60 protein-coding genes and 3 pseudogenes (2 of these 63 running past the window's edge) are annotated in these 55,888 nt (G+C 53.2%); 32 read left to right on the top strand and 31 right to left on the bottom strand.

Annotation, left to right across the window (positions count from 1 at the left end):
* The 3 genes from glgX to asd form a co-directional block, all read right to left on the bottom strand.
* Nucleotides 1–385 carry the beginning of a glycogen debranching protein GlgX gene (glgX, locus tag OGY68_RS04520; protein WP_286580175.1) on the bottom strand. Its footprint begins 1,592 nt before the window's first position, so only the first 385 of its 1,977 coding nucleotides appear in the window; its start codon is at nt 383–385; its stop codon lies beyond the left edge, outside the window.
* Nucleotides 385–2,568, bottom strand: coding sequence for a 1,4-alpha-glucan branching enzyme (gene glgB / locus OGY68_RS04515; RefSeq protein WP_057067163.1), 2,184 nt, complete (start codon nt 2,566–2,568; stop codon nt 385–387). The genes glgX and glgB overlap by 1 nt, the downstream gene beginning before the upstream one ends.
* Nucleotides 2,569–2,841: 273 nt before the next feature.
* Nucleotides 2,842–3,948 (bottom strand): aspartate-semialdehyde dehydrogenase, encoded by a 1,107-nt coding sequence (gene asd, locus OGY68_RS04510; RefSeq protein WP_003827614.1) that lies wholly within the window; start codon nt 3,946–3,948, stop codon nt 2,842–2,844.
* 190 nt (nt 3,949–4,138) lie between these two features.
* On the opposite strand from asd, the gene yhgN reads away from it, so the two are divergent.
* From yhgN to OGY68_RS04495, 3 genes and pseudogenes are all read left to right on the top strand, one after another.
* Complete coding sequence (gene yhgN / locus OGY68_RS04505; RefSeq protein ID WP_003023480.1) at nt 4,139–4,732, top strand: NAAT family transporter YhgN; 594 nt, start codon at nt 4,139–4,141, stop codon at nt 4,730–4,732.
* A gap of 458 nt (nt 4,733–5,190) precedes the next feature.
* Complete coding sequence (locus OGY68_RS04500) at nt 5,191–5,637, top strand: hypothetical protein (RefSeq protein WP_057067164.1); 447 nt, start codon at nt 5,191–5,193, stop codon at nt 5,635–5,637.
* Nucleotides 5,631–5,810: pseudogene (locus tag OGY68_RS04495) on the top strand (MarC family protein); the annotation flags it as partial. The gene OGY68_RS04500 and the pseudogene OGY68_RS04495, both read left to right, overlap by 7 nt.
* On the opposite strand, the gene gntU reads toward OGY68_RS04495, so the two are convergent.
* The 5 genes from gntU to OGY68_RS04470 all read right to left on the bottom strand — a co-directional run bounded on the left by gntU (nt 5,733) and on the right by OGY68_RS04470 (nt 10,819).
* The gene (gene gntU / locus OGY68_RS04490) at nt 5,733–7,073 is read right to left on the bottom strand and encodes a gluconate transporter (RefSeq protein ID WP_003827609.1); all 1,341 of its coding nucleotides are present in this window, start codon (nt 7,071–7,073) and stop codon (nt 5,733–5,735) included. The pseudogene OGY68_RS04495 and the gene gntU sit on opposite strands and share 78 nt — an antisense overlap.
* Nucleotides 7,073–7,603 carry a gluconokinase gene (gene gntK / locus OGY68_RS04485; protein ID WP_003023475.1) on the bottom strand — a complete coding sequence of 177 codons (531 nt, stop codon included), beginning with the start codon at nt 7,601–7,603 and terminating at the stop codon, nt 7,073–7,075. Before gntK ends, gntU begins: the two co-directional genes overlap by 1 nt.
* A 141-nt stretch (nt 7,604–7,744) precedes the next feature.
* Complete coding sequence (gene gntR / locus OGY68_RS04480) at nt 7,745–8,740, bottom strand: gluconate operon transcriptional repressor GntR (protein WP_008786351.1); 996 nt, start codon at nt 8,738–8,740, stop codon at nt 7,745–7,747.
* A gap of 222 nt (nt 8,741–8,962) precedes the next feature.
* On the bottom strand, nt 8,963–9,658 hold the full coding sequence (gene yhhW, locus OGY68_RS04475; protein WP_003023472.1) for a quercetin 2,3-dioxygenase: 696 nt from the start codon (nt 9,656–9,658) through the stop codon (nt 8,963–8,965).
* Nucleotides 9,659–9,781: 123 nt separating this feature from the next.
* The gene (locus tag OGY68_RS04470; protein WP_057067165.1) at nt 9,782–10,819 is read right to left on the bottom strand and encodes an oxidoreductase; all 1,038 of its coding nucleotides are present in this window, start codon (nt 10,817–10,819) and stop codon (nt 9,782–9,784) included.
* 470 nt (nt 10,820–11,289) lie between these two features.
* Here OGY68_RS04470 and yhhY point away from each other — a divergent pair, with 470 nt between their 5' ends.
* The 5 genes and pseudogenes from yhhY (at nt 11,290) to OGY68_RS04445 (ending at nt 14,687) form a co-directional block, all read left to right on the top strand.
* Nucleotides 11,290–11,778 carry an N-acetyltransferase gene (gene yhhY, locus OGY68_RS04465; RefSeq protein ID WP_019078130.1) on the top strand — a complete coding sequence of 163 codons (489 nt, stop codon included), beginning with the start codon at nt 11,290–11,292 and terminating at the stop codon, nt 11,776–11,778.
* A gap of 46 nt (nt 11,779–11,824) precedes the next feature.
* Entirely contained in the window at nt 11,825–12,709 is an 885-nt protein-coding gene (locus OGY68_RS04460; protein WP_057067166.1) for a hypothetical protein, read from the top strand.
* A 266-nt stretch (nt 12,710–12,975) separates the two neighbouring features.
* Nucleotides 12,976–14,135: pseudogene (gene tssD / locus OGY68_RS04455) on the top strand (type VI secretion system tube protein TssD).
* A complete protein-coding gene (locus tag OGY68_RS04450) occupies nt 14,135–14,413 on the top strand; it encodes a YrhB domain-containing protein (RefSeq protein ID WP_057067167.1) in 279 nt (92 codons plus the stop codon). The pseudogene tssD and the gene OGY68_RS04450 overlap by 1 nt, the downstream one beginning before the upstream one ends.
* 22 nt (nt 14,414–14,435) lie before the next feature.
* The gene (locus OGY68_RS04445; RefSeq protein ID WP_234691894.1) at nt 14,436–14,687 is read left to right on the top strand and encodes a MarR family transcriptional regulator; all 252 of its coding nucleotides are present in this window, start codon (nt 14,436–14,438) and stop codon (nt 14,685–14,687) included.
* A gap of 72 nt (nt 14,688–14,759) precedes the next feature.
* On the opposite strand, the gene ggt is transcribed toward OGY68_RS04445, so the two are convergent.
* Nucleotides 14,760–16,505, bottom strand: a complete 1,746-nt coding sequence (ggt, locus tag OGY68_RS04440) for a gamma-glutamyltransferase (RefSeq protein WP_057067169.1) — start codon at nt 16,503–16,505, stop codon at nt 14,760–14,762.
* Between the two features lie 118 nt (nt 16,506–16,623).
* Here ggt and OGY68_RS04435 point away from each other — a divergent pair, with 118 nt between their 5' ends.
* Nucleotides 16,624–17,064 (top strand): DUF2756 family protein, encoded by a 441-nt coding sequence (locus OGY68_RS04435; RefSeq protein ID WP_057067170.1) that lies wholly within the window; start codon nt 16,624–16,626, stop codon nt 17,062–17,064.
* Here OGY68_RS04435 and ugpQ read toward each other — a convergent pair.
* The 14 genes from ugpQ to livK all read right to left on the bottom strand — a co-directional run bounded on the left by ugpQ (nt 17,061) and on the right by livK (nt 28,532).
* Nucleotides 17,061–17,804: a glycerophosphodiester phosphodiesterase gene (ugpQ, locus tag OGY68_RS04430; protein WP_057067171.1), complete on the bottom strand. Its 744-nt coding sequence runs from the start codon at nt 17,802–17,804 to the stop codon at nt 17,061–17,063. The two genes, OGY68_RS04435 and ugpQ, sit on opposite strands and share 4 nt — an antisense overlap.
* Nucleotides 17,801–18,871, bottom strand: a complete 1,071-nt coding sequence (locus OGY68_RS04425) for a sn-glycerol-3-phosphate import ATP-binding protein UgpC (protein ID WP_032945244.1) — start codon at nt 18,869–18,871, stop codon at nt 17,801–17,803. Before OGY68_RS04425 ends, ugpQ begins: the two co-directional genes overlap by 4 nt.
* Before the next feature lie 2 nt (nt 18,872–18,873).
* Nucleotides 18,874–19,719 (bottom strand): sn-glycerol-3-phosphate ABC transporter permease UgpE, encoded by an 846-nt coding sequence (gene ugpE, locus OGY68_RS04420; RefSeq protein ID WP_003023450.1) that lies wholly within the window; start codon nt 19,717–19,719, stop codon nt 18,874–18,876.
* Entirely contained in the window at nt 19,716–20,603 is an 888-nt protein-coding gene (gene ugpA, locus OGY68_RS04415) for a sn-glycerol-3-phosphate ABC transporter permease UgpA (RefSeq protein WP_003837841.1), read from the bottom strand. Before ugpA ends, ugpE begins: the two co-directional genes overlap by 4 nt.
* Nucleotides 20,604–20,713: 110 nt before the next feature.
* Nucleotides 20,714–22,030 carry a sn-glycerol-3-phosphate ABC transporter substrate-binding protein UgpB gene (ugpB, locus tag OGY68_RS04410; RefSeq protein ID WP_003827583.1) on the bottom strand — a complete coding sequence of 439 codons (1,317 nt, stop codon included), beginning with the start codon at nt 22,028–22,030 and terminating at the stop codon, nt 20,714–20,716.
* A 257-nt stretch (nt 22,031–22,287) separates the two neighbouring features.
* The gene (locus OGY68_RS04405) at nt 22,288–22,656 is read right to left on the bottom strand and encodes a type II toxin-antitoxin system death-on-curing family toxin (RefSeq protein ID WP_032945247.1); all 369 of its coding nucleotides are present in this window, start codon (nt 22,654–22,656) and stop codon (nt 22,288–22,290) included.
* Nucleotides 22,653–22,874 (bottom strand): type II toxin-antitoxin system Phd/YefM family antitoxin, encoded by a 222-nt coding sequence (locus tag OGY68_RS04400; protein WP_032945249.1) that lies wholly within the window; start codon nt 22,872–22,874, stop codon nt 22,653–22,655. Before OGY68_RS04400 ends, OGY68_RS04405 begins: the two co-directional genes overlap by 4 nt.
* Nucleotides 22,875–22,932: 58 nt before the next feature.
* On the bottom strand, nt 22,933–23,310 hold the full coding sequence (locus OGY68_RS04395; RefSeq protein WP_286616855.1) for a dTDP-glucose pyrophosphorylase: 378 nt from the start codon (nt 23,308–23,310) through the stop codon (nt 22,933–22,935).
* Nucleotides 23,285–23,566: a hypothetical protein gene (locus tag OGY68_RS04390; protein ID WP_048215382.1), complete on the bottom strand. Its 282-nt coding sequence runs from the start codon at nt 23,564–23,566 to the stop codon at nt 23,285–23,287. Before OGY68_RS04390 ends, OGY68_RS04395 begins: the two co-directional genes overlap by 26 nt.
* Nucleotides 23,567–23,665: 99 nt before the next feature.
* Nucleotides 23,666–24,379 carry a high-affinity branched-chain amino acid ABC transporter ATP-binding protein LivF gene (livF, locus tag OGY68_RS04385; protein ID WP_003827581.1) on the bottom strand — a complete coding sequence of 238 codons (714 nt, stop codon included), beginning with the start codon at nt 24,377–24,379 and terminating at the stop codon, nt 23,666–23,668.
* A gap of 17 nt (nt 24,380–24,396) precedes the next feature.
* Entirely contained in the window at nt 24,397–25,164 is a 768-nt protein-coding gene (gene livG / locus OGY68_RS04380; protein ID WP_003023438.1) for a high-affinity branched-chain amino acid ABC transporter ATP-binding protein LivG, read from the bottom strand.
* Nucleotides 25,161–26,438 carry a branched chain amino acid ABC transporter permease LivM gene (gene livM, locus OGY68_RS04375; protein WP_048215381.1) on the bottom strand — a complete coding sequence of 426 codons (1,278 nt, stop codon included), beginning with the start codon at nt 26,436–26,438 and terminating at the stop codon, nt 25,161–25,163. Before livM ends, livG begins: the two co-directional genes overlap by 4 nt.
* Nucleotides 26,435–27,361 (bottom strand): high-affinity branched-chain amino acid ABC transporter permease LivH, encoded by a 927-nt coding sequence (livH, locus tag OGY68_RS04370; protein ID WP_003827575.1) that lies wholly within the window; start codon nt 27,359–27,361, stop codon nt 26,435–26,437. Before livH ends, livM begins: the two co-directional genes overlap by 4 nt.
* Nucleotides 27,362–27,422: 61 nt before the next feature.
* On the bottom strand, nt 27,423–28,532 hold the full coding sequence (livK, locus tag OGY68_RS04365; RefSeq protein ID WP_003023433.1) for a high-affinity branched-chain amino acid ABC transporter substrate-binding protein LivK: 1,110 nt from the start codon (nt 28,530–28,532) through the stop codon (nt 27,423–27,425).
* A gap of 423 nt (nt 28,533–28,955) precedes the next feature.
* Here livK and panM point away from each other — a divergent pair, with 423 nt between their 5' ends.
* Together panM and OGY68_RS22950 are read left to right on the top strand one after the other, a co-directional pair.
* Nucleotides 28,956–29,339, top strand: coding sequence for an aspartate 1-decarboxylase autocleavage activator PanM (gene panM, locus OGY68_RS04360; protein WP_003827573.1), 384 nt, complete (start codon nt 28,956–28,958; stop codon nt 29,337–29,339).
* Nucleotides 29,324–29,451, top strand: a pseudogene (locus tag OGY68_RS22950) (hypothetical protein). The gene panM and the pseudogene OGY68_RS22950 overlap by 16 nt, the downstream one beginning before the upstream one ends.
* An 83-nt stretch (nt 29,452–29,534) precedes the next feature.
* Here OGY68_RS22950 and livJ read toward each other — a convergent pair.
* From livJ to ftsY, 5 genes are all read right to left on the bottom strand, one after another.
* Nucleotides 29,535–30,638 (bottom strand): branched chain amino acid ABC transporter substrate-binding protein LivJ, encoded by a 1,104-nt coding sequence (gene livJ / locus OGY68_RS04355; RefSeq protein WP_139153507.1) that lies wholly within the window; start codon nt 30,636–30,638, stop codon nt 29,535–29,537.
* A 321-nt stretch (nt 30,639–30,959) separates the two neighbouring features.
* Nucleotides 30,960–31,814, bottom strand: coding sequence for an RNA polymerase sigma factor RpoH (rpoH, locus tag OGY68_RS04350; protein ID WP_032945256.1), 855 nt, complete (start codon nt 31,812–31,814; stop codon nt 30,960–30,962).
* A gap of 270 nt (nt 31,815–32,084) precedes the next feature.
* Nucleotides 32,085–33,143, bottom strand: coding sequence for a permease-like cell division protein FtsX (gene ftsX / locus OGY68_RS04345; RefSeq protein ID WP_020996073.1), 1,059 nt, complete (start codon nt 33,141–33,143; stop codon nt 32,085–32,087).
* Nucleotides 33,136–33,804, bottom strand: coding sequence for a cell division ATP-binding protein FtsE (gene ftsE, locus OGY68_RS04340; protein WP_003023420.1), 669 nt, complete (start codon nt 33,802–33,804; stop codon nt 33,136–33,138). The genes ftsX and ftsE overlap by 8 nt, the downstream gene beginning before the upstream one ends.
* A 2-nt stretch (nt 33,805–33,806) precedes the next feature.
* Nucleotides 33,807–35,333 carry a signal recognition particle-docking protein FtsY gene (gene ftsY, locus OGY68_RS04335; RefSeq protein WP_057067174.1) on the bottom strand — a complete coding sequence of 509 codons (1,527 nt, stop codon included), beginning with the start codon at nt 35,331–35,333 and terminating at the stop codon, nt 33,807–33,809.
* 151 nt (nt 35,334–35,484) lie between these two features.
* On the opposite strand from ftsY, the gene rsmD reads away from it, so the two are divergent.
* Nucleotides 35,485–36,081 (top strand): 16S rRNA (guanine(966)-N(2))-methyltransferase, encoded by a 597-nt coding sequence (rsmD, locus tag OGY68_RS04330; protein ID WP_003827565.1) that lies wholly within the window; start codon nt 35,485–35,487, stop codon nt 36,079–36,081.
* Nucleotides 36,071–36,346 carry a DUF1145 family protein gene (locus tag OGY68_RS04325; RefSeq protein WP_003023415.1) on the top strand — a complete coding sequence of 92 codons (276 nt, stop codon included), beginning with the start codon at nt 36,071–36,073 and terminating at the stop codon, nt 36,344–36,346. The genes rsmD and OGY68_RS04325 overlap by 11 nt, the downstream gene beginning before the upstream one ends.
* A gap of 99 nt (nt 36,347–36,445) precedes the next feature.
* Here OGY68_RS04325 and OGY68_RS04320 read toward each other — a convergent pair whose 3' ends face one another.
* Nucleotides 36,446–36,805, bottom strand: a complete 360-nt coding sequence (locus OGY68_RS04320; RefSeq protein WP_048236961.1) for a DUF2500 domain-containing protein — start codon at nt 36,803–36,805, stop codon at nt 36,446–36,448.
* A 141-nt stretch (nt 36,806–36,946) separates the two neighbouring features.
* Between OGY68_RS04320 and OGY68_RS04315 the strand changes: the two genes are divergently transcribed.
* Nucleotides 36,947–37,573: a lysoplasmalogenase gene (locus OGY68_RS04315; protein ID WP_003827558.1), complete on the top strand. Its 627-nt coding sequence runs from the start codon at nt 36,947–36,949 to the stop codon at nt 37,571–37,573.
* Between the two features lie 74 nt (nt 37,574–37,647).
* A complete protein-coding gene (gene zntA, locus OGY68_RS04310) occupies nt 37,648–39,846 on the top strand; it encodes a Zn(II)/Cd(II)/Pb(II) translocating P-type ATPase ZntA (RefSeq protein WP_057067175.1) in 2,199 nt (732 codons plus the stop codon).
* 98 nt (nt 39,847–39,944) lie between these two features.
* Here zntA and tusA read toward each other — a convergent pair whose 3' ends face one another.
* Nucleotides 39,945–40,190, bottom strand: coding sequence for a sulfurtransferase TusA (gene tusA / locus OGY68_RS04305; RefSeq protein WP_003827551.1), 246 nt, complete (start codon nt 40,188–40,190; stop codon nt 39,945–39,947).
* Between the two features lie 168 nt (nt 40,191–40,358).
* Between tusA and OGY68_RS04300 the strand changes: the two genes are divergently transcribed.
* Both OGY68_RS04300 and OGY68_RS04295 read left to right on the top strand, forming a co-directional pair.
* On the top strand, nt 40,359–41,024 hold the full coding sequence (locus OGY68_RS04300) for a 7-cyano-7-deazaguanine/7-aminomethyl-7-deazaguanine transporter (RefSeq protein ID WP_057067176.1): 666 nt from the start codon (nt 40,359–40,361) through the stop codon (nt 41,022–41,024).
* A 72-nt stretch (nt 41,025–41,096) separates the two neighbouring features.
* Nucleotides 41,097–41,654 carry a DcrB family lipoprotein gene (locus OGY68_RS04295; RefSeq protein ID WP_003827547.1) on the top strand — a complete coding sequence of 186 codons (558 nt, stop codon included), beginning with the start codon at nt 41,097–41,099 and terminating at the stop codon, nt 41,652–41,654.
* A gap of 3 nt (nt 41,655–41,657) precedes the next feature.
* Here the strand turns inward: OGY68_RS04295 and OGY68_RS04290 are convergent, their stop codons facing one another.
* Complete coding sequence (locus tag OGY68_RS04290; protein ID WP_286616853.1) at nt 41,658–42,875, bottom strand: MFS transporter; 1,218 nt, start codon at nt 42,873–42,875, stop codon at nt 41,658–41,660.
* Nucleotides 42,876–43,008: 133 nt separating this feature from the next.
* Here OGY68_RS04290 and OGY68_RS04285 point away from each other — a divergent pair, with 133 nt between their 5' ends.
* From OGY68_RS04285 to OGY68_RS04215, 15 genes are all read left to right on the top strand, one after another.
* On the top strand, nt 43,009–44,055 hold the full coding sequence (locus OGY68_RS04285) for an AI-2E family transporter (protein ID WP_057067178.1): 1,047 nt from the start codon (nt 43,009–43,011) through the stop codon (nt 44,053–44,055).
* 471 nt (nt 44,056–44,526) lie between these two features.
* The gene (locus tag OGY68_RS04280) at nt 44,527–44,904 is read left to right on the top strand and encodes a hypothetical protein (protein WP_141711935.1); all 378 of its coding nucleotides are present in this window, start codon (nt 44,527–44,529) and stop codon (nt 44,902–44,904) included.
* Nucleotides 44,905–44,972: 68 nt separating this feature from the next.
* Nucleotides 44,973–46,034, top strand: a complete 1,062-nt coding sequence (locus OGY68_RS04275) for a class I SAM-dependent methyltransferase (RefSeq protein ID WP_003827540.1) — start codon at nt 44,973–44,975, stop codon at nt 46,032–46,034.
* Nucleotides 46,035–46,074: 40 nt separating this feature from the next.
* Nucleotides 46,075–46,794 (top strand): beta-ketoacyl synthase chain length factor, encoded by a 720-nt coding sequence (locus OGY68_RS04270; RefSeq protein WP_057067180.1) that lies wholly within the window; start codon nt 46,075–46,077, stop codon nt 46,792–46,794.
* Nucleotides 46,794–47,609, top strand: coding sequence for a lysophospholipid acyltransferase family protein (locus tag OGY68_RS04265; protein ID WP_057067181.1), 816 nt, complete (start codon nt 46,794–46,796; stop codon nt 47,607–47,609). Before OGY68_RS04270 ends, OGY68_RS04265 begins: the two co-directional genes overlap by 1 nt.
* Nucleotides 47,590–47,847 (top strand): phosphopantetheine-binding protein, encoded by a 258-nt coding sequence (locus OGY68_RS04260; RefSeq protein ID WP_003827537.1) that lies wholly within the window; start codon nt 47,590–47,592, stop codon nt 47,845–47,847. The genes OGY68_RS04265 and OGY68_RS04260 overlap by 20 nt, the downstream gene beginning before the upstream one ends.
* Before the next feature lie 12 nt (nt 47,848–47,859).
* Nucleotides 47,860–48,111, top strand: a complete 252-nt coding sequence (locus OGY68_RS04255) for an acyl carrier protein (protein ID WP_003827536.1) — start codon at nt 47,860–47,862, stop codon at nt 48,109–48,111.
* A gap of 6 nt (nt 48,112–48,117) precedes the next feature.
* Nucleotides 48,118–48,699: a COG4648 family protein gene (locus tag OGY68_RS04250; protein ID WP_003827535.1), complete on the top strand. Its 582-nt coding sequence runs from the start codon at nt 48,118–48,120 to the stop codon at nt 48,697–48,699.
* Nucleotides 48,696–50,057: an AMP-binding protein gene (locus OGY68_RS04245; RefSeq protein WP_032945276.1), complete on the top strand. Its 1,362-nt coding sequence runs from the start codon at nt 48,696–48,698 to the stop codon at nt 50,055–50,057. Before OGY68_RS04250 ends, OGY68_RS04245 begins: the two co-directional genes overlap by 4 nt.
* Complete coding sequence (locus tag OGY68_RS04240; RefSeq protein WP_020996070.1) at nt 50,044–50,397, top strand: ApeI family dehydratase; 354 nt, start codon at nt 50,044–50,046, stop codon at nt 50,395–50,397. Before OGY68_RS04245 ends, OGY68_RS04240 begins: the two co-directional genes overlap by 14 nt.
* A complete protein-coding gene (locus OGY68_RS04235) occupies nt 50,388–52,079 on the top strand; it encodes a glycosyltransferase family 2 protein (protein WP_032945278.1) in 1,692 nt (563 codons plus the stop codon). Before OGY68_RS04240 ends, OGY68_RS04235 begins: the two co-directional genes overlap by 10 nt.
* A gap of 3 nt (nt 52,080–52,082) precedes the next feature.
* A complete protein-coding gene (locus tag OGY68_RS04230) occupies nt 52,083–52,505 on the top strand; it encodes an acyl-CoA thioesterase (protein ID WP_008786381.1) in 423 nt (140 codons plus the stop codon).
* Nucleotides 52,502–53,107, top strand: a complete 606-nt coding sequence (locus tag OGY68_RS04225) for a LolA family protein (RefSeq protein ID WP_003827526.1) — start codon at nt 52,502–52,504, stop codon at nt 53,105–53,107. Before OGY68_RS04230 ends, OGY68_RS04225 begins: the two co-directional genes overlap by 4 nt.
* Nucleotides 53,076–55,394 (top strand): MMPL family transporter, encoded by a 2,319-nt coding sequence (locus OGY68_RS04220; RefSeq protein ID WP_057067183.1) that lies wholly within the window; start codon nt 53,076–53,078, stop codon nt 55,392–55,394. Before OGY68_RS04225 ends, OGY68_RS04220 begins: the two co-directional genes overlap by 32 nt.
* Nucleotides 55,391–55,888 carry the 5' portion of a DUF3261 domain-containing protein gene (locus tag OGY68_RS04215; RefSeq protein WP_057067184.1) on the top strand. The gene runs 87 nt beyond the window's last position, so 498 of the gene's 585 nt are visible here — the first part of the coding sequence; it begins with the start codon at nt 55,391–55,393; its stop codon lies off the right edge, out of view. Before OGY68_RS04220 ends, OGY68_RS04215 begins: the two co-directional genes overlap by 4 nt.

Here is a 55,888-nt window from a genome sequence, read left to right as displayed (position 1 = left end):
CCTTCAGCGCGATGGTGGCATTATCATGATGATCCGGTTCATTTAGCCCACCGTGCAGCAGCGGGTTATCTTTTAACTCGCCATCCACCCGACGGGCGCAAGGGTCAAGCAGCAGCTTGGCCGGATTAAACCGGTGGCCCTGCTGCGGTTGCCATGGGCCATGAACACGATAGCCATAGCGCAGACCGGGCCGGGCGTTGGCCAGATAGCCATGCCAGACATCACCGCTACGCCCCGGCAGGTCATAGCGAAGTTCACACCCTTGCTCATCGAATACGCATAATTCAACGCGTTCAGCGTGGGCCGAGAAGAGTGTGAAATTGACACCATGGCCGTCATACGTTGCACCATGGGGGGTGGCGTTGCCGGTTGCCAGTTGCGTCATTACCCCTCCCTGACCAGCCAGATCGTTGCCAACGGCGGTAACGTGAGGCTCAGTGAGTGCTGACGACCATGGCTGGCGATTTCATCGCTGTGCACCGCACCGCCGTTGCCGGTATTGCTACCGTGGTAATGCATCGAGTCGGTATTGAGGATCTCGCGCCATTTGCCTGGCTGATTGATACCGAAGCGATAGCCGTGGCGGGGCACAGGCGTAAAGTTGCTGACCACGATGATTTCATTGCCGACCTTGTCACGACGCACGAAAGCCAGCACCGAACGTTCGTTGTCATCTACCACCAGCCATTCAAAACCATAGGCGTCAAAGTCGAGCTCGTGCAGCGCTTTGTGATGACGGTAGGTGTGGTTCAGATCGCGCACCAGACGCTGTACGCCGTGGTGCCAGTTATCGCCACCTTCCAGCAGGTGCCAGTCGAGGCTGGCGTCATGGTTCCATTCACGTCCCTGCGCAAACTCGTTGCCCATAAACAGCAGTTTTTTGCCCGGGAAGGCCCACATCCAGCCGTAGTAGGCGCGCAGGTTGGCAAACTTCTGCCATGCGTCTCCCGGCATGCGATCGAGAATGGATTTTTTACCGTGTACCACTTCATCATGCGACAGCGGCAGGACGAAGTTTTCGGTGTAGTTGTACAGCATGCCGAAGGTCAGCTTGTCGTGATGGTACTGACGATGAATCGGATCCAGCTTCATGTAGTCCAGCGTGTCGTGCATCCAGCCGAGGTTCCACTTATACCAAAACCCTAAACCGCCCATATCCTGTGGTCTTGAAACGCCGGCAAAGTCGGTCGACTCTTCCGCCATGCTCACCGCACCAGGCACCTGCTCGCCAAGAATGCGGTTGGTATTGCGCAAAAATTCAATGGCTTCGAGGTTTTCACGACCACCAAATTCGTTTGGGATCCATTCCCCTTCTTTGCGGCTGTAGTCGCGATAAATCATCGACGCCACGGCATCCACGCGCAGCGCGTCAATACCAAAGCGTTCAATCCAGTACAGAGCATTACCCACTAGGTAGTTGCTGACTTCACGGCGACCATAGTTGTAGATCAGCGTGTTCCAGTCCTGGTGATATCCTTCGCGCGGGTCGCTGTGCTCATACAGGTTGGTGCCATCAAACTCTGCCAAACCAAAGTCGTCCGACGGGAAATGACCCGGCACCCAGTCGAGAATGACGTTCAGCCCCGCATGATGCGCGGCATTCACGAAATAGCGGAAATCATCGCGCGTCCCGAAGCGACGGGTCGGCGCATACATGCCGGTAGGCTGGTAGCCCCAGCTACCGTCGAACGGATGCTCGTTAATCGGCAACAGTTCGAGGTGGGTAAAGCCCATCCATTTGGCGTACGGCACCAACTGATCCGCCAGCTCGCGGTAGCTCAGCCAGAAGTTGTTATCGGTATGACGACGCCATGACCCCAGGTGAACTTCATAGATAGAGATCGGTGCATCAAACTGGTTGGCTTTTTTGCGCGCCTCGCTTTGCACTACTTTTTCCGGCAGACCACAGATAAGCGACGCGGTTTCCGGACGCATTTGCGCTTCGAAGGCGTAAGGGTCCGCTTTGATTCGCAGCTTACCGTTGGCATCGATCATCTCGTATTTATACAGCTGACCATGCTGCGCGCCGGGGATAAACAGCTCCCAGATACCGCTTTCTTTGCGCAGGCGCATTGGGTGGCGACGGCCATCCCAGTAGTTGAACTGCCCAACCACTGACACGCGTTGAGCGTTAGGCGCCCAGACTGAGAAGCGCGTACCGGTTACGCCATCCATGGTATCCGCATGCGCACCCAGCGTTTCGTAAGGTCGCAGGTGCGTACCTTCAGATAACAGCCAGGCATCCATATCCTGGATCAGCGGACCAAAACGATAAGGGTCATCAATCAGATTCTGCTGTCCATGCCAGACAACGGCCAACTGATAGCGAAAGAAATTTTTACGGCGGGGAAGTACTGCACAGAAAAAACCGCGAGAGTCGAGGCAATCCAGCTTGCCGACTTTGCGTCCGGTTTTGGGTTCGATCACCCACACTTCGGTGGCGTCAGGTAATAGGGCGCGGACTTCAAGTCCAGCATCAGTTTGGTGCATACCGAGTACGGAAAAAGGATCCGCAAAATGGCCTGCAATTAGCGCATTAATCACGTCTCTATCGATACGAACGGACATGGTTGTCATCCTGTTTTATGGCGTCACCCCTTCCAACTGATTTTCGACATCAGGTAGTGACACTTTTTTTGACCTGAACGGCGCAGCACAATTGTGCATCCTCTCTGCGTCGTCCCACCTTCAGGCAACAACTTAATACCTCCGGTACTAAGTCACCCTTAAAGAATAGCCAATGCTTTATCTTACTCCTGGTAAAAAATGAAACATCTGCGCTTACTCCTGTATTACGCAAAAAAAGGGGTGATTCCTCACCCCTTTATCGTTAACAAACTATTACGCCAATTGGCGCAGCATACGGCGCAATGGCTCCGCAGCACCCCACAGCAACTGGTCGCCCACAGTAAAGGCTGACAGGAACTCCGGTCCCATGTTCAGCTTACGCAGACGGCCTACTGGCGTGGTCAGCGTGCCGGTAACGGCCGCCGGGGTTAACTCACGCATGGTGATATCCCGATCGTTTGGCACAACTTTGGCCCACGGATTGTGCGCCGCCAGCAGTTCTTCCACGGTCGGAATAGACACATCTTTTTTCAGTTTAATGGTGAACGCCTGGCTGTGGCAGCGCAGCGCACCGACGCGCACGCACAGACCATCAACCGGGATCACGGAAGACGTGTTGAGAATTTTGTTGGTTTCCGCCTGTCCCTTCCACTCTTCACGGCTCTGACCGTTATCGAGCTGTTTGTCGATCCACGGAATCAGGCTACCGGCCAGCGGTACGCCAAAGTTATCAACCGGCAATTCGCCGCTGCGGGACAGGGTCGTCACTTTACGTTCGATGTCGAGAATAGCAGAGGAAGGGGTCGCCAGTTCCTCGGCCACATGGCCATACAGATGACCCATCTGAGACAGCAGTTCACGCATATGGCGCGCGCCGCCGCCGGAAGCCGCCTGATAGGTCGCCACGGAAACCCAGTCAACCAGGTCATTGGCAAACAGGCCACCGAGGGACATCAGCATCAGGCTAACGGTACAGTTGCCGCCAACAAAGGTCTTAATGCCTTTGTTCAGGCCGTCGGTGATGACATCCTGGTTAACCGGATCGAGAATAATGATGGCATCGTCTTTCATACGCAGCGAAGAGGCTGCGTCAATCCAGTAACCCTGCCAACCGCTTTCACGAAGCTTTGGATAGATTTCGTTGGTATAATCGCCGCCCTGACAGGTCACGATGATATCGAGCGCCTTCAGCGCATCCAGATCAAAAGCGTCCTGAAGTGTGCCGGTCGCGGTGCCACCGAACGTCGGTGCCGCCTGCCCAAGCTGGGAAGTAGAAAAGAAAACAGGGCGAATGGCGTCGAAGTCACGCTCCTCAACCATGCGTTGCATGAGAACAGAGCCGACCATACCGCGCCAGCCGATAAAACCAACATTTTTCATAGCGTTTTTTCCTGCAGAGATGTGTGCTGTGTATGCTAACCAGTATCCTACTGGCCTATCCTTCACCATACAAAAAGCAGCCAAAGTCGCAAGTGAAATTAATCAATGATAGCGAAGCCATCAGTAATGCGACTTATCCCGCTGCGCAAGCAAGCAGAAAGTCCGCGGTAATTATCAGGGAATTTGAGTTATGAATGAAATCATTTCAGCGGCAGTTTTATTGATCCTGATTATGGATCCGCTCGGAAATCTGCCCATTTTCATGTCCGTATTGAAACATACCGAACCAAAACGTCGCCGCGCGATTATGATTCGCGAGCTGTTTATTGCGCTGTTGGTGATGCTGATATTCCTGTTTGCGGGCGAGAAAATTCTGGCATTTCTTAACCTGCGCGCGGAAACCGTATCGATCTCCGGGGGCATCATTCTGTTCCTGATCGCCATTAAGATGATTTTCCCCAGCGCCACCGGGAATAGCACCGGGCTTCCGGCTGGTGAAGAGCCATTTATCGTACCGCTGGCGATTCCGCTGGTAGCCGGGCCGACAATCCTGGCCTCATTAATGCTGTTGTCGCATCAGTACCCAAACCAGATGGGGCATCTGGTGATTGCGCTGCTGATCGCCTGGGGCGGTACATTCGTGATTTTGCTGCAGTCTTCGCTGTTTTTACGCCTGCTGGGAGAGAAAGGGGTTAACGCGCTGGAGCGCCTGATGGGGCTGATTCTGGTGATGATGGCAACCCAGATGTTCCTCGACGGCGTGCGGATGTGGATGAAGGGGTAACGCACTCACTTTACGCCGGGTGGCGGCTTCGCCTTACCCGGCCTACGGTGTTGATATATGCTCGTGTGTAGGCCCGGTAAGCGCTAGCGCCACCGGGCAATCAGCGCCGTGAATGTGTTTGTGAGAAACACCTAAATCATTTAAGTCTCTGAAAAAGCGTATTTTCATTTCTGCGAAGCGCCTTCCGGAATGCCCCCTTGTCAGCATCGCGGATTAGCATTATCTTCTCGCTGCACCTGCAAAATCAGGTGCCAGAATTAGCCTTCTGAACTCCTTCATCGGTGACGCAAGTATTTTTGTGTCGCACGCTTAGGTACACTCCAATGGTGGACCGGGCGGGGGCGTCGCAAGACGCGCCGGTATCCGATGAGGCCGGTAAGGCTAACCCTGTTCGGTTCCACCACCAGTGAGATTAGCCTCTCCAGTGGTGGATGAAATCACTCATTGGAGGCTGCCCTATGGCGACTACCCCTCTCTTTTCACACTCTTTATTTACCCTGCCCTTTAGCCATGCCACGGACTTCACCGAACTGGCGGATAACTGTGAGCGTTTTGTCGAAGGGCTTGTTGAATGTCATGACCCGGTAGAAAAACTGGCGATGTGCGCGCGCCTGTCGGCCTGTCTGGCACTACTGCAACCAACCTTAACGGAACCTGTACCGCAGCATCTACAGGCTAGCCTGACGGTAGAAACCTTACCGACCCGCTCTCCCCTCTTTGAACCCGAACCAGATCAGATGGGGCGTTACTGCCAGCTTTTAACGCATTTGCTGATGAGCAAAACGCTTTCTGATGATATGGAGCGGGTGGCGGGTGATTTGCTGCAGGATTTGGTGGATTATTTCGCCGACACACTGAAAGCGCCGCGCTGGTTGAAAACCGAGGATGGGGTGATGGTGCTGTAAAAAAGCCGGGTGGCGGCTTCGCCTTACCCGGCCTACGGTGTCGATATGTGCTCGTTTCCAGGCCCGGTGAGCGCTAGCGCCACCGGGCAATGCCATCAGCTCAACAGCTGAAAAGCAATCATACCGACAATCGCGCCGACCGTACCGAGGATGGTTTCCATCATCGTCCAGGTCTTCAGCGTTTGCGCTTCGGTCGCGCCGGTAAATTTACCGAACAACCAAAAACCAGCGTCGTTAACGTGGCTGACCACGATAGAGCCGCCCGCGATACAGATAGACAGCGCCGCCATCTGGGCACCGGAGTAGTTCAGTTGCTCAATCACTGGCATCACCAGACCGACCGCCGTTAAGCAGGCCACTGTCGCGGACCCCTGAATGATACGCACCGCCGCCGCCAGCACGAAGCAGGTGATAGCGATCGGCAAGCCCATACCGGTTAACGCTTCGCCCAGTGCAGGGCCAACGCCGGAATCTACCAGTACCTGTTTGAACACGCCGCCCGCACCAATCACCAGCAGAATAATCCCCGCTGGCTGCAGCGCATGGCCGCAGATTTCCATCACGCGGTCTTTTGGCATGCCCTGGCGCACCGCCAGACCGTAAATCGCCACCAGACAGGCAACCAGAATCGCGGTAAACGGATGACCGATAAACTCGAACCATTCGTAGGTTGAAGAACCGACCGGAACAAAGCGTGCGGCGATGGTTTTCAGACCAACCAGCACCAGCGGCAGCAGGATAAGCGATAAGCTGAAGCCAAAGGAGGGCATTTTGCCTTCGCCCAGATGCGGCTCGGTAATGTCTTCCGGTACGTGCAGCTCAACGTAACGGCTGATGAAGTTACCCCACAGCGGCCCGGCGATAATCATGCCCGGAATCGCGGCGCACAGGCCAATCAGGATCATCCAGCCAAAGTCGGCGTGCATCTGAGAGGCCAGCAGCATCGGCGCAGGCCCCGGCAGCAGGAACGCTGCGGCAGCCGCCACGCCCGCAAACAGCGGAATGACCAACTTAACCAGGTTAGTACCGGTATGGCGCGCCATTGAGAACGCTACGCTAATCAGCAGCACAATCGCCACCTCAAAGAACAGCGGCAGCGCGCAAATCAGACCGGCCAGGCCAATCGCGTAATGTGCGCGGCTATGACCGAAGGATTTCAGCATTTTGACGGCAATCTGATCGACCGCGCCGGTCTCATGCAAAATCTTGCCGAACATCGCCCCCAGCGCCACCACAATCGCCAGGAAACCGAGCGTGCCTCCCATCCCTTTTTCCATGGTCGCCGCGATTTTATCGAGCGGCATACCGGAAAAGAGACCTGCACCAATGGATACCACCATCAAAGCAACGAAGGCGTGCATACGCGCCTTCATCACTAAAAACAGCAGTAATAAAACGGACCCTACTGCTGTTAAAACAAGCGTTAATGTGCTCACTACTTACTGCCTTGGTTAATAACCTCAATGGTGCTGGCGACCACACCGTCCAGTGGTTGATCGATATCGACCACCAGTACATCGTTTTCATTCGCACCCGGTTCTTCCAGCGCTTCAAACTGGGTAACCAGCATCTGCGTTTTGAAGAAGTGGCCTTTACGCGCCTTCAGACGGCTTTCGATAACGTCAAAATCCCCTTTCAGATAAATGAAAGAGAGGTTCGGGTTACCGTCGCGCAACTGGTCGCGGTAGACTTTTTTCAAGGCAGAACAGACGATCAGCGAAACCTTGTTGGTACGCTGCATCGCAAAAGCGGCGTCATTCAGCGCCTGTAGCCACGGTTTACGGTCGTCATCGTTGAGTGGCTCACCGGAAGCCATTTTCATGATGTTGCTGCGCGGATGGAGAAAATCGCCATCAAGAAACGCGGCCTGCAGTTGATGCGCCACTTCGCTGGCGACAGCAGATTTACCGCTGCCCGATACGCCCATCAGAACGTAAACGTGGTGATCATGATTAGTCGTGCTCAAAGCGTTGCCCCCACTGGTACAAGAATCAGGAAATTGTTACGGGTAACTGTTATCGGTAACATTGTCCAGCCGGATAAATAGAGAAGCAATATCCATTCGTGCTCGAAGTGTATAAGTGTGAGCTACTTCAAACTTGTTGGCTTAAATAGATCCGCCCGGTGACAAGGTGAAACCTAAATCTAACATTTTAGGCGTGACTGCTTCACCACGAATGCGCGCCAGCAGGCGTTCTGCGCCAATGCTGCCCATCCGTTCACGCGGCGTGAGCACACTCGCCAGACGCGGCTCCATCACCTGCCCGATGTCGTGACCGTGGAATCCGGCAATCGCCATGTCATCCGGGATTTTCAGCCCTAAACGCTGGCATTCGAAAGCCGCCCCTACCGCCAGGTCATCGTTGGTACAGAAAACGCCGTCGAGCTGCGGGTATTCGCGCCGCGCCTGACGGATGAGTTCAATACCGGAGGAGTAGGAAGAAGACTGTTCCACCATCACGCTGTACGGCACCAGGTTGGCATCGCGCATTGCCTGCTCGTAGCCTCTCTGTTTGATGATAGTACGTTCATCAAGACGAGCGCCAAGATAGGCTACATGACGGTGCCCGCGGGCGATAATAGCGGCAGTCATCTGACGCGCGGCTTCGAAGTTGTCGAAACCGACGGCGATATCCAGACACGGAGACTGGCTGTCCATCAGCTCAACCACCGGGATACCGGCAACTTCAATCATTTTCAGCGTACGGGGCGTATGGCTACGTTCGGTGAGGATCAGGCCATCGATATTCCACGACAGCATCGATTCCAGGCGCTCTTGTTCCATCTCAGGCTTATAGCCGTAGTGCGCGAGCATCGTTTGATAACCATGGGCGTCGGTGACAGCCTCAATGCCGCGTAGCACTTCAGCAAAAACCTGGTTAGTGAGAGACGGTAACAGCACGCCGATAGCGCGGCTGGTAGCGTTAGAAAGGATATCAGGAGCGCGATTGGGAATATAACCCAGCTCATCAAGTGCAGCGGCAATTTTGCCCCGCAGCGCCACGGAGACCTGCTCCGGGTTACGCAAAAAGCGACTGACCGTCATTTTGGTCACGCCCACGCGGTCGGCTACATCCTGAAGTACGGGTCTTTTCTTTTTCATCGTCCTGAAGCGTTAAAAAGGGATAGATTCTCCCAGTTTACCACGGACGTGCGTGAACCTTTGCAGAGAAAAAAAGGAGTTTTTATTGTGATAAATACACAAAATCATTCGAGTTGCATCAAGGCGGCGACGCAGTGAATCCCCGGGAGCGTACATTAAGTACGCGACCGGGGTGAGCGAGGAAAGCCAACACAGATGCGGCTTGAAGGATGACGTGTATTTTTAGACTGGCGGCAGGTCAAACAGTAACACTTCACTGTCGCTGTCGGCATGAATAGAAATTGCCTGTTCATCCCAGATTGCCAGGCCGTCGCTGGTGGTCGCTTTAGTCCCGTTAATCGTCACGTTGCCTTTTACGACCTGGATCCAGACGCGGCGCTCGGCGGCAATCTGATGCACCGACTGCTCATCTTTGACCAGCGCCCAACGGTACAGCTCCATATCCTGGTACACTTTCAGTGAACCATCACGGGCATCCGGCGACAGCACCAGTTGTTTACCCTGAGCGGCATCGAAACGACGCTGTTCATAGCGCGGTGTAATACCGTTCTCCTGCGGCATGATCCAGATCTGATACAGATGCAGCTTCTCAGTATTGCTCGGGTTGTACTCCGAGTGACGGATCCCCGTCCCGGCGCTCATAATCTGAAACTCACCGGCCGGAACCTGCTCTTTGTTGCCCATGCTGTCCTGATGCTCTACCGCGCCTTCCAGCACGTAGGTCAGGATTTCCATGTCTTTATGGGGGTGAGTACCAAATCCCTGACCTGCATCGATCACGTCATCGTTAATCACGCGCAGTGCCGAGAACCCCATAAAGTTCGGGTCATAGTAGTTGGCAAAAGAGAAGGTATGCCAGGAATCAAGCCAGCCATGATTAGCGTGGCCACGGTCGTTAGCTTTGCGTAAGTAGATCATTGTGTTCACCCCCAGATGTTTTCGATGGAGTAAGTGTGGACTCAATCTGCCTGGGATCATAGAGGGTGAAAATTGACTCCTCTGTTCAAAAAATATGAACAAGCCCAGAGGAGTCTGTGCAGGCTATTTGGCGAGGGTTATCGTGGCAGGCGTTGCCTGTTCAAAGGCGCGTTCGAGGATCTCCAGATTGGTAAGAACTTCAGATTCCTTGACGTAATTAGGCGTACCGGCCGTCAACGTCTGGTACACCGCGTCATAGACACGACCGTAATCCCCCACTTCCGGCTTTACCTCTTCTTTTACCGTGATGCCGTCATCGTTGACGTACTCCAGCACCCCAACAGAATCGTCAGCGGCGAAACCTGGTTCACCGGGCATGATATTGGCCTTCAGGCTGGTTTCCTGCTGGTCGATGCCGTACTTCACAAACGAGCCTTTGGTGCCATGGACAATAAACTTCGGATAGTCGATTTTCACCAGATGACTGGTTTTAACAATGGCTTTCAGGTCGCCGTAAAACAGCTGCGCTTCAAAGGTATCGTCCGGGTTCGCTTTGTTGCGCAGGCTGCGGATGTCATAGGCCACATGATCGGGACGTCCGAACAGCGAGATAATCTGATCCATGGTGTGTACGCCCAGACCATAAAACGCGCCGTCCTGCGGCAGTCCCGGCTTGGTTTCTGCTTCAGGACGGTAGTAATCGAAATGGCTTTCAACCTCAACAATCTTGCCGAGCTTGCCGCTCTCAATGGCTTTTTTCGCGGTGAGGAAGCAGGAGTCAAAACGGCGATTCTGATACGGCGTAACGGTCAGTCCTTTGCTTCGCGCCAGTTCGAACAGCTCTTTTGCTTGCGCAAGCGTCGGCGTGAAGGGTTTCTCAACCAGCACATTTTTACCCGCTTCCAGCGCGCGTTTAGCATATTCAAAATGGCTGTCAGCATGGGTACAGACGATCACCAGTTTCACCTGCGGATCGTTTAAGATCTCGTCGAGGTCGCTGGTGAAGTGAATATGCGAATACTGCGGCGCCTGCTCTTCCGGCCTGGCGTTGCGGCGGAAAATGTGCGCGACGTGCCAGCTATTTTTGCGGTTGAGGACGTACGGCAAATGGTAGCGGGTGGTGCTTTTACCAAAACCAATAAATGCGCAGTGTAAGGTCATGAGACGATCCTTTTGAAGGTGATTGTCTACACCATAGCGCAAAGCGGCTGGAGACTGAATCCATCCTGTCATCGTGCCGGATGCGGCGTTGCCTTATCCGGCCTACCGCATTATACAGCCAAAAGATCGGGCGTAAGTGGCGTAGGCAGATTATTCACGGCCTGCGCGCAGCAACCGGAGCGTACACAGAGTACGTGAGGATTGCGAGCACAGCCCGGGATTAAGCTGGCAAGCAAACTAGCCCGAAACCCAGCCAAAAAAAAAGCCAGCAAAAGCTGGCTAAAGTAATACTGGAAGCAATGTGAGCAATGTCGTGCTTTCAGGTTCTCCGTAGGGGTTCCCCTGAACGCAGAGCAATAATAATCATTCTCATTCGCACTTGTCTACTTCTTTTTGCAAAAAAATGCAGTTGACGGATTTTTCTTTCTCAGCGAGTGTAAATGCACAATTAACCCTGCAGGAGATAAGGAATGAGTGAGATAGTGATACGCCACGCTGAACCGAAAGATTACGACGCAATTCGTCAGATCCACGCCCAGCCGGAGGTGTACCACAACACGCTACAGGTTCCTCATCCTTCTCTCGAAATGTGGCAAGCGCGGCTAACCGAGCAAGCCGGTGTCAAACAGCTGGTTGCCTGCATTGATGATATCGTCGTGGGGCATCTCTGTATTGAGGTCGCGCAGCGTCCGCGCCGCAGCCACGTGGCCGATTTTGGTATCTGCGTGGATGCCAGGTGGCACAATCGTGGCGTTGCCAGCGCGCTGATTCGTACGATGATCGACATGTGCGACAACTGGCTGCGCGTCGAGCGCATTGAGCTGACGGTATTTGTTGATAATGAGCCTGCTGTAGCAGTCTATAAGAAGTACGGTTTTGAAATCGAAGGCACCGGTAAGAAATACGGCCTGCGCAACGGTGAGTATGTTGATGCCTACTTTATGGCGCGCGTGAAATAAATTTAAGGGCGAGCCTTATCGCCCTGCTTATTGAAAGGACGCAATAGTGAAAAAGTTTCTTCCCCTGGTTTTGCTGGCCTCGCTCTCCCCTGCTTTTGCCACTACCGTACAAAATCTCGATTCCGTAGCCAGTGCTATCCAACATCCTGAAGGTAAACAGATTTTTGCTGAGCAAATGGCAGGAGCAACCCCTGCGAAAGGATTTGGTGAGCTTCCTCAGGGCTTATCTGAAAAGCAGTGGATTGCCTGGGTTGCACCGAATGAAGATCCTGACAACCTGATCCTGACCGGTGCTAAATCTTGGGGAAAAGACGGTAAATATATTGGCATTGCTTGTTTTGCCGATAATAAGGCTGACGCCGAGCAAGCAAAAAAATACGCGGATAACACCTGCCCGGAAAACTACAGCAACGGGCGCGCTAATAAATTATATCTCGGCGTTTTTTCCTGGCAGAATCCACAGCTAACGCCGATTGCACGCTCGGAAAAACCGTTAAACCAGCTCTCAGAGTGGAATAAAGCCGCTGAAAAAGAGAGCGATGATGAGTCCGTCAGACCGCTGGCTTATTATACAAAGCTGGATCTGGCACCGTACCGGATAGCACCCGATACCCTGGCATTCGGGGTGCGGGGTGGATACTCTGATGCGTATTCCGGCGGCGGCGCATTTTATGAAGTGCTGGAACTCTACACCATCAAAGACAGCAAGATAATCAACGTGTTTTCTAACCTTGTTTATTACTATTCGGACATCGCCGGAGACTGGAATAAAGACGGCACAAGGCAGCACGACATCAGCGAAAGTAAGTACATTCTCAAAATGCGCTCGGCAAAGACGCACGGATTTTATGACTTAGAGCGCGTTAGCCTACAGGATAAAAGCAGCCAAATATTCCGCTGGTCCGAATCACTGCAGCGATATGCGCCATAACCTACCGGTCAGGCCTACATCGTTCAGAACGCTGTAGGTCGTTGATATGGATTAATAAACATCAATAAAAATCCCATCAATAATCCTCCATTATAAAATAAATAAAAATTACGCCCTTAGCTATTTATATTCAGATTCCCCTCAAGAAAATTCATTTAAAGTGAAACGTTTTATTTCTGCTATATACGAACGCCATCAGAAAGCGTAATAAAAAAAAAGCAATTTACCATTTTTATGACAGCAAGTAATAAAAGGATAAGGATGTCATGAGTGATATCGTCTATCTGATGGTTTCAGGGCAGCGCAGGGTGCTATTTCTGACGGATGTGGAACCATTGCATCCGTGGGTAACCGCTGGCAAATAGGGCACGAAGACGAAATTTTTACCTTTTCGCTCTCTAATAGTATAACCAGTACTGGTAGAGGTTCACATTTTCACGGACTGCAATTTTGCAAACTGATAGATAAAAGCACCCCATTGTTTGTAAATGCTATTAACAACAACGAGCAGTTGTATATGGAGTTTTATTTCTACCGCATCAATAGGTTCGGTAGATGGGAGAAATATTATTATATTCAACTGCGGGGAGCATTTCTATCAGCCATTCAACACCAATTCAGCGAGAATAATTTAGAGACAGAAACAATAGCCATCAACTATGAATATATCCTCTGCAAACATCTTATTGCCAACACTGAGTTCAGCTACCTTGCGTTGCCCGAAAACTACAACCGCCTGTTTATCCCCCGACCAAAAACCCCCGCAGACAACGGCCTCAAAACGTTAAACAGCAAAGGGGTTGGCAGACTGCTTGCCGCTGGAGGTATCTACAACGGGAATATCGACGGCTTCAGGGAAACGGCGGAAAAATTGGGGGGCGATGCTCCTGCAGGCTACGAGCAGGTACTTAACGAAAAAACAATTGGATTAGGTATTATTGCTGCATCCCTCCTTTTTTCAAGGAATGCTTCTAAGATTCAAAATTTTAATAGATTCAGGGGTGTAACAAGAAAATTTAACGATAAATCAGCTGGAACCATCCGAAATGTTAATCCCGGATATCCCAAAACAGGGCATACCCATAATTGCGTTAACTGCGCGATCGCTACAGATGCTACCTTGGCAGGACATCCAGCATCAGCATTACCAGTCAACTCAACAAAAGGTGTCCCTCTCTCAGTCTTAGAAAAGTTTTATAGTGGAAAATTCAAACCAATGTCATCTGTTGATGAAATAATTCACATAATGAGTAATGCTAATTCGGGTGCAAGGGGAATTGTTTATGGTTCGTATGGACCGGGACAGCCAGGACATGTCTTTAATGTTGCAAATCAGAATAATACAATCAGATTTTTGGACGGACAAACGGGGAATGGCGCTGATCTTAATCAATTCAAATCATTTCAACTATTGAGGGCAAACTAGTGATCACTTACGAAGAAGCTATAAACAAAGCCAATAAATATCTTTACGATGAGGATGCTCCTGTCGTTATCACACTCCATGGAAGGTTTGCAGAAGGTTGGTTTTTTTGCTTCGAGTCTAGGGAATACCTTGAAACCGGAGACAACGTTGCCCGTCTGGCAGGAAACGCTCCATTCATCATCGATAAAGATAGTGGTGAAATCTTTGATTTAGGCACTGCCTGGCCGCTGGAGAAATATTTAAAAGACTACGAAGAAAGCAAAAAAACACGAAGCTAAGCTTACTCGGATGCGATTAACTATGATAACTGAAACAGAGCTTAACGTACTGAAAGTTATGGCTGAAAAAGATATTGACTGGAACTGGATAGCTTTGGATCGTGCTCTTTATACGAGAGGCGTTTCTGGATTTGGTAATGTTGCGAATATCGTAACGAGCCTTGTCAATAGCGGATTGGTTGATGTCGTATATGGCGAAGATAAATCAAGACCACGCTACAAAGTAGCCCAAAATGGCTTTAACTTGATCAAAGAGCAACAGCATCTTTTTTAGTTTAAAATATTATGCTCGTTAAAAATTGAGCCTTCCAAGTAAGCCCTCTCCCATCGAAGAGGGCCGTCATCCTTAGTACCCCGCCGTTAAATCATCCACGGAACGCGGGTCAGAAGCACCATACAGTGCGCCATCCGGTCCAACCATAATGCTCTGCGTGCTGCCCATCGCCTCTTTCAGCGCGACTTTCTGTCCTTTTTGCTCCAGCAGCTTGATTGTATCCGGGCTGAAGCCCTTCTCGATGCGCAGTTCATCCGGCAACCATTGATGATGGAAGCGCGGTGCGTTGGTCGCTTCGGCGACGTTCATCCCGAAATCAATGCTGTTGACCACCATTTGCAGTACGGTAGTGATGATTCGGCTTCCACCTGGGCTGCCGGTCACCAGCCAGGTTTTCCCGTCTTTTACCACGATAGTCGGCGACATCGATGACAGCGGACGCTTCTTCGGCCCAACCGCGTTGGCATCACCGCCCACCAGTCCATAAACGTTCGGCACGCCCGGCTTAGCGGAGAAGTCGTCCATTTCGTTATTCAGCAGAATACCGGTGTTACCCGCCACGATGCCGGTCCCGAAGGTGGTATTCAGGGTATACGTTACCGCCACGGCATTGCCGTCTTTATCCACGACCGAGAAGTGCGTAGTCTGGTTGCTTTCATACGGGGCGAGTTTGCCCGGTTTGATCTGGCTGGAAGGCTTAGCTTTGTTGATATCAATCTGATCGGCAAGCGTTTTAGCATAGGCTTTGTTGGTCAGCGCTTGCCACGGCACTTTCACAAAATCCGGGTCGCCCAGATATTCTGAACGGTCGGCGTAAGCATATTTCTCCGCTTCAGCCATGACCTGCATGGCATCGGCGCTGCCAAACCCGTACTTCTTCATATCGAAGTTTTCGAGAATATTGAGGATCTGCACGATGTGAATACCGCCAGAGGACGGCGGCGGCATGGAGAAGACCTGATATCCGCGATAGTCACCGCCGATCGGCGTGCGCTCCACAGCTTTATAGCTGGCTAAATCCTCTTTGGTCATCAGCCCGCCGTTCTTCTGCATTTCCCCGACTATCTGATCGGCAATCGCCCCTTTATAAAACGCATCCGGGCCATTCTCGGCAATCATTTCCAGGCTTTTCGCCAGATTCTTTTGCACCAGCTTGTCGCCCTTTTTCAGCGGCTCGCCGTCCTTCCAGAAAATGGCTTTGCTGTTCTCGTGATTAGGGAGCACTTCGCTGCCATAGGTTTTCAGATCGTCGGCCAGCGCGTCATTAACCACAAAGCCCTCTTCCGCCAGCTTCATCGCCGGGCGCACCACTTTGTTCAGCGGCATCGTGCCGTATTTCTCCAGCGCCAGCGAGAAACCCGCCACGGTACCCGGCGTACCGGATGCCAGATGCGACGTCAGCGACTTTTTCGCATCGGCGTTGCCCTGCTCATCGAGGAACATGTCACGGGTCGCGCCAGCAGGCGCCATTTCACGAAAATCGATCGCGGTGGTGTTACCGTCTTTGGTACGCAGTAGCATAAAACCACCGCCGCCCAGATTGCCCGCCTGGGGATGCGTCACCGCCAGCGCATAGCCAACGGCCACGGCGGCATCAACGGCATTCCCACCCTGTTTAAGAATGTCCACACCAACCTGGGTAGCTAAAGCATCCACAGAGGCCACCATTCCGTGCTTAGCGCGTACGGGATGGAACACATCTTCCTCGACTTCGTAAGATACCGGCGGTGGCGCAGCCGGCGCGGCAGCAACGCTAAAACAACTTCCTGAGAGCAGAGCAGCAATGGCTACCCGGCGTAAAAACGTCGGTTTTATCATCGTTATTCTCCAGATGTATGGGGGTCGGCCCCCACTAAGCCTGGTGCATAACTCTGAAATAATCATCGTAACGGCGAGAAAGGAGTAAACTTAAGAGATCCCCGAGAGGAGAAAAGCGATGAAACGACTCTTACTTTTAGCCATGCTGTTGCCGTTTGCAGGCTTTACACAGCCCATCAACACCATGAATAACCCGAACCAACCCGGTTATCAGATCCCGAGTCAGCAGCGTATGCAAACCCAAATGCAAACGCAGCAAATTCAGCAGAAAGGGATGCTCAACCAACAGTTGCAAACCCAGACGCGTATGCAGCAACAGCATCTGGAAAACCAAATTAACACCAACTCCCAGCGGGTCCTTCAGTCTCAGCCAGGCGAGTTGAATCCCAGCCAGCAGCAAATGCTGCCCAACAGCAACGGTGGGATGTTGAGTGGAACCCGTAACCCGGACAGCTCTCTGAATAAGCAACATATGCTGTCAGAGAAAAAGAACGGCGACATGCTGAAGCCCTCCAGCACGCCGCAGCCTAACGTTCCGTTAAAAACGATTGGGCCTTAAAAAGGTTGGAAATCCGGACCAATCGTATCAATGGCATCGGTACAGATGCAGTCCACGCCCCAGCGCAGCAGTTCCGCCGCGCGCTGGGGTCGGTTGACGGTATATACCAGAATACGTAGCCCCGCATCACGCAGCGCATCCACACGCGCTTCATCCAGCAGTTTGTGATTAAGATGAATAGAGACGCAGCCAAGCCGCGTTGTCAGCTCGCGCCAGTCCTCGCGCCATTCATCAAGCAGCAAGCCTCTCGGCAGTTCAGGTACCGCCAGCTGCGCCGCTTCAAGTGCATCAATTTCAAAGGATGACAATAGTGGCGGCGTCATTCCCGCCCACAGTTCCCGCGCGGCCAGCGCCACGACTTTGCCGGTTAACGTTCCGGTGCCGGTTGTGGGTTTAATTTCAATATTCGCCATCATACCGTGCTGACGGCAGCGCTCGGCCACTTGCGAGAGCAGCGGCAGCGGTTCACCTTTAAACTCACCGCTAAACCAGCCGCCGGCGTCCACGCGCAATAAATCCTGCCAGTTCAGCTCGCCTGCCACGCCCCACCCGTTGCTGGTTCGCTCCAGGTTGTCGTCATGCAGTAAGAAGATCTCACCGTCTTTCGACAATTTAGCGTCAAACTCGATCATGGTATGCCCGTATCGCGCCCCCACGTCGATCGCCGCCAGGGTGTTTTCCGGGGCCAGCTTACCGCCGCCACGATGGGCGACAATATGGGGGTAAGGCCAGTTACTCATACGCGTTGTCCTGTTTCGCCATCAAAAAGATGCAGATGATTTTCCGGCAGATGCAGCCACAGCGTGCTGCCTGCCGTTGGGCGATGCTGATGCGCCAGTCGCACCACCAGCTTTTGCTCGCCCCAGCGTCCGTGTGCCAGGTTATCTGCGCCCAGCATTTCCAGTGTATCAACAACCAACGGCACGCCGCCTTCGGCCTGCGAGCTTAGCGCAATATGCTCTGGGCGGATACCCAACGTCATTTTATGCCCAATAGACTCTCTCGCGCTTCTGCCGATGGGTAGCGTCATGCCGCCCTCCAGTTCAAAATGGGTGCCCGAGGTACTGATGCACCCGTCCAGCAGGTTCATCGCCGGGCTGCCGATAAAACTCGCCACAAAGCGGCTGGCAGGCTTTTCATACACCTCAACCGGTGTACCTATCTGCTCGGCAATGCCTTTGTTCATCACCATCACCCGTTGGGCGAGGGTCATCGCTTCAACCTGGTCGTGCGTCACGTATAGCGAAGTGGTTTTCAGGCGGCGATGCAGATGTTGTAACTCCAGACGCATCTGCACGCGCAGCTTGGCATCGAGGTTAGAAAGCGGCTCATCGAACAGGAATACCGCTGGGTCACGCACAATCGCTCGCCCCATCGCTACGCGCTGGCGCTGACCGCCAGAAAGTTCGCGCGGACGACGTTTGAGCAGCTCACCCAGCTCGAGAATACGCGCCGCCTCATTTACCCGTTCAGCAATGTGCTCCTTGCCCATCCCGCGGATTTTCAGCCCCCAGGCCATGTTTTCTTCCACGCTCATATGCGGGTAGAGCGCGTAGTTTTGAAAGACCATCGCAATGCCGCGATCCTTCGGCTCCATCTCGGTGACGCGTTTATTATCAATCCAGATATCGCCACCGCTCACCCGCTCCAGCCCGGCCACCATCCGCAGCAGCGTAGACTTTCCGCAGCCGGATGGGCCAACCATCACGATAAATTCCCCGTCCGCGACGTCCAGCGTCAGCGGTTTAATCACCTGGGTTTTGCCGTCCCAGCTTTTGGTTACTGCCTGTAGTTTTAAACCAGCCATTTTTATTTCTCACTATCGACCAGACCGCGTACGAAGGCACGCTGCATGGCTAACACGATGATTACCGGAGGGATGAGCGTCAGCAGCATGGCAGCCATTACCTGGTTCCACTGCGTGGTGCCTTCACCGGTGGCGATCATGCCTTTGATACCCGCCACCGCAGTACCCAAATTGACGTCGGTAATAATTAACAGCGGCCACAGATACTGGTTCCAGCCGTAGATAAAGGTAATAACGAACAGCGCCGCCAGATTGGTTTTTGACAGTGGTAGTACGATATCGCGGAAAAAACGCATCGGTGACGCACCGTCAATTCGCGCGGCCTCAACCAGCTCATCCGGCAGGGTCATAAAGAACTGTCGGAACAGGAAGGTCGCAGTAGCCGATGCCATCAACGGCAGCGTCAGACCCGCATAGCTGTCGAGCATTTTCAGGTTGGCGATAACCTCCACGGTGGGGAAGATTCGCACCTCAACCGGCAGCATCAGGGTGATAAAAATCATCCAGAAGAACAGGTTGCGCAGCGGAAAACGGAACCAGACGATGGCGAATGCGGAGAGCATGGAGACGGTGATTTTCCCTACCGTAATACTGAACGCCATGATGAAGCTGTTAAGCATCATCAACCAGAACGGCGCGCTGTTGACGCCCACACCGTTGACCCAGATGTATTTCATGTTCTCCAGCAACTGCGTGCCGGGAACCAGCGTCATCGGCGTTTCAAACACCGCTTTGTTGTCCAGCGTCGCCGCAACAAACGCGACGTACAGCGGAAACAGGATCACCATGATCCCCATAATCAACATGGCATGGCTGAATATTGTCAGCCCACGACGGTTCTCAATCATTGGTAACGCACCTTACTTTCCACATAGCGGAACTGCACCACCGTCAAAATAATGACCAGGAACATCAGCACCACCGATTGTGCGGCGGAAGAAGCCAGATCCAACCCGACAAACCCTTCACGGTAGATCTTATAAATCAGCGTGGTCGTCGCCTGCACCGGCCCACCCGCCGTGGCGGCATCAATAACCGGGAAGGTATCAAAGAAGGCATAAACCAGATTCACCACCAGCAGAAAGAAGCTGACCGGGGCTATCAACGGCAGCGCCAGCTTAAAGAAGCGGCGAACCGGCCCTGCGCCATCAATCGCAGCAGCTTCGATCAGTGATCGCGGGATAGACTGCAGTGCGGCAAAGAAGAACAGGAAGTTGTAACTAATCTGCTTCCAGACCGATGCAAACACCACCAGGAACATCGCCTGACCGCTGTTTTGCGCATGGTTCCAGTCATAGCCAAACTCACCGAGAAAATGGGTAATCAGCCCACGTCCTGGGTTAAACAGGAAGATCCACAATACGGCGGCGACGGCAGGCGCGACGGCGTATGGCAACAGCATCAGCGTCTGGTAAAAACGGCTGCCGCGCACCACGTAATTCACCAGCGCCGCAAAAAATAACGACACCAGCAGACCACTTACCGTGACTAACGTACTGAACTTAATGGTGGTCCAAAATGAGTCGAGGTAGTACGGGTCATGAAACAGCGCGACAAAGTTTTCCAGTCCGACAAACTGGCTGGAAAGACCAAACGGATCAACGGATTGTAGCGAGTACCACAACGCTTCACCGGCGGGCCAGATAAAGAAAATAACGGTGATAACCAGCTGCGGAGCCACCAACAAATAGGGAAGCCAACGCGAGCGGAATACCGGACGGGATGAAGACATGTAGGTTCTTTTCCTAGAAGGTGCCGGATGGCGGTGCAAGCACCTTACCCGGCCTACAAACTACGAACTTGTAGGCCGGATAAGCGCAGCGCCATCAGGCACTTATACACTTAAGACTTGGTCGATTGCTCAAAGCGGCGCAGTAACTGATTGCCACGCTCAACGGCGGCATCCAGTGCCTGCTGCGGGGTTTTCTTCCCAGTCCAGACGCTTTCCAGCTCTTCATCCACAATAGTGCGGATCTGCGGCATATTGCCCAAACGCAGCCCTTTGGTGAACGGCAACGGCGGCTTGTTCAGCATCTGGCGGGTGGCGATATCAGCCCCAGGGTTCTTCTCATAGAAGCCCTGTTCACGGGTCAGGTCGTAGGCAGCGGTGGTGATCGGTAGATAGCCGGTCTTCTGGTGCCATTCAGCAGCAATTTCAGGCTTCGCCAGGAAGTTGAGGAACTGCGCCACGCCTTCGTAGGTTGCTTTGTCTTTACCCTGCATCACCCACAGGCTGGCCCCACCGATAATCGCATTCTGCGGCGCGCCCTTCACATCAGCATCGTACGGCATCATCCCGACGCCATAGTTGAATTTAGCGTAGTGACGGATGTCAGCCAGAGAACCGGAAGAGGCGGTGGTAATGGCACAATCCCCGTTGTAGAACTTCTCAGTGGATTCGTCCTTACGCCCGAAGTAGCTGAAATCACCTTTTTTGTTCAACTCCTCCAGCAGAGCGATATGTTTCACCTGTTCCGGTTTATTGAACTCCAGCACCGCGTCAGTACCGTCAAAGCCATTGTTTTTGGTTGCTACCGGCAGACCGTTCCAGGCGCTGAAGTTTTCAATCTGAATCCATCCCTGCCAGCCGCTGGCGTAACCGCACTTCATACCTGCGGCTTTCAGCTTCGCGGTATATTCCGCCAGATCCTGCCAGGTTTTCGGCGGCTGCTCCGGGTCTAAACCGGCTTTTTTGAAGGCATCTTTGTTGTAGTACAGCACCGGAGTGGAGCTGTTAAACGGCTGGGAGAGCAAGTGTCCGCTTTTAGAGTCGGTGTAGTAACCGGAAACGGTCGGTACGAACTGAGACTCATCGAAGTTAATGCCAGCCTCTTTGAATACTTCATAGACCGGTTTAATGGCTTTTGAGGCCATCATGGTTGCCGTACCCACTTCATAAACCTGCAGCAGCGCAGGCGCGTTTCCGGTACGGAAAGCAGCAATTCCTGCACTCAGGCTCTGCTCGTAGTTGCCTTTGTACTGCGGAACAATTTTGTAGTCGGGATTGGCTGCATTAAAACGTTGCGCCAGTGAATCAACTTCTTTACCCAGTTCGCCTTCCATTGAGTGCCAGAACGGGATAGTGGTGACCGCCAGTGCCTGACCTGCAAATGCCAGGCTAAGTGCCAGTCCTAAAGCTGTATGTCGTAACGATATCATCGGTTATCTCTCTTGTTGTGCCGGATGCGCGATATCACGCGTTTTATGCTCGCGGGGGTAACATGACATGCTCGAATGACAGAAAAATAACTTTTTTATTACAAAAAAAAGATAGTAAGGCGACAAACAGATGGCAAGGCGGTGACGGTGCTAAGGAAGGAAAGTGGGAGCTGTGACACTTATAGCGAAAGTGCCTACGAACCGCCGGATGGCGATGCTAACGCATCTTATCCGGCCTACAATGGCTTCCGCCGGAGTTAACCACGCAGGCGAGAGGCTATTTGTTCCAGCGTCAGTTGGCCCGCAGCCGCTTCAACCGTCATGGCGACAAAATCCGGGTTTGCAGGCACAGCTATCCCGTTACGCTTTAAAAACAGTAACGTAATAAACAAAGCGGTACGTTTGTTACCATCATTAAAAATATGCCCACGTGAGATAGCCAGTAAATGCATTGCGGCCAGCAACCACACGTCGGTCACACCTTCGTATTCAATTTGATTTAACACTCGATACATCAGCGCTTCAGCACGACCAGGATCAGGCATGCCCGCAACGCCAGGCGTTACGCGTAGCAGCCTGTCGTGAAACTGGATTATCTCTTCCGCTGAGATAATTTGTAGGGTCATTTATCCGCCAGCTCCCTGATTTCATTACCATGTACCATCATGATATCGGCAAATTCATCATCAAGTCTTGCAGCCTGATAGCGTTCGAACTCTTCCGCGCTGATGATTACGGCAGGCTTATGACCACGACGTGTAATAGTGACAGGAACGCCGGTGACAGCGCTCTCCAGTACTTCAGCCAGATTTTGTCGGGCTTCGCTATAGTTCATGGTACGCATCAAAACCTCCTCATATGTACAACTCAATTGTACATCTAAGATGTACAAAAAAGAAGCATCACTCAGGTTGTGCGAACGTAAACTCCAGCGCCAGTCCCAGGATCTGCATACCGTGGATATTATCTTCCGGCGATATCGCCACCAGACTTTCCAGAAACTTGAGCCGTCGCGACTGGGCGTTAATGATGAGCTTTCCTCGTAGCGCGGGAAGCTTCAGTGAAGAGATGGGGTACACCACGCGCCCGCAAACATCGACCGGCAATTTGCGTAAGTCAACCTGCTGCAGCACTCCGACAGAGGAATACAACAGGGCAACTGGCGTAACGGCAAGCAACGGCGCACTACTGATACTGACGAAATCCAAAAGTAGTTCGGGGCGCAGATAGTGCAGCCCATAAACTCCGGTAAAATTAATCCCGACGCCAGCGTCGTTCATATTCATTCTGTAAACGCTGCTGCTCTCGCCGCTCACGTTCACGTTGGATATCCGATTTATCATCATCCCAGCCAGGGCATACCGAGCTGGTAAACACTTCGCAGGGCGAGTCGGATTGCGCTAACGGGTTGTCCGGTTTCTCTTCCCAGATAGCGGGATCGCGCGGGTCAAACGCTGGCGGTGTTGAGGCCAGGGTAGTTAATGAAAGCGTCAAAAACAAACTGCCAATCATCATGCAGGTACCTGAACGAATCATCCTTTCTCCATGTTCATTTTATTATTGATAACTATTCTCAATAATAACATAGAGCAATAAAAAGGGGCCACAGCGGCCCCTTGTCTATTCAGAGAATGATTAACCGCCCAGATACGCGCTTCGCACCGCTTCGTTAGCCAGTAACGCATCACCTGTGTCTTCCAGCACCACATGACCGTTTTCCAGCACGTAGCCGCGATCGGCGAGCTTCAGCGCCTGGTTAGCGTTCTGTTCGACGAGGAAGATGGTCATCCCCTGCTCGCGCAGCTGTTCGATGGTGTTAAAAATCTGCTGGATGATAATCGGCGCCAGACCCAGCGACGGTTCATCAAGCAGTAGCAGCCTCGGCTGGCTCATCAGTGCGCGGCCTATCGCCAGCATCTGCTGTTCACCGCCGGACATCGTTCCCGCACGTTGAATACGACGCTCATGCAGACGGGGAAACAGGTCATACACCCATTTGATGCGTTCCTGAAACTGGTCCTTTTCGGCAAAGAAGCCGCCCATCGCCAGGTTCTCTTCCACCGTCATGCGGGAAAACACGCGACGCCCTTCCGGCACAATCGCTACCGCTTCGCGCATGATTTTCGCCGTCTGCCAGTCGGTAATGTCTTTACCATCAAAGACGATTCGCCCGCTGGTCGCTCGCGGGTCGCCACACAATGTGCCGAGCAGCGTGGTTTTTCCCGCGCCGTTAGCACCAATCAGAGTAACGATTTCACCCTGGTTGATATACAAGCTGACGTCGTGCAGCGCCTGTATCTTGCCGTAGTGGGCATTGACTTTGTCGAACGATAACATCGCCTTATCCATATTAATCCTCGCCCCCATTATGCTTCACCTAAATAGGCGCGGATAACATCCGGGTTATTACGAATCTGTTCCGGCGTCCCATTTGCCAGCGGCGTGCCCTGGTTCACCACGTAAATACGGTCGGAAATCCCCATCACCAGCTTCATGTCGTGCTCAATCAACAAAATGGTGGTGTTGTGATGGTTACGCAGTTCAGCAATCAGCTCGTCCAGCTCCTTGGTCTCTTTCGGGTTGAGTCCAGCAGCGGGTTCGTCGAGCATCAGGATTTCCGGCTGGGTCACCATGCAGCGCGCAATTTCCAGACGACGCTGGTCGCCATAGGCCAGGTTACTGGCCTGACGGTTGGCATGCTCCAGCAAGCCAATACGCTCCAGCCAGGTAGCGGCGCGATCCAACGCTTCACTCTGCGCGCGACGGAACGACGGGGTTTTCAACAGGCCGGAGAAGACGCCAGTTTTCAGTTGCTGATGTTGCGCCACCAGCAGGTTTTCAATCACCGTCATTTCGCGAAACAGACGCACGTGCTGGAAAGTACGTACCACGCCCATACGCGCGATTTGCTGACCCGGCAGCCCTTCCAGGTGCTGGTCACGCAGCTTAATCGTCCCGCCGGTCGGCTTATAAAAACCGGTCAGACAGTTAAAGACCGTGGTTTTCCCCGCACCGTTCGGGCCGATTAACGAGACAATCTCCTGCGGTCGCAGTTCCAGTTCAACGTTGTTTACCGCCAGCAGACCGCCGAAGCGCATCATCAGGCCGTTAACGGATAATAATGGCTGACTCATGCCTGCTCTCCTTTTGCTTCCCCGTTTTTCAGCTTCAACTGTGGACGGGTCATCGGCAACAAGCCCTGCGGACGCCAGATCATCATCAGTACCATTAAACCACCCAGCATTAACATGCTGTATTCGTTGAAATCACGCATCAGTTCGCGTGACACCACCAGCAGGATAGCTGCGAGGATGACCGCAAACTGTGAGCCCATTCCGCCCAGTACCACAATCGCCAGCACAAAGGCCGACTCGGCAAAGGTGAAGGATTCCGGGCTGACGAAGCCCTGGCGCGCGGCAAACAGCGTACCGGCAAAACCGGCAAACGCGGCGCTGATGGTAAAGGCTGTCAGCTTGATACGCGTAGGGTTTAAGCCCAGAGAACGACAGGCAATTTCATCTTCACGCAGCGCTTCCCACGCACGACCCAGCGGCATACGCAGCAAACGGTTGATAACAAACAACGAGAAGACCACCAGCAGCAGCGCCACCAGATAGAGGAAAATGACGCGGTCAGACGGATCGTACTTGACGTTAAAGAAGTTGCTGAAGGTATCCCAGCCGCCTTCACGGGCGGTACGGCTGAACTCCAGACCGAAAAAGGTCGGTTTCGGGATCTGGCTAATACCGTTTGGACCGCCGGTTACTTCGGTGTTGTTGAGCAGCAAGATGCGGACGATTTCGCCGAAGCCTAAGGTCACAATCGCCAGATAATCACCGCGCAGGCGCAGTACCGGGAAGCCGAGCAGGAAGCCCGCAGCAGCGGAAACCAGTCCCGCCAGCGGCAGACAAGTCCAGAAGCCGAGTCCGTAATAGTGGTTCAGCAGCGCGAAGGTGTAAGCGCCGATGGCATAGAAGCCGCCGTAGCCCAGCACCAGCAGGCCCGAAAGCCCTACCACCACGTTTAAGCCGAGGCCGAGGATGATATAAATCATCGTCAGCGTGGCGATATCCACCGTACCGCGTGACACCATAAACGGCCACGCCACGGCAATCACCAGCAGCGCCACCAGGAACAGCTTCTGTTTAACGGTGGAGCCATCAATCGCCGGCAGAATAAACTTTGGTCCGGAGACGCTCTTCAGGCCTTTCTGGAAGGCTGGACGCAGCAGTTGGAAAAGAAAGACCACGCCAGTGCCGATAAACACCCACTGCCAGCGGATATCCGCGGCGGTATCAACTACCAGCTTGGTACCGTCCAGCTCTAACTGAACGCCCATAAAGACGCCCGCCAGGACGAAGAACATAGCGGCAGAGAGCAGCGCCATTGCAAAATGCATCGGTTTCATACTTTCTCTACCTCCGGGCGACCCAGAATACCGGTCGGCATCACCAGCAGCACCAGAATCAGCAGCGCGAATGAAACGACGTCTTTGTATTCGGTACTCAGATAAGCAGAGGAGAGCGCTTCCGCAACGCCCAGAATCAGGCCGCCGATCATCGCCCCTGGAATGCTGCCGATGCCGCCCAGTACCGCCGCGGTAAAGGCCTTCATCCCGGCCATAAAGCCGATGTATGGGTTAATTACGCCATAGAACTGACCGAGCAGCACGCCCGCTACCGCCGCCATTGCCGCACCAATCACAAAGGTCAACGCAATCACGCGATCGGTGTTAATGCCGAGCAGGCTGGCCATCTTCAGGTCTTCGGCACAGGCACGGCAGGCGCGGCCCATACGGGAGTAACGGATAAACAGCGTCAGCGCCAGCATCGCCAGGAAGGTTACGATCCAGATAACCAACTGCATGGTGGTGATGGAAGCAGAGAAGTTATCGCTACTGCCGACAGTCCACTGGCCATTAAACAGGCTGGGCAGCGCCACGTCGCGCGAACCTTCCGTCAGGCTGACGTAGTTTTGCAGGAAGATGGACATCCCGATAGCGGAAATCAGCGCGATCAGGCGCTTGGAGCTGCGCACGGGCCGATACGCCACGCGTTCAATGCTCCAGCCGTAGGCGCTGGCAATGACAATCGCGCCGACGAAGCCCGCCGCGACCAGTAGCCAGCTGGAATCGATGCCCATCATCATTAGCGCAGCGATGATCATAAAGGAGACATAGCTGCCGATCATATACACCTCGCCGTGGGCGAAGTTGATCATGCCGATAATGCCGTACACCATCGTGTAACCGATGGCGATCAGCGCGTAGGTGCTTCCCAGCGTGACGCCGTTAAACATCTGCTGCAAGAAATAGAGGAACTGCTCGGACATAAGGTAACCTTTTTAAACCCGCCCGTTTTGCACGGGCGGTGGGATAACTCGTCTTCAGGTATTACTTCGCAACGGTCGAAGAACCGTCTGCATGCCACTGGAAGACACCAAACTCAAATCCCTTCAAATCGCCTTTTTCGTCCCATTTCAGCGGCCCAATCACGGTATCAGCCCCGTGTGCTTTCAGATCTTTCACCAGGTCCAGCGGCTCTTTACTACCGCTGCGATCCATTGCTGTCGCCAATGACTGGACGGCTGCATAAGTGATCCACACGTATGGTCCGGTTGGATCTTTCTTGTCAGCTTTGAGCGCATCGACGATAGCCTTATTCGCCGGATCCTGGTCATAGCGTTTTGGCATGGTTACCAGCATGCCTTCAGCAGCATCACCGGCGATGTTAGACAGCGACGCATTGCCGACGCCCTCAGGTCCCATAAACTGGGTTTTCAGCCCGACGGAACGCGCCTGACGCAACATTTGCCCCATTTCCGGGTAGTAGCCGCCGTAATAAACAAAGTCGATATTTTCTTTTTTCAGGCGAGCGATCAGCGCAGAAAAATCTTTTTCCCCGGCGGTGATACCGTCAAAGAAAACGATATTGGCTTTGCCCGCTTTCAGGCTGTCCTGCACCGAACGCGCCAGACCTTCACCGTATTGCTGTTTATCGTGAATGATGGCGATACGCTGTGGCTTCACCTTCTCCAGAATGTATTTCGCGGCGGTCGGCCCCTGAGAGGAGTCCAGGCCCGCTGTACGCATAATGTGAGCGTAACCTCGCTGGGTCAGTTCCGGGTTTGTGGCACCCGGAGAAATCATCAGAATGCCTTCATCTTCATAGATATCTGATGCGGGCTGCGTGGAAGATGAGCACAGATGTCCAATAACGTACTGAATGCCGTCATTGACGATTTTGTTCGCTACCGCAACGGCCTGTTTCGGATCGCAGGCATCGTCATATTCCACAGCGACCAGTTTGTCGCCTTTGACCCCGCCTTTGGCATTGATATCTTTAATGGCCTGACGTGCGCCATTAAATTCCATATCGCCCCACTGCGCGACCGGACCTGACATCGCGCCGACAACAGCGACCTTGATATCTTCCGCCATGACCGCGTGTGACATTGCCAGTGCTATCACCCCTGCGATGATTGTTTTCGCATTCCGTTTCATTACCTGAATCCCCATTCGTGACGTAATTAATATTTTGTATTTATGTGGTTAAAAAGCAGTCTGTGCTTTTTTTGAACTACACTATTTTTACCAGTCTCATTAATGGTTTAGCGCAGTTTTTTAAGCAAAATCAGGCTAAAATCTCTATTTTTCAGTCGATTAAGAAAAGATAATATTCTGCTTTTCACTATAGATAAACAAAAAAAAGCACGTTTGTCAGCATAAAATAACGGTACAAAGAGCCGAATAAAATGCTGCATTCCAGGGTATTATTCTGCCTGTTTTTCAATCTCTACGGTTTCAAACTGTCATTACCGTTGTTACAAAATTATTAATCTGGTTATTCACATAAAAAAGAGAAAGCATCCGGCCGAATTATTTCGGTACACTCATTCCATCTTTTGTGATTTGGACATGCTGTTAATGAAGCTGACCATCGTTCGTTTAGATAACTTTAGCGACCAGGACCAGATTGATCTGGGCAAAATCTGGCCGGAATATTCCGCCTCATCGTTAAGCGTAGATGAAACGCACCGGATCTACGCCGCACGCTTTAACGAGCGTCTGTTAGGCGCAGTTCGCGTAACCCTGAGCGGCACGCAAGGTGCATTAGATTCATTGCGCGTACGCGATATCACCCGCCGTCGCGGCGTCGGGCAGTATTTGATCGAAGAAGTCATCCGGGAAAACCCTGACGTGAGTTCATGGTGGATGGCCGACGTCGGCGTCGAAGACCGCAGCGTGATGGCCGCGTTTATGCAGGCGTTAGGGTTTACAGCCCAGGAGAATGGCTGGGAAAAAAGATAAAAAAGCCGGATGGCGCTGACGCTTATCCGGCCTACATGCTGGGAGCAAAAAATAAAAAACCATCTCGCAATTTTCCAAGAATTTCACGTTGCAGGAAGGCGGCAAGTTATGAAGTCCCCGGGAGCTTACATAAGTAAGTGACCGGGGTTGAATAACGTAGCCAACGCATCTGCAGCGCGAAAGGCGCCAGGAAAATTATTTGGCGTCGGTCGCCGTCCCGTTTGCATGCCAGTCAAACACGCCGAATTCAAAGCCTTTCAGATCGCCCTTCGCATCCCATGACAGCGGCCCCATTACGGTTTCCACTGAGTTTGCTTTCAGGTATTTGGCAATTTCAGCCGGGTCGTCAGACTGGTTCAGACCGGCCTGTAAGGATTGCAGCGCGGCGTAGGTGGTCCATACGAATGCGCCGCTCGGATCCTGTTTCTTGGCTTTGATCGCGTCCACAATCGGTTTGTTCGCCGGAACCTGATCGTAGTTCTTCGGTTTCGTTACCAGTAAGCCTTCTGCAGACTCACCCGCAATGTTAGACAGCGACACGTTCGCTACCCCTTCTGGTCCCATAAACTGGGTTTTCAGACCCGCAGCGCGTGCCTGGCGCAGAATCTGCCCCATTTCCGGGTGGTAACCACCGTAGTAAACGAAATCGATATTCTCTTTCTTCAGACGCGCCACCAGCGTCGAGAAGTCTTTTTCACCGGCGGTGATTCCGTCGAAGAACACCACGTCAGCGTTGGCTTTCTTGAGGTTATCCTGCACGGAACGCGCCAGGCCTTCACCGTACTGTTGTTTGTCGTGAACGATCGCAATGCGCTTCGGCTTCACTTTTTCAACGATATATTTGGCAGCAGTTGGGCCCTGATCGGAATCCAGACCGGTGGTACGCATCACCAGGTTATAGCCGCGCGCGGTCAGCTCAGGCGCCGTTGCCGCTGGGGTGATCATCAGAATGCCTTCGTCTTCATAGATATCTGACGCAGGCTGAGTGGAAGACGAGCACAGGTGGCCGATAACATATTTAATCCCGTCATTGACCACTTTGTTAGCTACCGCTACCGCTTGTTTCGGGTCACAGGCATCGTCATATTTCACCATGACCAGTTTGTCGCCTTTCACGCCGCCTTTGGCGTTGATATCTGCAATCGCCTGCTCTGCGCCAGTAAATTCCTGATCGCCATACTGCGCTACCGGACCGGACATCGCGCCGACGACGGCAACTTTAATATCCTTAGCAAACGCCATATTGCTCAAAGACAGGGCGATACATCCTGCCAATAACGCTTTACCCTTCATATTCATCCTGACAATCCCCATTATTGTGGTTATTACGTGTGTTGTGATGTTGTTGTTCAGCACTTTATTTCGATTATTGGATAGCCACCCGTGCTTTAGCAGCATACTCTGCTAAAACATACCCGATTTTTATTATTTTGGAATAGCTAAATTTACATCCAGATAACAAATTCGTATCTGGGGAGGGGGAGGAAAGGTCGTAGGCCCGATAAGCAAAGCGCCATCGGGCAAAGGTGTTGCCGGATGGCAGCGTAAACGCCTTATCCGGCCTACAAAAAACAAAACCCCCGAATTCACATTCGAGGGTTCATTGGCAATGCGCGAAGATTACGCTTCGATCGCCGCGCGCAGTTTTTTCATGGCGTTCTTTTCAAGCTGACGAACACGTTCAGCGGAAACGCCGTAGCGATCGGCCAGTTCCTGCAACGTCGACTTGTTGTCTTCGTCCAGCCAACGGGCACGAATGATGTCCTTGCTACGCTCGTCCAGACCTTCCATTGCGTGGGTCAATTTGTTCGCGGCCTGATCTTCCCAGTTATCTTCTTCAATGCCGTCGGCAAAGTTAGAAGATTTATCCTGCAGATACAGCACCGGGGCCATCGGCTGGCTGTCAGACTCATCGTCTGAAGACATGTCAAACGTCATGTCCTGTGCCGCCATACGGGATTCCATTTCGCGCACGTCTTTGCTGGAAACACCCAGCTCGCGAGCAACCATTTCAACTTCGTCCTGGTTAAACCAGCCCAGACGCTGCTTGGTTTTACGCAGGTTAAAGAACAGCTTACGCTGTGCTTTGGTGGTCGCAACTTTAACGATACGCCAGTTACGCAGAACGTATTCGTGGATCTCAGCTTTGATCCAATGCACGGCGAAGGAAACCAGGCGCACACCCACTTCCGGGTTGAAACGGCGCACAGCTTTCATCAGGCCGATATTACCTTCCTGAATCAGATCCGCCTGCGGCAGGCCATAACCCGCATAATTACGAGCAACATGAACAACAAAGCGCAGGTGAGACAGGATCAGCGTTTTAGCTGCTTCCAGATCGCCCTGGTAATGCAGCTTTTCAGCCAGTGCCCGCTCCTCGTCAGCCGACAACATCGGCCACGCGTTCGCAGCCCGGATGTAAGATTCCAGGTTACCAACAGGGGCTAAAGCTAAATTTTGCATTTCTTTGGTCATTCAAATCCTCTCAATCTTTTCATCTGGCGCATTGGCTAAAAACTAATTAACAAAAACCAGTAGCAACAACCATGCCAGAGCTTATGAGCAACGAGAATATCATTCAATCTTTTATCAGACAGTGATTTTATCCACAAGTTCCATGTCGTAATGTGTATAGATTACGCACAAAATGTGACATCACAATGAATACGCCGGGAAGAGATCACAGGGACTCTTTCCCTGCAGAGCGAACTACTCAGTGCAGGGAAAGATTATACCAGAGATTTTTTAATCGGGGGTAAAGTGGCGTAAATGTTGAACCGTGGCAAGCCAGGCTGCCACCCAGCCAATCATTGAGCACACCAGCAGCAATAACAGGCACTCGTCGAATGATAAGCCATTGATATCAAACTTGGTTCCAAAAACCTGCGCCACTTCAGTTACCGCTGACGACAGACGCATCACCAAAATTTCTGACAAAATCAGTGAAAGAAATGCACCGGAAAAACCGAGCAGTGCACCGCCGTAGAGGAACGGACGCAGGATAAATCCATCCGTCGCGCCAATCAGTTTTTGCACGTTAATGGTATCGCGTCGCGCAAAAATACTCAGACGCACGCTGTTACCGATGACGAGGAAGACCGCCGCCACCATCAGCACGCCGATCATCGCGGAAACGCGCCCGACAAGGCCCGTCAGCGCCGCCAGGCGAGCGAACCAGCTGTCATCCATTCGCACTTCATCAATACCGTTGATTTGTGCGATGCGGTCACGCAGCGTGTTCAGCGACTCCGTACCCTGAAAGTCCAGTTTCGGGATAACAACCGCCACGGCCGGAAGCGGGTTCTCTTCCAGCATATCCAGCGCGCCGCCAAAGCCAGACCAGTTGCGGAATTCACCCAGCGCGTCGTCACGAGAAAGATAATTCACTTTCTCCACGCCCTGCTCGGCCTGCAACTGACCAACCACCCGCGCCGCCGCATCATCATCCAGCGTTTTTTGCAGGTAAACGGTGATCTGCGGAGACGGATAATACTGGCTTGCCGCATGGTTTACGTTCTTATAAACCATGTAGCACACGCTTGGCAGCGTCAGGGAGATGGCAATAACCATCACCGTCAGAAACGTCGCCAGCGGCTTGCTTTTCAGGTCCTGTAACGCGCCCTGAAACGCATAACGTACCTGCTCGTTAAAGACATTGGTTTTACGCGAATTCGGCTTTGGCGCGGCTTTCGCACGCTTTGGCGTGTTGCGACCGCCGTCACCCGGCGCACCGCCCGATTTACGAAAGCGATCCAGTCGGCCACCGAACTGTTTGATTTGGTTAATAGCGTCACGTCTATTCATGCGCCAGGCCTCCATGCAGATGTCCATCGCTCAGAACCATTTGGCGATAGGAGCGACGGGAGATCAGGCCAATATCGTGCGTGGCCATTAATACCGTGACCCCGACGCGGTTAAACTCTTCGAACAGGCGAAGGATCCCTTCTGACAGCGCGTCATCCAGGTTCCCCGTTGGTTCATCCGCCAGCAGCACCGCAGGTTTATTCACCACCGCACGGGCGATGCCGACGCGTTGTTGTTCACCGCCGGAGAGTTGAATCGGGAAGTTTTTCGCTTTGTCCAACAGCCCGACCTTATCCAGCGCCGCTGACACGCGACGACGAATATCGTCCCCGCTGGCACCCGCGATGATCAGCGGGATTGCCACATTGTCAAACACGGTTCTGTCCATCAACAGGTGGTGATCCTGAAAAATCATGCCAATCTGACGACGCAGAAACGGCACTTCACGGTTTTTCAAACGGCTGATGTCATGCCCGCTAAAGTAGATTTTCCCGGCGCTGGGCCGTTCAATTCCACAAATCAACTTCAGCAGGGTACTTTTCCCCGCGCCGGAGTGGCCGGTCAGAAACGCCATCTCGCCAGGCTGCATATGGAAGGTCACTCCCTGCAGCGCTTGTCTCCCACCGAGATAGGCCTTGCTGACATGTTCAAAGCGAATCATTGTTAATCCTCTCGGGCAAAAAGTGCCTCTATAAAATCGTCCGCTTTAAACGGACGTAAATCCTCGATACGTTCGCCCACACCGATATAGCGGATAGGGATGCCAAACTGATCGGCTACCGAGAAGATAACCCCGCCCTTCGCCGTACCGTCCAGCTTGGTCAGGGTGATACCGGTTAAGCCCACCGCTTCATGGAACAGTTTGGCCTGGCTTATCGCATTCTGCCCGGTGCTGGCGTCGATAGTCAGCATAACTTCATGCGGCGCATCTTCGTCCAGCTTCTTCATGACGCGAACGATTTTTTTCAATTCTTCCATCAGGTGCGATTTATTCTGCAAACGCCCTGCGGTATCAGCGATCAGCACGTCTACGTTACGCGCCTTCGCCGCCTGGATGGCATCAAAGATAACGGACGCGGAATCCGCGCCAGTATGCTGAGCAATCACCGGGATGTTGTTACGCTGACCCCAAACCTGCAGCTGTTCTACCGCCGCCGCACGGAAAGTATCACCTGCCGCCAGCATTACCGATTTACCCTGCTGCTCAAACTGACGCGCCAGCTTACCAATAGTGGTGGTTTTGCCCACGCCGTTGACGCCAACCATTAAGATAACAAATGGTGTTTTGCCATCAACGTTCAGCGGTTCGTCAACCTTCGCCAGAATCTCGCCCATCTCTTCTTTCAACAGACCGTACAGCGCTTCCGCATCTTTAAGCTGCTTGCGGCTGGCGCCTTCCGTCAGATTCGCAATGATCTTGCGGGTCGTTTCTACACCCACATCAGCGATCAGCAGCTGCTCTTCCAGCTCTTCAAACAGATCATCGTCGATCTTTTTACCACGGAACAGACTGATAAATCCGGAACCGAGGTTTTCTTTTGTTTTCAGCAGGCTGCGTTTCAGACGCGCAAAAAAACCTTCTTTGGTTGGTTTTTCCTGCTCCTGGACCACCTCTTCTTCTACCGGTTCTTCTACAGCAGGTTCTTCTACCGGCACCACCATAACCGCTTCTTCAGCAGCCTCAGCGGCCAGCGCCTGTGCTTCCAGCTCTTCGTCGGTCAGCCGCGGTTCGTTTTCAGCTTCTTCTTCAGCCGCCTCAACGATTTCCACGGTTTCCGCCTCGGCCTGCCACTCTTCGGCAGAAACTTCTTCGGTTTTCACCTCTTCCGGCAGCGGTAATTCTTCGCGTTCGATAACCACCGCTGCTGGCGTTTCCACTACAGTTTCAGCAACGGGTTCAGCAACCAGCTCAATCTCCGGCTGCGCTTGTTCGGCGACAGGTTCTTCTTCCGGCTGCAGTTTTTCGATTTCCGCAACCTGTTCAGTTACTTCAACGACTTCAGCTGCAAAGGCTTGCGTTTCAGCCTCGCTACGGGTTTCCTCGACTTGCGGCTGTTCGTCAACGACGGTAGTTTCTTCAGCAACCGGTTGTTGTTCTTCATTTTTTACTTCTGTCTCGTTTTCCGGTGCCTGCTCTTTTTGACCAAAGCCCAGCCAGGAAAAAAAGCCACGTTTTTTCTCTTTCGCCATTTGCGACTACACTCCCCCGCTGTTGCTTCATGGCACAGCGTCAACGCTATGTACATAGCAGCTAAAAAAATGATGAAATAGTCTATCACTTAACTTAACTCACATCACCGCCTGGAATGACATGCTATAGGCGGATTGAGCAATAATAGAAATGAAAAAACCGAATCACTCTGGTAGCGGCCAGATCCGCATTATTGGCGGGCAATGGCGTGGCCGTAAACTCCCGGTTCCGGACAGCCCCGGCTTACGTCCGACCACCGACCGTGTGCGCGAAACGTTGTTTAACTGGCTGGCCCCGGTAATGGTCGATGCTCACTGTCTGGACTGCTTCGCCGGCAGCGGCGCGCTGGGGCTGGAAGCCCTCTCTCGCTATGCGGCAAATGCGACGCTTCTGGAGATGGATCGCGCGGTATCTCAGCAGCTACAAAAGAATCTCGCCACACTGAAAGCCTCCCATGCCCGCGTCGTCAATACCAATACGCTGACATTTTTGGCTCAGGCAGGTACGCCGCATAACGTGGTATTTGTTGACCCGCCGTTTCGCAAAGGATTACTGGAAGAAACATTAACTCTTCTGGAAACTCATGGCTGGCTGGCAAATGAAGCGTATATTTACGTTGAAAGCGAAGTAGAAAACGGCTTACCGCCGGTTCCGGTGAACTGGTCGCTATACCGTGAGAAAGTCGCCGGACAGGTCGCCTATCGCCTGTACCAACGTGAAGCACGAGGAGAACACGATGCTGATTAACCTGGGACGCCTGCTGATGCTGTGCGTCTGGGCATTTTTACTACTGAATATTTTCCAACCCTTTCCACGCCCGCTTAACATCTTCGTTAACGTCGCACTGATATTTATGGTGCTGATGCATGGCATGCAGCTGGCGCTGCTAAAAAGCACCATGCCTAAAGATGGCCCGCAGATGACCAACGGAGAGAAAATCCGTATTTTTCTGTTCGGCGTCTTTGAGCTACTGGTGTGGCAGAAGAAGATTAAAGATCAGTTGAAGAAGTAGCTGTGATCTTTTCGCCCGGCGGCACGTTGCGGGCCGGGGCGAAAAATCTGTAGGCCGGATAAGGCGTAAGCCGCCATCCGGCATCAGTCAGATGACACCTTAGCGTTCAAGCGTAAAATCAACAAATCGCGAACCTTTGTAACTCAGCGTGCCTTTATCCCCGACCGTTAACGCGTGGTACTGCTGGGCATCCAGACGAAACGTCTGCTCCATCCCCCCGTTTTGTGGCTTAAAGCTGGCTTCATAGCGCATGCTGGTTCCTGCCGGGCTCACTTCCTGCTGGCGGGATCGCCGATCGTTTAGCGGTTTTTCCCGTTTATTACTTACCACCACCTGCTTTTGCACCAGCGGCGCCGCATCATTATCGGCTTTTTCTCGCCGCTGCTGAACAAAGCGAAACGACGCAGCGACAACGATTAAGACAATGATAACAATGAAAAAAAGTGGTGGTTTGCTCATATTATTAACCCATCAGAAAATGCGGAAATAAGCATACATCGCCTGTTATGGTGTTGTCATCTGGCTGTGTCGACCTCTACACTGGACAGTAGAGCCGTGAGCACCCCGCTTACGAAAAAATAACGAATTCAAGGAACTAAGATGCTTTGGTCGTTTATCGCTGTCTGTCTTTCCGCATGGTTGTTCGTGGATGCTTCCTATCGTGGACCTGCCTGGCAACGCTGGGTCTTTAAGCCCCTGACGTTACTCCTGCTGGCGCTGCTGGCCTGGCAGGCGCCAATGTTTAACGCTATCAGCTATCTGGTGCTGGCTGGCCTGCTTGCCTCGCTGCTGGGCGATGCGCTGACGCTGTTACCGCGCCAACGCCTGCTGTACGCCGTGGGGGCATTCTTCCTGTCGCATCTGCTGTATACCATTTACTTCGCCAGCCAAATGACGCTGTCGTTCTTCTGGCCTTTGCCGTTGGTGCTGGTAGTGCTGGGGGCGTTGCTGATCGCCGTGATCTGGACGCGTCTGGAAGAGCTGCGTGTCGCTATCTGCACCTTTATCGGCATCACGCTGATGATGGTCTGGATGGCCGGTGAGCTGTGGTTCTTTCGACCGACCGCCCCGGCGCTGTCGGCATTTATGGGCGCATCCCTCCTGTTCATCGGCAACATTGTCTGGCTGGGTAGCCATTACCGTCGCCGCTTCCGCGCCGATAACGCTATTGCCGCCGCCTGCTACTTCGCCGGACATTTCCTGATTGTTCGTTCGTTGTATCTTTAAAACGCTTGACTCTGGAGTCGACTCCAGAGTGTATCCTCCGGTTAATACGAAATGATTATCAACCGGAGGATGCCATGTCGACACCCGATACCCGTGGCAAAAAAGTCCCACAATTCTCTTCTTTCAAGCCAGCGCCTGCACCACAAAAGGCGGATGACTGCTGCTGCGAAGGAAGCTGCTCCACTACACCAACCGTATCCGATACCGTAATAGGTACCCGCTATTCCTGGAAAGTGGCGGGCATGGACTGCGCAGCTTGCGCCCGCAAAGTAGAGAATGCGGTCCGCCAGGTCAGCGGCGTCAACCAGGTCCAGGTTCTGTTCGCCACTGAAAAACTGGTGGTCGATGCCGGTTCCGATATCCGCCAGCAAGTTGAAAACGCGGTGCAAAAAGCAGGCTATACCCTGCGCGATGAGCACGCGACGGACGCCGCCCCCGAGTCACGTTTTAAAGAAAACCTGCCGCTGATTTCGCTGATTATTATGATGGCGATTAGCTGGGGGCTGGAGCAGTTCAATCATCCTTTCGGTCAGATAGCGTTTATCGCCACCACGCTGGTCGGTCTGTATCCCATTGCCCGTCAGGCCCTGCGTCTGATGAAAACCGGCAGCTACTTTGCCATTGAAACGCTGATGAGCGTCGCCGCCATTGGCGCACTGTTTATCGGCGCGACGGCGGAAGCCGCTATGGTGCTGCTGCTGTTTTTAATTGGCGAGCGTCTGGAAGGATGGGCCGCCAGCCGCGCCCGTAAAGGGGTCAGCGCTCTGATGGCGCTCAAACCGGAAACCGCCACACGCCTGCGTAACGGCGAACGCGAAGAGGTGGCTATCAATACCCTCCGGCCTGGCGATGTTATTGAGGTTGCCGCGGGTGGGCGTTTACCTGCCGACGGCAAACTGGTCTCCGGCTTTGCCAGCTTTGATGAGAGCGCCCTGACCGGCGAATCGCTCCCGGTTGAACGCGCCACCGGCGAGAAAGTCCCGGCGGGTGCCACCAGCGTGGATCGTCTGGTAACGCTGGAAGTGCTCTCAGAACCGGGTGCCAGCGCGATTGACCGTATTCTGAAGCTGATTGAAGAAGCGGAAGAACGCCGCGCCCCCATTGAGCGCTTTATTGACCGTTTCAGCCGAATTTATACCCCAGCTATTATGGCGGTTGCGCTGCTGGTCACCCTCGTACCGCCACTGCTGTTTGCCGCATCCTGGCAGGAGTGGATTTACAAAGGGCTGACGCTGCTGCTGATTGGCTGTCCTTGCGCTCTGGTGATTTCAACCCCCGCAGCCATTACTTCTGGTCTTGCCGCTGCGGCGCGTCGTGGGGCATTAATCAAAGGCGGAGCCGCGCTGGAACAGTTGGGTAGAGTCACGCAGGTGGCGTTTGATAAAACCGGCACCCTGACCGTCGGTAAACCACGCGTCACGGCGATTCATCCGGCAAGCGGTATTGGTGAGGCTGAATTGCTGGCACTGGCGGCAGCGGTAGAGCAAGGCGCGACACACCCGCTGGCACAAGCAATTGTTCGGGAAGCACAAACGCGCGAACTGACTATTCCTGTCGCAAAAGAGCAACGGGCGCTGGTTGGCTCTGGAATTGAAGCGCTGGTCAACGGCGAACGCGTACTGATTTGCGCCGCTGGTAAGCAGCCTGCCGACGCCTTTGCCGGGCAGATTAGCGAGCTGGAAAGCGCGGGCCAAACGGTGGTGTTGGTGCTGCGTAACGATACTGTACTCGGCGTACTGGCCCTACAGGACACGCTGCGCGATGACGCTCGCAGCGCCATCAGCGAGCTTAATCAGATTGGCGTGAAAGGCGTGATCCTGACCGGTGATAACCCGCGTGCGGCCGCCGCCATTGCCGGTGAACTGGGCCTCGAATTCAAAGCGGGACTCTTGCCGGAAGATAAGGTGCAGGCCGTTACCCATCTTAACCAACAGTCGCCGCTGGCGATGGTCGGCGACGGCATCAACGATGCCCCGGCAATGAAAGCGGCTACCATCGGCATTGCGATGGGAAGCGGGACCGACGTCGCGCTGGAAACCGCCGATGCAGCCCTGACCCACAACCGTCTGCGTGGTCTGGTGCAAATGATTCAGCTGGCGCGGGCCACCCACGCCAATATTCGCCAGAACATTGCGATTGCGCTGGGTCTGAAGGGGATTTTCCTCGTCACCACGCTGCTCGGGATAACCGGACTGTGGCTGGCGGTGCTGGCGGATACGGGGGCGACGGTGCTGGTGACCGCGAACGCGCTGCGGTTGTTGCGTAAAGGGTAGTGCCTGTTTCTCGCCTGATGGCGCTTCGCTTATCAGGCCTACAGATTACTCAGTCTTTATAGGCCGGAGAAGCGTTAGCGCCATCCGGCATAACAAGATTACTGGCCTTTGCGCACCAGATAGCGGTACGGCAGCGAGTCGGTCTCTTTGGCCACCAGCTCATGTTCCATAAAGGTACAGAAGCCAGGAATATCGCGGGTTGTTGCCGGATCGTCGGCGACAATCAGCAGCGTTTCACCGGCCTGCATGCCGCGTACGGTTTTACGTACCATCATTACCGGTTCCGGGCAGCGCAGCCCCTGGGCATCAAGAGTATGGTCGGGGGAAGTAAACAGGTCGCTCATCGTCGTCTCATTCATACAAAAACGGCGTTATTTTACGCTCTGTTGTGGCGTAAGCCAATCAGGTTAACGATTGCGTGAAAAACAACCATTGCAATGTGCTCTTAAAGCAGTATCATGCGACGGTTTTTTATTGGGTTCCCTCACCCCATCCAACAAAAAGGTCACAATATGACTCCGTTTACACAAACTCAGCGCGTAAAAGCGTTGTTCTGGCTATCGCTATTTCATCTGCTGGTGATCACCTCCAGCAACTATCTGGTGCAGCTTCCAATCTCCATTTTTGGTTTCCATACCACATGGGGCGCGTTTAGCTTTCCGTTTATTTTCCTCGCGACCGACCTGACCGTGCGTATTTTTGGCGCGCCGCTGGCTCGACGTATCATCTTTGCGGTTATGATCCCCGCGCTGCTGATCTCCTATGTCGTTTCATCACTGTTCTATATGGGATCGTGGCAAGGATTCGGCGCACTGCTGCACTTTAACCTGTTTGTCGCCCGTATCGCCGCCGCCAGCTTTATGGCCTACGCGCTGGGACAAATTCTGGATGTGCATGTCTTTAACCGCCTGCGTCAGAACCGTCGCTGGTGGCTGGCACCGACGGCGTCCACGCTGTTTGGCAATATCAGCGATACGTTGGCCTTCTTCTTTATCGCTTTCTGGCGTAGCCCGGATGCCTTTATGGCCAAGCACTGGATGGAAATCGCACTGGTCGATTACTGCTTCAAAGTGCTGATCAGCATTATTTTCTTCCTGCCAATGTATGGCGTGTTGCTGAATATGTTACTGAAAAGGCTGGCAGATAAATCTGAAATCTCTGCATTGCAGACGAGTTAAAGGTTCATTTTCCGAGTTGTGATAAGATGGACGAATGAGCCGTTATGGCCGTTTATCGAAAGGAAGAAGTCAATGCGCAATCTGGTTAAATATGTCGGTATTGGCCTGCTGGTTATGGGGCTTGCGGCCTGTGATAATAGCGATACAAAAGCGCCAGCCGAGGGTGCTGCCGCAGAAAGTAACGCCACCGGACAACCGGTCAGCCTGCTGGACGGCAAACTCAGTTTTTCCCTGCCAGCGGATATGACCGATCAGAGCGGCAAGCTGGGCACCCAGGCGAACAATATGCACGTATATTCTGACGCAACCGGCCAGAAAGCGGTGATTGTGATTGTTGGCGACAACACCAACGAAGATCTGGCCGTGCTGGCAAAACGTCTGGAAGATCAGCAGCGTAGCCGTGACCCGCAGCTGCAGGTCGTCACCAATAAATCTATTGAGCTGAAAGGCCACACGCTGCAGCAGTTAGACAGCATCATCTCGGCCAAAGGCCAGACCGCATACTCTTCCGTGGTGTTGGGTAAAGTGGACAACCAACTGCTGACGCTGCAAATCACGCTGCCTGCTGACGATCAGCAAAAAGCGCAGACTACCGCAGAAAACATCATTAACACGCTGGTTATCCAGTAACGGTTAAGACGATGACGCGGCCTCCGGTGACACCACCTGAGGCCGTTTTTTTAACCGCCAGGTCAGCAATAACGCCACCGCTACCAGCCCTGACACTGCCAGATAGATAACCGGCACACCCGCCCACGTCATGACCAGCCCGGCCAGCGGCCCGGTAACCCCCAGCGATAAATCCATAAACACCGTGTAGGTCGCCAGCGCAGCACCCTGATTTTGCTGAGGAACGGCTTTTACCGCCACCACGCCCAGCGCCGGGAAAACCAGTGAGAACCCAGCCCCGGCCAGCAGAACGCCGATTTTCGCCATCCACGGCATCGAAGCCATCCCGACCAGTAACAGCCCGACAATCTCGACGCTAAAGCAGATCATCGCCACATTCAGCCCGCCTAAACGGTTGATACCATTTGGGAACAACAAACGAGTACCGACAAACGTGCAGCTAAAAAGCGTCAGCGCGAATGCGGCGCCATCCCAGCCTTTGGCATCATAGAACAAGGTAATGAAGGTAGCGATTACCCCAAATCCGGCGGAGGCCAGGGCCAGCGCCATACCATACAACCAGACGCGCCCAAGCACCGCGCGAAATGGCAACGGTTTGCCTTTGCTGGCCTTTACCGCCGGACGAGGGAGCGCCAGCAGGATTGCCAACAGTGCCACGCCCATCACGGTCAGCGCCAGCCCCTGTAAGCCACCCCAGGCATAAAACAGAACACCCAGCGGCGCGCCTATCGCCATCGCGCCATAGGTCACGATACCATTCCAGGAAATCACCCGTCCGATGTGCATTGAGCCAACCACCCCCACGCCCCACAGCGTAGAGCCGGTCCCGGCAAAGCTTTGCCCGATCCCGAGAATCACGCGCCCCAGACATAGCAGCAGCAGACTGGCCAACGGCCAGCCGTTCGTTGATCCCGCCAGTAAATAGCCCAGGCCACTTAAAAAGCAGCCGCACAGCCCAAATACCACAATCTTCTTTGGCCCCAGCAGATCGGCATAGCGACCGGCATGCGGACGGCTCAGCAGCGTAGCGAAATATTGCAGGCTGATGACCAGCCCAGCCCAGAAAGCGCTAAATCCCATTACATCATGGACGTAGCCAGGCAACACCGCGAGCGGCAGGCCGATGGTCAGGTAGCTGGCGAAGTTAAACATCACCACAGAAACAATACGCAGGTTCAGGCGTAAACCGCTAAGCGTCGGTTCAGCGACGGGTTCGGGCATGGAGGGTCACCACGTTTTCACAACAGTGTTTCATTTCTACCATGTTGCAGAGCAGAAATCAGTAGCCAGTTTAGGAATATCAGTCGCAAGCCAGCCGCTACACTTAATGCAAAAACGCAAACAGGAAGAAGACATGATAACCACCCAGCCCGATAAAACGGGTTTGCACATTTTGCTCAAACTGGCCGCTCTGGTGGTGATCCTCGCAGGTATCCATGCTGCGGCGGATATCATTGTGCAGCTGCTGCTGGCCCTCTTTTTTGCCATTGTATTGAATCCACTGGTCACCTGGTTTATCCGCCGGGGAGTCGGTCGCCCAATCGCTATTACCTTAGTCGTGGTGGTGATGCTGATCGTTCTTACGGCGTTGGTTGGCGTGCTGGCGTCGTCAATCACTGAATTCATGGACCTGCTGCCAAAATACAATAAGGAGCTAACGCGCAAGGTTCTGTATTTGCAAGAGATGGTGCCTTTTCTGAATCTGCATATGTCCCCGGAACGTATACTGCAACGCATGGACTCTGACAAGCTGATGACCTTCACAACCACGCTGATGACGAGTCTTTCTGGTGCCATGGCCAGCGTCTTTCTGCTGGTGATGACGGTAGTTTTTATGCTGTTTGAGGTGCGTCATGTCCCCTATAAGATGCGTTTTGCGTTGAGTAATCCGCAAATCCACATTGCGGGGCTACATCGAGCGCTGAAGGGTGTGTCACACTATCTGGCGCTGAAAACGCTGCTCAGCTTATGGACCGGTGCCATAATCTGGCTGGGACTGGCACTGATGGGGATTCAGTTTGCTCTGATGTGGGGCGTACTGGCATTCCTGTTAAACTACGTGCCCAACATTGGCTCGGTCATTTCCGCCGTCCCGCCCATGATCCAGGCACTGCTTTTTAATGGCATTTACGAATGTCTGTTGGTTGGCGCACTGTTTCTGGTGGTGCATATGGTGATTGGCAATATTCTCGAACCCCGAATGATGGGGCATCGGCTGGGATTATCGACGCTAATCGTCTTCCTCTCTCTGTTGGTATGGGGATGGCTGCTCGGTCCGGTCGGCATGTTGCTCTCCGTGCCGTTAACCAGCGTGTGTAAAATCTGGATGGAAACCACCAAAGGCGGCAGCAAACTGGCGATTTTGCTGGGGCCCGGCAGGCCCAAAAGCCGGCTTCCCTGAAAAACTACCAACCGAGGTAGTTTTTATATTTTTATATGACCGTTAAAATGACGCTAACGCAGTTATATATAGAAGCTTATCTTAAATAAAGAGTGAAAGGGATTTCATTTTTTATAAAGAAAATACATAAGTCAAGATGATGGTTTCTTTACCAAAACGCATAAAAATAATGAATACCCCCCAAAGCATTTAACTTAAGCTATCTACTTAGCTTTAAAGGTTATTTTATTTGATACATTTTCTCTAAAAATCTATACTTCTCGCCAATGATGATGCTGAAAAATTTCCGTTGAAGAAAGTCTTGGGATATTACTATCCGGTCATCTCATTACCTTGCTACCAACTATATGAAATAAAATGCTAATTTAGCTTAAATATAATCATAGGCAATACAAGGTGCCCATGATTTCGGAGTTTATTATTTAACACGTATAAACGGTACTTTGATAGGGAGCTTTAATGAAACAGTATATTAAGTGGTTTGCGGCCATTGCCGTTGTCGGTGCTCTGGCGGGTTGTGCACGTACTGCGCCGATTGATCAAGTTCACACCAGTGTGAGCGCGGGGCATACTCTGGACCAGGTTAAAACCGCGATCCTGAAAGCCGGTATTCAACGCCAATGGGTCATGTCTGAAGTCGGACCAGGTGTTATTAAAGCTCGCCAACAAACCCGCGATCATGTAGCTGAAGTCCGTATCACTTATACCGCCACCAGCTATGACATCAAATACGACAGCAGCCTCAACCTGCAGGCATCTGGTGGAAAAATTCACAAAAACTATAACCGCTGGGTACGCAATCTGGATAAAGACATCCAGCTTAATCTGTCAGCCGGCGCCAATCTGTAATTATGCCTAAAGTCGGGCCGAAAAGGCCCGATACTCTTATTATCTGCCATTTAACAGGTTGTCCCCACATGTACGAACAGGATTCGCTTAGCGCACTGGATGCCATTACTGAAGCACAACGTATCGCCTTTGCCCCTATGCTTTTTCAAACCGCGTTGTGTCTGCGAAATGCGGGAGTACTCACCTGGCTAGACAAGCAAGGTAAACGCGGCGCCACGCTCGACGAAATTACCGAAAACAGCACCATCAACGAATATGCCGCCAGCATCCTGTTGGATATGGGGTTAAGTGGGCGAATCATTACCCACAAAGAAGGATATTATTACCTCGCTAAAGTCGGTCATTTTCTTTTACATGACACCATGACGCGCGTGAATATGGACTTCACTCAGGATGTTTGCTACCAAGGATTGTTCTATCTTGAAAATGCGTTGAAAGATGGAAAACCCGCGGGACTAAAAATTTTTGGCGACTGGCCAACAATCTATCCTGCGCTATCACAATTACCGCTGGCTGCGCGTGAAAGTTGGTTTGCTTTTGATCATTACTATTCAGATGGCGCATTTGATGCCGCATTGCCATATGTATTCGCCAGCGCCCCTGCAACCCTGTACGATGTCGGTGGAAATACCGGAAAATGGGCATTACGCTGTTGTCAGCATGATGACAATATTACAGTCACCCTCTTAGATTTGCCGCAACAAATTGCACTTGCCCGCGAAAATATAGAAAATGCAGGATTATCTCATCGCATAAATTTCCATGCTGTGGATATGCTTAGCGACTCGCCTTTACCTGACGGCGCTGATATCTGGTGGATGAGCCAATTCCTGGACTGTTTTTCCCCGGAACAAATTATCGCTATGCTAAGCAACGTTGCTCGGGTGATGAAACCGGGCGCGAAGCTGTGCATTATGGAGCTGTTTTGGGATGCCCAAAAATTTGAGGCGGCCTCATTTAGCCTGAATGCGTCTTCGCTTTATTTTACCTGTATGGCGAATGGCAACAGCCGTTTCTACAGCGTAGAGAAGTTTTATCACTATCTGAATCAGGCAGGTTTTCAGGTAGATGAACGCCACGACAACTTAGGTGTTGGGCATACTTTATTGATATGTCAGAAGAAAAAATAAGAAACAATCGGAACAACCGATTTACCGCGGATACGCGTTGATGAAATTTGCTTTCAACATTATTGACTGGCAGGCCAAGGCACCAGGGTTAAGCGAAACAGAACAGTGGCATGAATGGTCACGGCTTTCGCACGCCATCGATCCCACCGCGCCGTTGGCTAAGCTCCATGAGTTACCGATGATGACAGCTCGCCGCCTCAGTTCCGGCAGCAAACTGGCCGTCGATTGCGGTCTGGCGATGCTACGCCGTCATGATATCAATGCCGTTTTGTATACCAGCCGCCATGGTGAACTGGAGCGTAACTACAGGATCCTACACGCTCTTGCGACTGAGCAAGCGCTCTCACCGACCGATTTTGCCCTTTCTGTCCATAACTCTGCTGTGGGTAACTTGACCATCGCCGCAAAAAAACCGATTGTCTCCTCCTCGCTTTCTGCTGGCAGGGATACATTCCAGCAGGGGTTATGCGAAGTCATCGGGCTGTTGCAGGCGGGATATCAGCGCGTATTGATGGTCGATTTCGACGGTTTTCTGCCCGAGTTTTATCACCCACAGTTACCACCAGACATGCCAACGTGGCCGTTTGCCGTCGCGCTGGTTATTGAATCCGGTGATAGCTGGCAATGTGAAACCCGTCCACACAGCTCACAGGACGAGACAACGTTGCCGCAAAGCCTGTTGTTTTTACAACATTACTTACAAGATGCCAGGGCGTTTACCCTGCCTGGCGAACGCGTACAGTGGCAGTGGAGTCAGTGATGAACACGATGATCCTGCGGCTTAACCGGGTATGGCGACTGGTGATGACCGGTTTTTGCTTTGCCCTGTTTGGCCTCGGCGGGCTCCTCCTATCTACGATTTGGTTTAACGTCCTGCTGATCGCGGTATGGGATAAAGCCCGACGTCGGCGTATCGCCAGACGCAGTATCGCCGCCAGTTTTCGTCTCTTCTTAATCGTGGCGAAGCGGCTTGGCGTGCTGGATTACCAGATTGAAGGGCGAGACATTTTACGCAACGAACAAGGGTGTCTTGTCGTCGCCAACCACCCGACGCTGATCGACTATGTCCTACTGGCCTCGGTCATGCCAGAAACCGACTGTCTGGTGAAAAGTGCACTACTAAAAAATCCTTTTCTCGGCGGCGTAGTCCGGGCCGCAGATTATCTGATTAACAGCCAGGCTGATGCGCTATTGCCCGCTTGCCAGCAACGTCTGGAGCAAGGCGATACCATTTTAATTTTCCCCGAGGGAACCCGTACACGCCCCGGAGAAGCAATGACGTTACAGCGTGGTGCGGCGAATATCGCCGTACGCTGCAGCAGTGATTTACGCATAGTGACTATTAACTGCAGCGAACAAATGCTGGATAAAGAAAGCCAATGGTACAACGTCCCATCTGTAAAACCGATGTTTACCATTGCAGTACACGAACGGGTTAAGATCGACCAATTTTACGACGCAAACTCACAAGAACCGGCGCTGGCCGCAAGGCAGTTGAACCGGCATCTTTTGCTTCAATTACAACCAGGTACTTTACCTCTTTCAGGAATTAATGATGCAAGCGCTTTATCTTGAAATCAAAAATCTCATTATAACGACATTGAATCTCGACGAACTGACAGCTGATGATATTGAAACCGAAGCGGCACTCTTTGGCGATGGCTTAGGTCTGGACTCAATCGATGCCCTGGAGCTGGGTCTGGCGGTGAAAAACGAGTATGGCGTGATCCTCTCAGCAGAGAGCGAAGAAATGCGTCAGCACTTCTTCTCCGTCGCCACGCTGGCATCTTTCATTCACGCGCAACGTGCCTGAGGATAGTCCGTTATGACCGAACAAAAAGCCATTTACGCAGAAGTCTCCTCGCTGCTGGTCAAGCTGTTTGAAGTTGACCCGCAAGATATCAAGCCTGAGGCGCGCCTGTACGAAGATTTGGAACTCGATAGCATCGATGCCGTCGACATGATCGTGCATCTGCAAAAGAAAACCGGTAAGAAAATCAAGCCGGAAGAGTTCAAAGCAGTACGCACCGTACAAGATGTCGTCGATGCGGTAGAACGCCTTCTCAAAGAAGCGTAATTCTCCGTGTCGGGCACACGCTCGTTGCCAGTCGTACAACTGCTGACAGGTCTACTGTTGCTGGCCTGGCCGTTTTTGATCTGGTTTGGCCTGGCGCATAACAGTCTGCACTGGTTGCTACCGTTGATGGCGCTACTCCTTTTTTTACGCTTTCGCCAGACCCGGCGACAGGCGGGGCCGCTGCGCGTCGTGACACAGGTAGTGGCGGTCGCGGGTATCACCTTGTGCATTGCCAGTTATCTGCTCAAAACGCACCAGCTGCTGCTGTTTTATCCGGTAGTGGTAAACGCCGTTATGCTGTCGGTTTTTGGTGGATCGTTATGGTCAGCAATGCCCATTGTTGAACGTCTGGCACGACTGCGCGACCCAAATCTGCCCGATGCGGGCGTGCGCTATACGCGCCGTGTGACACAAATCTGGTGCGCCTTTTTCATCATCAATGGCAGCGTTGCGCTCTTTACCGCACTGAATGGCGATATGACCCTGTGGACCACCTGGAACGGCATGGTTTCCTATCTGCTAATGGGAACATTGATGGTAGGCGAGTGGTTAATTCGCCAACTGGTGATAAAACGAGATACCCAATGAAGCAGCCCCTCACACTCGCTCAATGGCTCTGTGCCCCACGTCCGGACGACGTTCCTGTTGCGTGGCAGGAAGAGCATACCTGGACGCTTGGCCATCTGCGCCATGATGTGGCCCAGTTGATAACATATCTGCGACAGCAGGAAGGTGAACGCTGGGCATTGTGCTTCGAGAACAGCTATTTATTCATCGTCGCGCTGCTGGCAACGCTCCATGCCGGCAAAACACCGGTGATCCCAGGACATTGTCGCGTTTCGTTGTTAAACGAGCAGCACTTGCTGTTTGACGGCGTACTGAGCGATAAAGCGATGGACTGGCAGGGAACGCTGCGGGTGGTCAGCTCCGCCATGACATCCGTGGCTCACGACATCACGTTCCCAGCAATACGCAGTGACGCCTTTGTGGAGCTATTCACTTCCGGTTCGACCGGCCAGCCGAAACGCGTGATCAAACCGATCGCTCGTCTGGATAGCGAAGCGGCATTGCTCGCTACACGCTTTGCCGATCGTCTGGCAGGTTGCCGGGTGGTCGCGTCAGTGGTACCGCAACATCTGTATGGCTTGACGTTCCGTATCTTTTTGCCGATGGCCTTAGGTCTGCCGCTGCACGCGGCGATGCTTTGGTATGCCGAACAACTGGCGGCGCTGAGCGCTGAGCATCGGTATGCGTTTATCAGCAGCCCGGCGTTTCTGAAACGCCTCGACCACAACCTGACACCGCCGCCGGTCGAACTGATTCTGTCTGCGGGCGGCATGCTGCCCTGGCAGGACGTCACGCAGGCTGCTGACTGGCTAAATGTCTGGCCCGATGAGATCTACGGCAGCACTGAGACCGGGATCCTTGCGTGGCGCTATCGCCATCAGGATGATGTGGCATGGCTGCCCTTTCCCGGCGTCAGATTCCAGTCAGAAGACGACGCATTTCGTGTGTTTTCACCGCTAATTAACGCTGATGATGGCCTGTTACTCGATGACGTTCTGCAGTTTATCGAAAATGGACAGTTCCGCCTGATGGGCAGACGCGGGCGGGTGGTCAAAATTGAAGAGAAACGTATTTCACTCAGCGAAGTGGAACAACGTTTACTGGCACTGGATGGTATCTGTGAAGTCGCGGCATTGCCGGTCTCACGTGGAGGACGTCAGGGCGTTGGCGTCCTGCTGGTACTGGATGACGAAGCCCGGCAACGCTGGCTTGAGTGCGGTGGTAAACCGCAAGAACTGACCTGGCGACGTTCGCTGCTGCCCTGGCTGGAGCCTGTCGCGGTTCCCCGCTACTGGCGGGTGATTGATGAGATTCCGGTCAACAGTATGAACAAGCGTGTCTATGCGCAATTACAGGAGTTATTTCATGAAACCCCATGAAATCGAGCGCCATCAGGCACTGCCTCATCAGGCTGAGATTGTTTTACAACTAGACCCTTCTCTGTTTTGGTTCAGCGGGCATTTTAGCGTGCAGCCACTGCTGCCGGGCGTTGCACAGCTGAACTGGGCGATGGATTACGCCACCACGCTGCTGGCCCCTGGCTGGCGTTTTCACAGTATTCAAAACGTGAAGTTCCAGTCGCCGTTATTGCCAGAGGCCACCGTCACCCTGAGTCTGAGCTGGCAGGAAGCGCGTCAGATGCTCTCTTTTAGCTACCAGCGCCACGACGGTGACGTGCGCCATACCGCCAGCAGCGGGAAGATTCGGTTATGCCGCTAACCTTTTCCCCGTGCGTGTTGATCCCCTGCTACAACCACGGCGCGATGATGTCGGACGTGTTGGATCGTCTTCAGCCGTTCAATCTCCCCTGCATTGTGGTGGACGATGGCAGTGACGAGACTACACGAGATGAACTGGCACGCCTGGCGGCAGAATACAGCAATCTGACGTTAATTCGCCTGCCCATCAACGCAGGCAAAGGCGCGGCGGTTATTCGCGGAATGCAGACGGCGGCAGATGCCGGGTTCAGTCATGCCGTGCAAGTCGATGCCGACGGGCAACATGCCATTGAAGATATTCCCAGGCTGCTTGCATTGGCAAAAGAACATCCGACAGCACTGATTTCCGGGCAACCGATTTACGATGATTCGGTTCCTCGCTCGCGCCTGTACGGTCGTTGGGTAACCCATATCTGGGTGTGGATAGAAACGCTCTCGTTGCAGATCAAAGACAGTATGTGCGGCTTCCGGGTGTATCCGGTGGCCCCCACGCTGCAACTGGCACAGCGCGTAACGCTCGGCAAACGGATGGATTTTGATACTGAAGTGATGGTGCGCCTCTACTGGCAAGGCAACACCAGCTATTTTATCCCCACGCGAGTCACCTATCCGCAGGACGGGCTATCCCATTTCGACGCGCTTAAAGACAATTTGCACATTTCATTGATGCACACTCGCCTGTTCTTTGGCATGTTGCCACGCATTCCCTCCCTGCTTTGTCGTCGTTCATCGACACACTGGGCGCAGCAACAGGAAGTCAAAGGGTTGTGGGGAATGCGCCTGATGCTACTGGTCTGGCGTGTACTGGGTCACAAAGCCTTCTCCCTGCTACTGTATCCGGTCGTCGGCGTATACTGGCTCAGCGCTTCAACTGCCCGAAAAGCCTCTCAACGCTGGATTAGCCGCGTAAGGGCGCAACTGATCACACGGCGGATGCCAGTACCGCCAAACCTGACCAGTTATCAGCATTTCCTGCGTTTTGGCGGCGCGATGCTGGATAAGATCGCCAGCTGGCGTGGTGAGCTGCACTTCGGTCGCGATGTGATTTTTGCACCAGGTGCAGAAACGACGCTGAATATCAGCGATCCTCGGGGAAAACTACTACTGGCTTCACATCTTGGCGATGTCGAAGCCTGTCGGGCACTGGCCCAGCTACAGGGCAGTAAAACAATCAATGCGCTGGTATTTAGCGATAACGCCCAACGCTTTAAACAAATCATGCAAGAGATGGCCCCGCAGGCTGGATTAAATCTGCTCCCGGTGAACAGTATTGGTCCAGATACTGCCATTCTGCTCAAAGAGAAATTGGAGCGCGGTGAATGGGTAGCCATCGTAGGCGATCGCATCGCAGTCAATCCCCAACGCGGCGGCGAGTGGCGCGTGTGCTGGAGCCGCTTTATGGGGCAAAACGCGCCATTCCCTCAGGGCCCGTTTATTCTCGCGTCTATTTTACGCTGCCCTGTAGATCTGATTTTTGCCCTGCGCCAGCAGGAGAAACTCCACATCTACTGCGAACCGTTTGCCGACCCGCTGCTCTTACCGCGTGCCACACGACAACAGGCATTACAGAATACTGTCGATCGCTACGCCGAACGCCTTGAGCACTATGCGCTTCAGTCGCCCCTAGACTGGTTTAACTTTTTCGATTTCTGGCAACTGCCGGATACCAATGACAAGGAGTAAAGGGTGCTTAACGATCCCCGCTTTACGGCTGAAGTCGAGCTAACTATTCCGTTTCACGACGTCGATATGATGGGCGTAGCGTGGCATGGTAACTACTTCCGTTACTTCGAGATTGCCCGTGAGGCACTGCTGAACCAATTCGATTATGGCTATCGGCAGATGAAAGAATCCGGCTATCTGTGGCCCGTGGTCGACACTCGGGTGAAGTATCGCAATGCGCTGACTTTCGAGCAGCGTATCCGTGTACGCGCCCAAATTAAAGAGTACGAAAATCGCCTGCATATCGGCTACGAAATTTTTGATGCCGAAACAGGTAAACGCGCCACAACAGGCTACACCATCCAAGTCGCCGTCGACGAAAAAAGCCGTGAACTGTGCTTTGTCAGCCCGGATATTCTGTTTGAACGGATGGGAGTGACACCATGAAATTATGGCCATTGCTCGTGCTGCTCGTCAGCCCTTTCGTCAGTGCCCTGACGCTCGACTCCCTACAACAGCGTTTTACCGAACAACCGGTGGTTCGCGCCCACTTCGATCAAACCCGGACGATAAAGGATCTGCCGCAGCCGCTGCGATCTCAGGGCAAGATGTTGATCGCCCGCGACCAGGGGTTGCTGTGGGATCAAACGTCCCCGTTCCCCATGCAACTGCTGCTGGACGACAAACGGATGGTTCAGGCAATTAACGGTCAACCACCGCAGACCATTACCGCTGAGAATAACCCGCAAATGTTCCAGTTTAATCATCTGCTACGGGCGTTATTCCAGGCGGATCGTAAAGTGCTGGAACAAAACTTCCGCGTGGAGTTTGCAGACTTAGGAGAAGGTCGCTGGACGCTACGCCTGACGCCAATCACCACACCGCTGGATAAGATTTTTGCGACGATTGATTTAGCCGGAAAGACTTACCTGGAGAGTATTCATCTCAACGATAAGCAGGGGGATCGCACCGATATCGCGCTTTCCCAACACCAACTAACGCCAGCGCAACTGACCGATGACGAACGCCAACGCTTTGCCGCCCAGTAAACGCCCCGCGCTGTTATGGGGAGTCGTCTGCCTGCTCCTGCTGGGCATCTTTCTGACGCTGCTACCTCAGGCCCGCCTTAACAGCAGCGTGCTGGCCATGTTGCCAAAGCAGACGCTGGGCGCTATACCTCCGGGTCTTAACGAGGGATTTATGCAGCGCCTTGACCGTCAGGTGGTCTGGCTAGTGAGCCCCGGTAAGCAACCGGACCCAGCTATAGCCCGGGACTGGCTGGCTTTACTGCAAAAATCGCACGCGCTAGCCCAGGTAAAAGGTCCAATGGATGCCGACAGCCAGCAAGCCTGGGGGGCATTCTTCTGGCAACATCGTAACGGCCTGATAGATAACGAGACCCGCGCCCGGCTGCAAAACGGCGGCGAAGCGCAGGGCCAGTGGATCCTGTCCCAACTTTACTCCGCATTCTCCGGCGTCAGTGGCAAAGAGCTACAAAACGATCCCTTCATGCTGATGCGAGGCTCGCAGCTGGCCATGGCCAAAACCGGGCAGCGTCTGCGCCTGATGGACGGCTGGCTTGTCACCCAGGATGAGCAAGGCAACTATTGGTATCTGTTACATGGCGAGTTGACCGGCTCATCGTTTGATATGCAACAGACGCATCAATTGGTCACCACGCTGAATACGCTGGAGGGTGAGCTCAAAGCCCACTATCCACAGGCTCAACTGCTGTCTCGCGGGACGCTGTTCTATAGCGATTACGCCAGCCAGCAGGCGAAACAAGATATCTCTACCCTCGGCATAGCCACTGTGCTCGGGGTGATCCTGCTCATCGTGGCTGTATTTCGTTCGCTGCGTCCGCTGCTGCTGTGCCTGATTTCGATTGGCATTGGTGCGCTGACGGGGACCGTCGTCACGCTGCTGATTTTTGGCGAGCTCCATCTGATGACGCTGGTGATGAGCATGAGCATCATCGGTATTTCCGCCGACTATACGCTCTACTATTTGACCGAACGGATGGTGCACGGTGCGGAAACATCGCCATGGCAAAGCCTTGCCAAAGTGCGCAATGCCCTGCTCCTGGCTCTACTCACCACCGTAGCGGCTTATCTGATTATGATGCTGGCCCCCTTCCCCGGTATTCGCCAGATGGCGGTATTCGCGGCGGTAGGTCTGAGCGCCTCCTGCCTGACGGTCATTTTCTGGCACCCGTGGTTGTGTCGTCGGTTGCCGGTACGCCCGGTGCCGGCAATGGTACTCATGCTACGCTGGCTTGCTGCATGGCGGCGGAATAAGAAATTATCCGTTGGCCTGCCGGTGGCGCTGGCGTTGTTCTCGTTGGCAGGTATGGCGACGCTACGCGTAGATGATGATATCTCCCAGTTACAGGCGCTGCCGCAGGGTATTCTTGCTCAGGAAAAAGCGATTACCGCCCTGACCGGGCAAAGCGTCGACCAGAAGTGGTTTGTGGTGTACGGCAAATCCGCTCAGCAAACGCTGGAGCGGCTGGAAACCTTTATCCCCGCGCTGGAACAGGCAAAAAAAGATGGTTTACTCAGCGGATATCGCACCATTCCGCTCAATTCACTCGCCCGGCAACAGCAGGATCTGTCTCTGCTAAAAGATGCCGCGCCCGCCATCACGAAAGCCTTAAACAACGCCGGTCTGGCAACGGTGAACCCCGATCTTAGCGCCATGCCCGTAACCGTCGATGCCTGGCTTGCCAGCCCGGCCAGTGAAGGCTGGCGCTTGCTATGGTTGTCTCTGGCTGATGGCGAAAGCAGCGTACTGGTTCCCGTTGAAGGGGTGAAACAAAGTGATGCATTAAATACGCTCAGCGCGAAATATTCCGGCGTGGCGTGGGTGGATCGTAAGAGCAGCTTTGACAACCTGTTTGCCCTTTATCGCCATATTCTGACCGGTCTGCTGTGCATTGCGCTGGCGGTGATTGCCTGTGGCGCCGTCATTCGGCTTGGCTGGCGTAAAGGCTTAATTAGCCTGGTCCCCTCAGTGCTGTCTTTAGGTTGCGGTCTGGCGGTGCTGGCCCTGAGCGGTCATGCGCTCAACCTGTTCTCGCTGCTGGCACTGGTGCTGGTACTGGGAATTGGCATTAACTACACGCTGTTTTTCAGTAATCCACGCGGTACGCCACTGACATCGCTGCTGGCTATCACGCTGGCAATGATGACCACGCTCCTGACGCTCGGCATGCTGGTCTTTAGCGCCACTCAGGCAATCAGCAGTTTTGGCATTGTGCTAGTGAGCGGTATTTTCACCGCCTTCCTGCTGTCACCGCTGGCGATGCCAGGAAAAAAAGAGAAAAAAAGAAGATGATTAAACAGACATTCTGGCGCACCGCTGCGCTCGTCGCCACGTTGCTGCTGGCCAGTTGCAGCCACTCGCAGCCGGAACAGAAAGGCCGCCCGCAAGCCTGGTTAGAGCCGGGGACTCGTGTAACGCTACCTACCCCGGGGATTTCTCCCGCGGTGAATTCACAACAGCTACTAACCGGAAGTTTCAACGGCAAAACTCAGTCACTGTTGGTCATGCTCAATGCTGATGACAAGAAAATCACACTTGCCGGGCTGTCATCAGTCGGCATTCGCCTGTTCCTCGTGACTTACGATGAAAAAGGACTGCACACCGAGCAATCGATCATCGTTCCACAATTGCCGCCAGCCAGCCAGGTGCTGGCTGACGTGATGCTCAGTCATTGGCCGATTAGCGCCTGGCAACCGCAATTACCCACAGGCTGGACGCTCGTCGATACGGGTGACACGCGTGAGCTGCGCAATGCCCGCGGCAAAGTGGTCACGGAAATCACGTAT

Origin of the sequence: Citrobacter sp. Cpo065 (assembly GCF_030332805.1) — a bacterium.
Classification (GTDB): Bacteria; Pseudomonadota; Gammaproteobacteria; order Enterobacterales; family Enterobacteriaceae; genus Citrobacter; species Citrobacter portucalensis.
The sequence above is the reverse complement of the archived record's forward strand: the minus strand, read 5'-3'. Positions and strand labels throughout refer to the sequence as shown.

Coding starts and splice junctions, on each gene's coding strand:
- gntR (WP_008786351.1), bottom strand. CDS start 8,740: ATGAAAAAGAAAAGACCCGTACTTCAGGATGTAGCCGACCGCGTGGGC.
- yhhY (WP_019078130.1), top strand. CDS start 11,290: ATGAGTGAGATAGTGATACGCCACGCTGAACCGAAAGATTACGACGCA.
- OGY68_RS04265 (WP_057067181.1), top strand. CDS start 46,794: ATGAACACGATGATCCTGCGGCTTAACCGGGTATGGCGACTGGTGATG.
- OGY68_RS04245 (WP_032945276.1), top strand. CDS start 48,696: ATGAAGCAGCCCCTCACACTCGCTCAATGGCTCTGTGCCCCACGTCCG.
- panM (WP_003827573.1), top strand. CDS start 28,956: ATGAAGCTGACCATCGTTCGTTTAGATAACTTTAGCGACCAGGACCAG.
- OGY68_RS04290 (WP_286616853.1), bottom strand. CDS start 42,875: ATGCCCGAACCCGTCGCTGAACCGACGCTTAGCGGTTTACGCCTGAAC.
- OGY68_RS04445 (WP_234691894.1), top strand. CDS start 14,436: ATGATAACTGAAACAGAGCTTAACGTACTGAAAGTTATGGCTGAAAAA.
- livF (WP_003827581.1), bottom strand. CDS start 24,379: ATGGATAAGGCGATGTTATCGTTCGACAAAGTCAATGCCCACTACGGC.
- OGY68_RS04285 (WP_057067178.1), top strand. CDS start 43,009: ATGATAACCACCCAGCCCGATAAAACGGGTTTGCACATTTTGCTCAAA.
- ggt (WP_057067169.1), bottom strand. CDS start 16,505: ATGATAAAACCGACGTTTTTACGCCGGGTAGCCATTGCTGCTCTGCTC.
- OGY68_RS04395 (WP_286616855.1), bottom strand. CDS start 23,310: ATGAACGACGCTGGCGTCGGGATTAATTTTACCGGAGTTTATGGGCTG.
- OGY68_RS04400 (WP_032945249.1), bottom strand. CDS start 22,874: ATGCGTACCATGAACTATAGCGAAGCCCGACAAAATCTGGCTGAAGTA.
- ftsX (WP_020996073.1), bottom strand. CDS start 33,143: ATGAATAGACGTGACGCTATTAACCAAATCAAACAGTTCGGTGGCCGA.
- livK (WP_003023433.1), bottom strand. CDS start 28,532: ATGAAACGGAATGCGAAAACAATCATCGCAGGGGTGATAGCACTGGCA.
- OGY68_RS04390 (WP_048215382.1), bottom strand. CDS start 23,566: ATGATTCGTTCAGGTACCTGCATGATGATTGGCAGTTTGTTTTTGACG.
- ugpB (WP_003827583.1), bottom strand. CDS start 22,030: ATGATATCGTTACGACATACAGCTTTAGGACTGGCACTTAGCCTGGCA.
- OGY68_RS04320 (WP_048236961.1), bottom strand. CDS start 36,805: ATGAGCAAACCACCACTTTTTTTCATTGTTATCATTGTCTTAATCGTT.
- OGY68_RS04220 (WP_057067183.1), top strand. CDS start 53,076: ATGACGAACGCCAACGCTTTGCCGCCCAGTAAACGCCCCGCGCTGTTA.
- OGY68_RS04240 (WP_020996070.1), top strand. CDS start 50,044: ATGAAACCCCATGAAATCGAGCGCCATCAGGCACTGCCTCATCAGGCT.
- OGY68_RS04425 (WP_032945244.1), bottom strand. CDS start 18,871: ATGGCTGGTTTAAAACTACAGGCAGTAACCAAAAGCTGGGACGGCAAA.
- ftsE (WP_003023420.1), bottom strand. CDS start 33,804: ATGATTCGCTTTGAACATGTCAGCAAGGCCTATCTCGGTGGGAGACAA.
- OGY68_RS04235 (WP_032945278.1), top strand. CDS start 50,388: ATGCCGCTAACCTTTTCCCCGTGCGTGTTGATCCCCTGCTACAACCAC.
- OGY68_RS04435 (WP_057067170.1), top strand. CDS start 16,624: ATGAAACGACTCTTACTTTTAGCCATGCTGTTGCCGTTTGCAGGCTTT.
- ugpQ (WP_057067171.1), bottom strand. CDS start 17,804: ATGAGTAACTGGCCTTACCCCCATATTGTCGCCCATCGTGGCGGCGGT.
- OGY68_RS04300 (WP_057067176.1), top strand. CDS start 40,359: ATGACTCCGTTTACACAAACTCAGCGCGTAAAAGCGTTGTTCTGGCTA.
- livG (WP_003023438.1), bottom strand. CDS start 25,164: ATGAGTCAGCCATTATTATCCGTTAACGGCCTGATGATGCGCTTCGGC.
- livH (WP_003827575.1), bottom strand. CDS start 27,361: ATGTCCGAGCAGTTCCTCTATTTCTTGCAGCAGATGTTTAACGGCGTC.
- ugpA (WP_003837841.1), bottom strand. CDS start 20,603: ATGTCTTCATCCCGTCCGGTATTCCGCTCGCGTTGGCTTCCCTATTTG.
- tusA (WP_003827551.1), bottom strand. CDS start 40,190: ATGAGCGACCTGTTTACTTCCCCCGACCATACTCTTGATGCCCAGGGG.
- yhhW (WP_003023472.1), bottom strand. CDS start 9,658: ATGATCTACTTACGCAAAGCTAACGACCGTGGCCACGCTAATCATGGC.
- OGY68_RS04275 (WP_003827540.1), top strand. CDS start 44,973: ATGTACGAACAGGATTCGCTTAGCGCACTGGATGCCATTACTGAAGCA.
- OGY68_RS04295 (WP_003827547.1), top strand. CDS start 41,097: ATGCGCAATCTGGTTAAATATGTCGGTATTGGCCTGCTGGTTATGGGG.
- OGY68_RS04270 (WP_057067180.1), top strand. CDS start 46,075: ATGAAATTTGCTTTCAACATTATTGACTGGCAGGCCAAGGCACCAGGG.
- zntA (WP_057067175.1), top strand. CDS start 37,648: ATGTCGACACCCGATACCCGTGGCAAAAAAGTCCCACAATTCTCTTCT.
- OGY68_RS04325 (WP_003023415.1), top strand. CDS start 36,071: ATGCTGATTAACCTGGGACGCCTGCTGATGCTGTGCGTCTGGGCATTT.
- asd (WP_003827614.1), bottom strand. CDS start 3,948: ATGAAAAATGTTGGTTTTATCGGCTGGCGCGGTATGGTCGGCTCTGTT.
- OGY68_RS04470 (WP_057067165.1), bottom strand. CDS start 10,819: ATGACCTTACACTGCGCATTTATTGGTTTTGGTAAAAGCACCACCCGC.
- livJ (WP_139153507.1), bottom strand. CDS start 30,638: ATGAATATGAAGGGTAAAGCGTTATTGGCAGGATGTATCGCCCTGTCT.
- OGY68_RS04225 (WP_003827526.1), top strand. CDS start 52,502: ATGAAATTATGGCCATTGCTCGTGCTGCTCGTCAGCCCTTTCGTCAGT.
- ugpE (WP_003023450.1), bottom strand. CDS start 19,719: ATGATTGAGAACCGTCGTGGGCTGACAATATTCAGCCATGCCATGTTG.
- OGY68_RS04260 (WP_003827537.1), top strand. CDS start 47,590: ATGCAAGCGCTTTATCTTGAAATCAAAAATCTCATTATAACGACATTG.
- rsmD (WP_003827565.1), top strand. CDS start 35,485: ATGAAAAAACCGAATCACTCTGGTAGCGGCCAGATCCGCATTATTGGC.
- livM (WP_048215381.1), bottom strand. CDS start 26,438: ATGAAACCGATGCATTTTGCAATGGCGCTGCTCTCTGCCGCTATGTTC.
- yhgN (WP_003023480.1), top strand. CDS start 4,139: ATGAATGAAATCATTTCAGCGGCAGTTTTATTGATCCTGATTATGGAT.
- OGY68_RS04315 (WP_003827558.1), top strand. CDS start 36,947: ATGCTTTGGTCGTTTATCGCTGTCTGTCTTTCCGCATGGTTGTTCGTG.
- OGY68_RS04405 (WP_032945247.1), bottom strand. CDS start 22,656: ATGACCCTACAAATTATCTCAGCGGAAGAGATAATCCAGTTTCACGAC.
- OGY68_RS04500 (WP_057067164.1), top strand. CDS start 5,191: ATGGCGACTACCCCTCTCTTTTCACACTCTTTATTTACCCTGCCCTTT.
- rpoH (WP_032945256.1), bottom strand. CDS start 31,814: ATGACCAAAGAAATGCAAAATTTAGCTTTAGCCCCTGTTGGTAACCTG.
- ftsY (WP_057067174.1), bottom strand. CDS start 35,333: ATGGCGAAAGAGAAAAAACGTGGCTTTTTTTCCTGGCTGGGCTTTGGT.
- OGY68_RS04255 (WP_003827536.1), top strand. CDS start 47,860: ATGACCGAACAAAAAGCCATTTACGCAGAAGTCTCCTCGCTGCTGGTC.
- glgB (WP_057067163.1), bottom strand. CDS start 2,568: ATGTCCGTTCGTATCGATAGAGACGTGATTAATGCGCTAATTGCAGGC.